This window comes from Pseudomonas sp. 06C 126 (assembly GCF_001855215.1).
Taxonomy (GTDB): Bacteria; Pseudomonadota; Gammaproteobacteria; order Pseudomonadales; family Pseudomonadaceae; genus Aquipseudomonas; species Aquipseudomonas proteolytica.
Genome location: NZ_MIFU01000013.1, coordinates 114,928 through 170,241 on the forward strand (window position 1 = coordinate 114,928; position 55,314 = coordinate 170,241).

The 55,314-nt window shown below is 53.5% G+C and carries 56 protein-coding genes and 2 pseudogenes (1 of these 58 only partly in view); 21 read left to right on the top strand and 37 right to left on the bottom strand.

All coding sequences use genetic code 11. The features are described from left to right. Positions 1–11, top strand: partial view of a DUF808 domain-containing protein gene (locus tag BHC62_RS04395; RefSeq protein ID WP_070994320.1) — the end only. The gene continues 907 nt to the left of window position 1, outside the view; 11 of the gene's 918 nt are visible here — the last part of the coding sequence; its start codon lies beyond the left edge, outside the window; the stop codon is at positions 9–11. 174 nt (positions 12–185) lie between these two features. Here BHC62_RS04395 and BHC62_RS04400 read toward each other — a convergent pair whose 3' ends face one another. From BHC62_RS04400 to BHC62_RS04410, 3 genes are all read right to left on the bottom strand, one after another. Further along, entirely contained in the window at positions 186–1,004 is an 819-nt protein-coding gene (locus tag BHC62_RS04400) for a hypothetical protein (RefSeq protein ID WP_025857584.1), read from the bottom strand. Positions 1,005–1,279: 275 nt separating this feature from the next. Next, positions 1,280–2,395 carry a reverse transcriptase family protein gene (locus BHC62_RS04405; RefSeq protein ID WP_053177954.1) on the bottom strand — a complete coding sequence of 372 codons (1,116 nt, stop codon included), beginning with the start codon at positions 2,393–2,395 and terminating at the stop codon, positions 1,280–1,282. Positions 2,396–2,467: 72 nt separating this feature from the next. After that, positions 2,468–2,722 carry a hypothetical protein gene (locus BHC62_RS04410; RefSeq protein ID WP_070994321.1) on the bottom strand — a complete coding sequence of 85 codons (255 nt, stop codon included), beginning with the start codon at positions 2,720–2,722 and terminating at the stop codon, positions 2,468–2,470. Between the two features lie 692 nt (positions 2,723–3,414). On the opposite strand from BHC62_RS04410, the gene BHC62_RS04415 reads away from it, so the two are divergent. From BHC62_RS04415 to BHC62_RS04425, 3 genes are all read left to right on the top strand, one after another. Then, a complete protein-coding gene (locus BHC62_RS04415) occupies positions 3,415–4,245 on the top strand; it encodes a hypothetical protein (RefSeq protein WP_070994322.1) in 831 nt (276 codons plus the stop codon). Further along, positions 4,246–4,476, top strand: coding sequence for a type II toxin-antitoxin system Phd/YefM family antitoxin (locus BHC62_RS04420; protein WP_070994323.1), 231 nt, complete (start codon positions 4,246–4,248; stop codon positions 4,474–4,476). It begins immediately after the preceding gene. A gap of 458 nt (positions 4,477–4,934) precedes the next feature. Next, a complete protein-coding gene (locus BHC62_RS04425) occupies positions 4,935–5,597 on the top strand; it encodes a hypothetical protein (RefSeq protein WP_070994324.1) in 663 nt (220 codons plus the stop codon). Positions 5,598–5,676: 79 nt separating this feature from the next. Here the strand turns inward: BHC62_RS04425 and BHC62_RS04430 are convergent, their stop codons facing one another. After that, complete coding sequence (locus BHC62_RS04430; RefSeq protein ID WP_070994325.1) at positions 5,677–5,886, bottom strand: hypothetical protein; 210 nt, start codon at positions 5,884–5,886, stop codon at positions 5,677–5,679. Positions 5,887–6,316: 430 nt separating this feature from the next. Between BHC62_RS04430 and BHC62_RS04435 the strand changes: the two genes are divergently transcribed. Then, the gene (locus tag BHC62_RS04435; protein WP_070994326.1) at positions 6,317–7,024 is read left to right on the top strand and encodes a hypothetical protein; all 708 of its coding nucleotides are present in this window, start codon (positions 6,317–6,319) and stop codon (positions 7,022–7,024) included. 481 nt (positions 7,025–7,505) lie between these two features. Here the strand turns inward: BHC62_RS04435 and BHC62_RS04440 are convergent, their stop codons facing one another. Further along, entirely contained in the window at positions 7,506–8,000 is a 495-nt protein-coding gene (locus tag BHC62_RS04440; RefSeq protein WP_070994327.1) for a hypothetical protein, read from the bottom strand. Positions 8,001–8,102: 102 nt separating this feature from the next. On the opposite strand from BHC62_RS04440, the gene BHC62_RS04445 reads away from it, so the two are divergent. Together BHC62_RS04445 and BHC62_RS04450 are read left to right on the top strand one after the other, a co-directional pair. After that, positions 8,103–9,206 carry a CHAT domain-containing protein gene (locus tag BHC62_RS04445; RefSeq protein ID WP_070994328.1) on the top strand — a complete coding sequence of 368 codons (1,104 nt, stop codon included), beginning with the start codon at positions 8,103–8,105 and terminating at the stop codon, positions 9,204–9,206. Between the two features lie 159 nt (positions 9,207–9,365). Then, positions 9,366–11,951 (top strand): hypothetical protein, encoded by a 2,586-nt coding sequence (locus BHC62_RS04450; protein ID WP_070994329.1) that lies wholly within the window; start codon positions 9,366–9,368, stop codon positions 11,949–11,951. A gap of 367 nt (positions 11,952–12,318) precedes the next feature. Here BHC62_RS04450 and BHC62_RS04455 read toward each other — a convergent pair whose 3' ends face one another. The 5 genes from BHC62_RS04455 to BHC62_RS04475 all read right to left on the bottom strand — a co-directional run bounded on the left by BHC62_RS04455 (position 12,319) and on the right by BHC62_RS04475 (position 16,009). Then, positions 12,319–12,570, bottom strand: a complete 252-nt coding sequence (locus BHC62_RS04455; RefSeq protein WP_070994330.1) for a hypothetical protein — start codon at positions 12,568–12,570, stop codon at positions 12,319–12,321. 247 nt (positions 12,571–12,817) lie between these two features. After that, a complete protein-coding gene (locus tag BHC62_RS04460; RefSeq protein ID WP_070994331.1) occupies positions 12,818–14,359 on the bottom strand; it encodes an LA2681 family HEPN domain-containing protein in 1,542 nt (513 codons plus the stop codon). 63 nt (positions 14,360–14,422) lie between these two features. Next, complete coding sequence (locus tag BHC62_RS04465) at positions 14,423–14,719, bottom strand: hypothetical protein (RefSeq protein ID WP_070994360.1); 297 nt, start codon at positions 14,717–14,719, stop codon at positions 14,423–14,425. A gap of 297 nt (positions 14,720–15,016) precedes the next feature. Then, positions 15,017–15,271, bottom strand: coding sequence for a hypothetical protein (locus tag BHC62_RS04470; protein WP_070994332.1), 255 nt, complete (start codon positions 15,269–15,271; stop codon positions 15,017–15,019). 426 nt (positions 15,272–15,697) lie between these two features. Then, positions 15,698–16,009, bottom strand: a complete 312-nt coding sequence (locus BHC62_RS04475) for a hypothetical protein (RefSeq protein WP_070994333.1) — start codon at positions 16,007–16,009, stop codon at positions 15,698–15,700. A gap of 401 nt (positions 16,010–16,410) precedes the next feature. Here BHC62_RS04475 and BHC62_RS28820 point away from each other — a divergent pair, with 401 nt between their 5' ends. Next, complete coding sequence (locus BHC62_RS28820; protein ID WP_256324232.1) at positions 16,411–16,539, top strand: hypothetical protein; 129 nt, start codon at positions 16,411–16,413, stop codon at positions 16,537–16,539. A gap of 199 nt (positions 16,540–16,738) precedes the next feature. Here the strand turns inward: BHC62_RS28820 and BHC62_RS04480 are convergent, their stop codons facing one another. Both BHC62_RS04480 and BHC62_RS04485 read right to left on the bottom strand, forming a co-directional pair. Continuing rightward, positions 16,739–17,839 (bottom strand): hypothetical protein, encoded by a 1,101-nt coding sequence (locus tag BHC62_RS04480; RefSeq protein WP_256324233.1) that lies wholly within the window; start codon positions 17,837–17,839, stop codon positions 16,739–16,741. 218 nt (positions 17,840–18,057) lie between these two features. Then, complete coding sequence (locus BHC62_RS04485; protein WP_038443869.1) at positions 18,058–18,426, bottom strand: hypothetical protein; 369 nt, start codon at positions 18,424–18,426, stop codon at positions 18,058–18,060. Between the two features lie 231 nt (positions 18,427–18,657). Here BHC62_RS04485 and BHC62_RS04490 point away from each other — a divergent pair, with 231 nt between their 5' ends. Then, a complete protein-coding gene (locus BHC62_RS04490; RefSeq protein ID WP_169873800.1) occupies positions 18,658–20,100 on the top strand; it encodes an ATPase domain-containing protein in 1,443 nt (480 codons plus the stop codon). A 23-nt stretch (positions 20,101–20,123) separates the two neighbouring features. After that, positions 20,124–20,486: a response regulator gene (locus BHC62_RS04495; protein WP_053123225.1), complete on the top strand. Its 363-nt coding sequence runs from the start codon at positions 20,124–20,126 to the stop codon at positions 20,484–20,486. A gap of 204 nt (positions 20,487–20,690) precedes the next feature. Here BHC62_RS04495 and BHC62_RS04500 read toward each other — a convergent pair whose 3' ends face one another. Continuing rightward, positions 20,691–21,023 carry a hypothetical protein gene (locus BHC62_RS04500; protein WP_070994336.1) on the bottom strand — a complete coding sequence of 111 codons (333 nt, stop codon included), beginning with the start codon at positions 21,021–21,023 and terminating at the stop codon, positions 20,691–20,693. Positions 21,024–21,486: 463 nt separating this feature from the next. On the opposite strand from BHC62_RS04500, the gene BHC62_RS04510 reads away from it, so the two are divergent. Then, positions 21,487–21,954 (top strand): 3'-5' exoribonuclease, encoded by a 468-nt coding sequence (locus BHC62_RS04510; RefSeq protein ID WP_070994338.1) that lies wholly within the window; start codon positions 21,487–21,489, stop codon positions 21,952–21,954. 233 nt (positions 21,955–22,187) lie between these two features. Here BHC62_RS04510 and BHC62_RS04515 read toward each other — a convergent pair whose 3' ends face one another. From BHC62_RS04515 to BHC62_RS04535, 5 genes and pseudogenes are all read right to left on the bottom strand, one after another. Beyond that, a complete protein-coding gene (locus BHC62_RS04515) occupies positions 22,188–23,420 on the bottom strand; it encodes an RES family NAD+ phosphorylase (protein WP_070994339.1) in 1,233 nt (410 codons plus the stop codon). Between the two features lie 76 nt (positions 23,421–23,496). Then, a pseudogene (locus tag BHC62_RS04520) lies at positions 23,497–24,072 on the bottom strand (DeoR/GlpR family DNA-binding transcription regulator). Between the two features lie 161 nt (positions 24,073–24,233). Then, on the bottom strand, positions 24,234–24,623 hold the full coding sequence (locus BHC62_RS04525; RefSeq protein ID WP_070994340.1) for a hypothetical protein: 390 nt from the start codon (positions 24,621–24,623) through the stop codon (positions 24,234–24,236). A 2-nt stretch (positions 24,624–24,625) separates the two neighbouring features. After that, positions 24,626–25,096: a hypothetical protein gene (locus tag BHC62_RS04530; protein ID WP_070994341.1), complete on the bottom strand. Its 471-nt coding sequence runs from the start codon at positions 25,094–25,096 to the stop codon at positions 24,626–24,628. A gap of 42 nt (positions 25,097–25,138) precedes the next feature. Beyond that, positions 25,139–25,534, bottom strand: a complete 396-nt coding sequence (locus BHC62_RS04535) for a hypothetical protein (RefSeq protein WP_070994342.1) — start codon at positions 25,532–25,534, stop codon at positions 25,139–25,141. Between the two features lie 157 nt (positions 25,535–25,691). On the opposite strand from BHC62_RS04535, the gene BHC62_RS29245 reads away from it, so the two are divergent. Beyond that, entirely contained in the window at positions 25,692–26,147 is a 456-nt protein-coding gene (locus BHC62_RS29245) for a helix-turn-helix domain-containing protein (protein ID WP_057723456.1), read from the top strand. Positions 26,148–26,153: 6 nt separating this feature from the next. On the opposite strand, the gene BHC62_RS04545 is transcribed toward BHC62_RS29245, so the two are convergent. Both BHC62_RS04545 and BHC62_RS04550 read right to left on the bottom strand, forming a co-directional pair. Beyond that, a complete protein-coding gene (locus tag BHC62_RS04545; protein ID WP_070994343.1) occupies positions 26,154–26,879 on the bottom strand; it encodes a hypothetical protein in 726 nt (241 codons plus the stop codon). Between the two features lie 12 nt (positions 26,880–26,891). Next, complete coding sequence (locus BHC62_RS04550) at positions 26,892–27,590, bottom strand: GIY-YIG nuclease family protein (RefSeq protein ID WP_057723454.1); 699 nt, start codon at positions 27,588–27,590, stop codon at positions 26,892–26,894. Between the two features lie 252 nt (positions 27,591–27,842). Between BHC62_RS04550 and BHC62_RS04555 the strand changes: the two genes are divergently transcribed. After that, on the top strand, positions 27,843–28,469 hold the full coding sequence (locus BHC62_RS04555) for a hypothetical protein (protein ID WP_225936818.1): 627 nt from the start codon (positions 27,843–27,845) through the stop codon (positions 28,467–28,469). A gap of 94 nt (positions 28,470–28,563) precedes the next feature. On the opposite strand, the gene BHC62_RS04560 is transcribed toward BHC62_RS04555, so the two are convergent. From BHC62_RS04560 to BHC62_RS04570, 3 genes are all read right to left on the bottom strand, one after another. Then, positions 28,564–29,598: an AAA family ATPase gene (locus tag BHC62_RS04560; protein ID WP_070994344.1), complete on the bottom strand. Its 1,035-nt coding sequence runs from the start codon at positions 29,596–29,598 to the stop codon at positions 28,564–28,566. Beyond that, complete coding sequence (locus BHC62_RS04565) at positions 29,583–31,145, bottom strand: ATP-dependent endonuclease (protein ID WP_070994345.1); 1,563 nt, start codon at positions 31,143–31,145, stop codon at positions 29,583–29,585. Before BHC62_RS04565 ends, BHC62_RS04560 begins: the two co-directional genes overlap by 16 nt. Before the next feature lie 320 nt (positions 31,146–31,465). Beyond that, positions 31,466–31,894, bottom strand: a complete 429-nt coding sequence (locus BHC62_RS04570; protein ID WP_070994346.1) for a hypothetical protein — start codon at positions 31,892–31,894, stop codon at positions 31,466–31,468. 341 nt (positions 31,895–32,235) lie between these two features. Here BHC62_RS04570 and BHC62_RS04575 point away from each other — a divergent pair, with 341 nt between their 5' ends. Further along, complete coding sequence (locus tag BHC62_RS04575; RefSeq protein WP_070994347.1) at positions 32,236–33,036, top strand: hypothetical protein; 801 nt, start codon at positions 32,236–32,238, stop codon at positions 33,034–33,036. Between the two features lie 91 nt (positions 33,037–33,127). Here the strand turns inward: BHC62_RS04575 and BHC62_RS04580 are convergent, their stop codons facing one another. Beyond that, positions 33,128–33,625: a hypothetical protein gene (locus BHC62_RS04580; RefSeq protein ID WP_070994348.1), complete on the bottom strand. Its 498-nt coding sequence runs from the start codon at positions 33,623–33,625 to the stop codon at positions 33,128–33,130. Then, the gene (locus BHC62_RS04585) at positions 33,622–33,831 is read right to left on the bottom strand and encodes a hypothetical protein (protein WP_070994349.1); all 210 of its coding nucleotides are present in this window, start codon (positions 33,829–33,831) and stop codon (positions 33,622–33,624) included. Before BHC62_RS04585 ends, BHC62_RS04580 begins: the two co-directional genes overlap by 4 nt. Positions 33,832–34,017: 186 nt before the next feature. Here BHC62_RS04585 and BHC62_RS04590 point away from each other — a divergent pair, with 186 nt between their 5' ends. Beyond that, positions 34,018–34,266, top strand: a complete 249-nt coding sequence (locus tag BHC62_RS04590) for a CsbD family protein (protein ID WP_057009840.1) — start codon at positions 34,018–34,020, stop codon at positions 34,264–34,266. A gap of 210 nt (positions 34,267–34,476) precedes the next feature. On the opposite strand, the gene BHC62_RS04595 is transcribed toward BHC62_RS04590, so the two are convergent. Both BHC62_RS04595 and BHC62_RS28835 read right to left on the bottom strand, forming a co-directional pair. Continuing rightward, positions 34,477–35,157, bottom strand: a complete 681-nt coding sequence (locus BHC62_RS04595; RefSeq protein WP_070994350.1) for a competence protein CoiA — start codon at positions 35,155–35,157, stop codon at positions 34,477–34,479. 170 nt (positions 35,158–35,327) lie between these two features. Next, a complete protein-coding gene (locus tag BHC62_RS28835) occupies positions 35,328–35,837 on the bottom strand; it encodes a hypothetical protein (RefSeq protein WP_256324234.1) in 510 nt (169 codons plus the stop codon). A gap of 272 nt (positions 35,838–36,109) precedes the next feature. Here BHC62_RS28835 and BHC62_RS28535 point away from each other — a divergent pair, with 272 nt between their 5' ends. Both BHC62_RS28535 and BHC62_RS04610 read left to right on the top strand, forming a co-directional pair. Continuing rightward, on the top strand, positions 36,110–36,511 hold the full coding sequence (locus BHC62_RS28535) for a hypothetical protein (RefSeq protein WP_070994363.1): 402 nt from the start codon (positions 36,110–36,112) through the stop codon (positions 36,509–36,511). A gap of 84 nt (positions 36,512–36,595) precedes the next feature. Continuing rightward, a complete protein-coding gene (locus tag BHC62_RS04610) occupies positions 36,596–37,060 on the top strand; it encodes an exonuclease domain-containing protein (protein ID WP_070994351.1) in 465 nt (154 codons plus the stop codon). Positions 37,061–37,939: 879 nt separating this feature from the next. Here the strand turns inward: BHC62_RS04610 and BHC62_RS04620 are convergent. Genes BHC62_RS04620 through BHC62_RS04635 form a run of 4 tightly spaced genes read right to left on the bottom strand, consistent with a single transcriptional unit; the run spans position 37,940 to position 44,210 of the window. Then, positions 37,940–39,406: a tyrosine-type recombinase/integrase gene (locus tag BHC62_RS04620; protein ID WP_070994353.1), complete on the bottom strand. Its 1,467-nt coding sequence runs from the start codon at positions 39,404–39,406 to the stop codon at positions 37,940–37,942. Further along, positions 39,399–39,947, bottom strand: a complete 549-nt coding sequence (locus tag BHC62_RS04625) for a hypothetical protein (RefSeq protein ID WP_143007484.1) — start codon at positions 39,945–39,947, stop codon at positions 39,399–39,401. Before BHC62_RS04625 ends, BHC62_RS04620 begins: the two co-directional genes overlap by 8 nt. Beyond that, complete coding sequence (locus BHC62_RS04630) at positions 39,928–42,102, bottom strand: hypothetical protein (protein WP_070994354.1); 2,175 nt, start codon at positions 42,100–42,102, stop codon at positions 39,928–39,930. The genes BHC62_RS04625 and BHC62_RS04630 overlap by 20 nt, the downstream gene beginning before the upstream one ends. After that, positions 42,102–44,210 (bottom strand): hypothetical protein, encoded by a 2,109-nt coding sequence (locus BHC62_RS04635; protein ID WP_070994355.1) that lies wholly within the window; start codon positions 44,208–44,210, stop codon positions 42,102–42,104. Before BHC62_RS04635 ends, BHC62_RS04630 begins: the two co-directional genes overlap by 1 nt. Before the next feature lie 1,007 nt (positions 44,211–45,217). On the opposite strand from BHC62_RS04635, the pseudogene BHC62_RS04640 reads away from it, so the two are divergent. Continuing rightward, positions 45,218–45,991, top strand: a pseudogene (locus BHC62_RS04640) (calcium:proton antiporter); the annotation flags it as partial. Here the strand turns inward: BHC62_RS04640 and BHC62_RS04645 are convergent. The 6 genes from BHC62_RS04645 to BHC62_RS04670 form a co-directional block, all read right to left on the bottom strand. Continuing rightward, positions 45,992–47,347, bottom strand: a complete 1,356-nt coding sequence (locus tag BHC62_RS04645) for an 8-oxoguanine deaminase (protein WP_070994356.1) — start codon at positions 47,345–47,347, stop codon at positions 45,992–45,994. A gap of 189 nt (positions 47,348–47,536) precedes the next feature. Continuing rightward, complete coding sequence (locus BHC62_RS04650; RefSeq protein WP_029297549.1) at positions 47,537–48,223, bottom strand: SDR family oxidoreductase; 687 nt, start codon at positions 48,221–48,223, stop codon at positions 47,537–47,539. Positions 48,224–48,269: 46 nt separating this feature from the next. Continuing rightward, positions 48,270–48,851 carry a YigZ family protein gene (locus BHC62_RS04655; protein ID WP_029297547.1) on the bottom strand — a complete coding sequence of 194 codons (582 nt, stop codon included), beginning with the start codon at positions 48,849–48,851 and terminating at the stop codon, positions 48,270–48,272. Positions 48,852–48,864: 13 nt separating this feature from the next. Further along, on the bottom strand, positions 48,865–49,524 hold the full coding sequence (locus BHC62_RS04660) for a TetR/AcrR family transcriptional regulator (RefSeq protein WP_070994357.1): 660 nt from the start codon (positions 49,522–49,524) through the stop codon (positions 48,865–48,867). 87 nt (positions 49,525–49,611) lie between these two features. Then, positions 49,612–51,006: a uracil-xanthine permease family protein gene (locus BHC62_RS04665; RefSeq protein ID WP_070994358.1), complete on the bottom strand. Its 1,395-nt coding sequence runs from the start codon at positions 51,004–51,006 to the stop codon at positions 49,612–49,614. 86 nt (positions 51,007–51,092) lie between these two features. Further along, positions 51,093–52,013, bottom strand: coding sequence for a LysR family transcriptional regulator (locus BHC62_RS04670; RefSeq protein ID WP_029297541.1), 921 nt, complete (start codon positions 52,011–52,013; stop codon positions 51,093–51,095). Between the two features lie 125 nt (positions 52,014–52,138). On the opposite strand from BHC62_RS04670, the gene BHC62_RS04675 reads away from it, so the two are divergent. The 3 genes from BHC62_RS04675 to BHC62_RS28705 all read left to right on the top strand — a co-directional run. After that, positions 52,139–53,488 (top strand): aspartate aminotransferase family protein, encoded by a 1,350-nt coding sequence (locus BHC62_RS04675; RefSeq protein WP_029297539.1) that lies wholly within the window; start codon positions 52,139–52,141, stop codon positions 53,486–53,488. A 74-nt stretch (positions 53,489–53,562) separates the two neighbouring features. Then, positions 53,563–55,056, top strand: coding sequence for a CoA-acylating methylmalonate-semialdehyde dehydrogenase (locus tag BHC62_RS04680; RefSeq protein ID WP_070994359.1), 1,494 nt, complete (start codon positions 53,563–53,565; stop codon positions 55,054–55,056). A gap of 2 nt (positions 55,057–55,058) precedes the next feature. Continuing rightward, positions 55,059–55,314, top strand: a 256-nt coding sequence (locus BHC62_RS28705; protein ID WP_218124015.1) for a hypothetical protein, incomplete at its 3' end; no start/stop codon positions are given.

The following is a 55,314-nucleotide window of genomic DNA, read 5'->3' on the forward strand; positions in this document are numbered from 1 at the left end:
GTAAGGCTTAAAGCTAGCTCTCATCGACGATGTTGAATCTGGAATCGCATACAACCTTACTTCGTAAGGAATCGCTGGGTTCAGCGCCGTTGATCCCATAACAGCGTTTGGCATAAGGTGATTCAAACTGGCGTTTTAAGCCTGAAAAGTAGGGCAGTGGGCCGAGGGAGGAGCATTGGCTAATGCTAATGTCCTGCTTCTCTAGCCCTCATATCATCCGTTATGACCTTGATCATCTTGAAATACTCTGCTCTACCTTGGATTGCTTCTGGAGTAGATTCAATTTCTAGATTTGCCATATGGACAGCAGGATCTATGACGTAATGGCTCGCCTGCATATAGTTCTTGATGGCTGGGATAATCCAGCATGCGGGATAGAAACGGAGAATTCCATTACCAGCCTTCTGAATCATACCGACCCAGGCAACCTGGTTGGATTTAGGCATTAGGTTAGAAACCATCCCGCCACTCATTCCATTCATTTCTGAGTGCGTGATCTGACTAAAAAAACGCAGGAGGGGGGCTGATCCTTCGAACTCACAAACACCGTGAAAGATATGCTTATTGATCACTGTCGAGCAGTTGTAGTCATCGCCATACGGATACTCAATCGGGTTTTCATCTATTGGGTAGCCAGAGGCTACCAATAACATGCCGTCATACAAATCGCTTACAGCTACGGCTATACGGCCATTCGTGCCATCTAGGTCGATGAATTTATCGGGAAAACGGAATAGCGAGGATGAAAGCTCGATCAGCACGATGTCTTGCATGTCGATACAGGGACTATCTGCCGTTATCAGCTCACCGATACGCCAGCCGCGCATTGGGAATCCCATACCCTCTATTCCTTCCCAACCTCTCTTAGCAAAGAGGTGAGTGAAGAACGGCGACTCGTTTTGTGCCGCCTCGTAGTTCTCATCTAGAACGTGTTGAGCCGTCAGGAGAAAAAATTTCTGCTGGTACTTGATCAGTATACCTGTCCCGCCTTTGCTATAGACCATATCGGCGTGATACCGGCCAAGCTCTTCAATAGGCTGAGAGCAATGGGTGAATATAAGCCTTCTCACAGACTGAATTACGTTGCTCTGAGACGTATTCTCGTAGAACCGATTTAGCTTTCGTGCTGGAATTTTAATGTTTTAACTTCCTGTATCGCAGGGTGGAAATTTGTTGCGGTTACGGAGCTTGAAGCTCCGTCTGCATGTCAGCGACATCGCCCCATTTTCTAGCCAAGCCGCTCTTGAATATCACAGCCAAATAAACCTCCAGCCAACGGTTAGCCAGCTTTCCAAGGCAGATCCACCGGCAGGTTAATTTGCAAGCTGCTAGCCGCTACGCTCAGATTTGCGGTGGTCTCCGCAACCATCTGAACCTGAAACTCGGCACCTGCATATCGCTCCAAAAGTGGCGCACGCGTCAGTAATACTCGAACGCGAGCCTTCAAGCGCTGCCCCTCTGGATGCCCACAAGCGATCAACCTGCCTATGCGTCCCATTACTCGACGCATCTCCTTTTCATCATCAGTGGACAGATGACCTGAATTACCCTCGACGCGATCCTCCAGCTGTTTCACGGCGGCGCGGATAGCCAATCGGTGTTTTTTGGGAAGCCCCGTTATTGGCCCGCTCACCACTAATCCGGTCACGGTGACGGCGTCAGCTTTATCGCCAGTAATCAATGCTTGCCCGCGCTTACGAACATGCAGCTTGCTTCGCTTCTGCAGGCAGCCTTTCTGACCGAGCATCCATGTGACAGAGGCAATAACTTGGGTGGTAGTAGCTTGATCAATACGAGTTTTGCAAGAAACAGTGATGTCATCTGCGAAGCGCGAATACGCCAGTCCCTGAGCTTTAAAGCGAGTGACGAGCGCCGGCTCGATATCCCAAAACACTAGGTTGGCCAAGTAGCTACTTGTACTCGCCCCTTGTGGAACCTGGCCCTCACGAGTAACTAGATCCGCAAGCAGAGTGGCTACATCTGCGGAGAAACGGAAGAGACCCACGAACAAGCGATGAATGTGCTCGTTTGTAATTGACGGGAAGAAATCAGCGATGTCCTGAAGGATGACTGTCTTGGCGCCGGTATGAACCCGAGCGTTCGAGTAAATGCTGCGGGGTAGCTTGGGATCTCTGATACCGCCGTGCAGGTATCCAGGGAACGCAACCTTGCTGAGGATCCGATCCACGATCTTGCGCTGGATCGTCTTCAGAGGCTCATGAGCATCATAGGTATGTCTGGGTGTTATGCCGTCTTTTTTTGTTTGCGGGACATATCGATAAAGGCGAGAGCTACGATGAGCAAGTGCGATTAGCCTCTCGACAGGCTCTCCGAGAGCACGTGCTAAGGCGCTGATGCTGTGGATAGGGCTATGAGGATAGAACGGAGCATCCATGTCCAAGCTTCCGTTGATGGGCCGGCCCCGAAGAACCGGCCCCTCTGAATTCGAATGATGTGGTTTGTTGTGTCATGGGAGGTTCTCAATAAATGGAATCACCACTGTCTCGACAAAATCCCAGCCCTCAACAGCCTTTTCCCATAACCAGATGCATAGACGAATACGTGCGATCCACTTGAGCAGGGTTACTGCCTTCGCCTTTACCCACGCAATCCGACCCGCTTTAGGTTCTTGAGATGGAGCTATCTCGATGACACGAGCATCTTCACTGTTGTGCATAGACTGACGCGCCTTGCGGCGCGCTAGGTTCTTTAAATTAACCATGACTGATGTTCCCAACGACAGGCGAAATTGCCCCGCCGCCAAGCATTCCGGGCCGAAAGGAACGCTGAAGATGCCACTACAAACCACAGTTCTGCTTATCAAGTCCCTTGATAAGCCGTCCGCCGCATTACCGCCGCATCACATTTCGCCTCAACGCATCTAACGATCAGAGACAAACCCTTGGATCACCTTTGGGATTGCCCTAGGCGCTAAGCACTGAGGAGCGATGGGCAGCACCAACCTGCGCGGCGAAGAAAGCCAAGGCGAACACCAAGGCGACCAGTTTCCCGGTCAAAAACCGCAAGCCCAAATTTCAGTCATATTTAAAGAGCACTTGGGTGGTAGCACCCAACAGATTTAGTGTTTATCAGAATAAACAAACCGGCGACAACTGTTATTTGTTGCAAGAGTTGTTCTTCGTATAAGTCGTATTTTTGACTGTATAAAGCGTCAAAATTTAAGTGTCGCTCGTATTAATGCCACTTAGGAAATTGAGCATCTTTCGAGTTGTCGAGTTGGGCTCGTTGACCTATGATCCCACTAGGCGGTGATGGTCGCCTGGCGCCTGTTTCGCGAAGCAATAGCCCATCGTAGATGCACCCCACGTTTTACATCGGCATGTCCCAACCCAGACGCTGCCCGGTGAACAGGCAATCGGTAACCAAAGCGTTGATGGTTTTGGAGACATTGCTATGTCTGATTTTTCCCCTCTCAGCATTTTCAAATCGCAAGCCAAGCAGCATGCTCGTGAACACGACACGAAGCTATCTGCTGCCCAAGAAGCGCTTGCGCGTCAGGCTGGGTTCGAGGAGTACCACGAGCTCGTTGTCGTCGCCCACCGAAACCCTACGGATCCGCGTTTGATGCTCGCCTCCTTTGGCGTGCGTGACTTCAAGGAAGCGATCTTCGAGGACGATGTGTTTTCCGAGCTGGATCAAGAGCTGGAGCACATGCTGTCCGGCGCGATGGCCGAGACCAACGCCAGTGAGTTCGCCATCGGTGATAGCGAGGTGGACTCAGTCGCCTATGACGATGCGACTGGCGCACTCAGGTTGGGCATGTCCATCGACTGGGAAGGGCAGCAGGATCCTGGCCGTGTCTACTACGGTAGGGTTTTCTTCCTTAAAGCGGATGTTAATTTGGTGCGGCGGGATGGCAGGTGGTCGCTCGGTGAGGACGGTGTTTGCATCATCACTAGCGAAATGGATGCAGACCGTGATCGCAGGACTGAATGGGAGGACAGGGCGCACCAACAGGCCGCTGAAAGCGAGGAGTACCGTCCCAGCATTAGCATGGCGCAAGCGCTGGCCAGTGGGCTTGAGATATCCCTAGAGGATGCGAAGTTTCTGGCAGACGCGGAAGTTAGAGGGCACACCTCGGATGACGGGATGATCCACAACTACTGGGTGGACGTTGAGCCGTATGCCGAGGGAGCTCTCCGAGCAGATCTGTTGGCCCGGTTCGGCACCCTGGAGTTCGAGGTGGACGTCAATTCCTTCGACGACTTCCATCCTGAAATGTGAGTGAACTGGGATGGCTGGCTGCGGATGCTGGCCGCCTTCAACTCCGTCCATACCTTCTTCGCCATGGGAGACTTCAGCATGCAAGTCATCAGCGCAACGCAGGCAAGGCTGCGTTTCCGGAGGATCATGAAGCTTCTGCAGGAGGGGCACTCGTTCGTGATCACCAAGAACGGCAAACCGGCCTGCAAGCTAGTGCCGGCTGAAGTCCCGCGACATGCACACGGTGAGTAGCTTAAGTAAAATCCGCAAAGAAATCCGCAAAACCTTCGAGACTTTCACGCTGTAAGCCAAGCGTGGCGGAGCTTTCAGGGAATTCTTGAACCCGCAAATTTGGTGGCTCGCCCCTACGGGGACGGCTGTCGTGAACCGCACCCTGGCTTCGCCAGGTTACGACCCTATCGGGCTTCCATCCTCTCGCCTTTGGCCCATCATGGGCCGGCGCGCTCCGCTTGCGATTGTGACCAAAAAAGGATGGTGACCTTTGTTTAGGCGGTTCCGTTCTGAATATAGCGGTTCTGCCCGTTGGATGAGGCCAAGCCATCTAGGCGTTTTACCCGGGGTGTGCGATAAACCCGGCCTGGCGCCTGACCGCTTTCTGTTCGCTGTGTTCACATTGATCAGAGAAAGCCCTAAGAGGTTCAGGCCATCATCTCTGCAAGCTGAGTACACCGGTTTACATGACAACAACAATGGATGACCAAATCACACCGTTGCAAGAGCTCAGAATTCTGCTCTGCCTTATCCGCTATGCGGACGAAAAAGGGGGCGTTGACTTTGACGATCCCGACGTCACGGCTGCTCTGGGTAGCCTTGTAGGTAACTGGAATGCTCTGGAGTATCTGCTTTACAAGCTCGATCAGGCTGGTGTGGTCGACTACTCGGATATTGGTGAGGATGGCTTCAAGCCAATCATCATATGCGTCGTCGACGACGGTACTCATCGCTACGTCGCAGCATTGGCTGAGAAGATTGAAACGGAATACGTCGCCCTGAATCAGCGCATCACCGACATTCTGACTTTCAATCCTAGCGCCCTGACCAATCGAATCAGCGACACTAAGCGTCAGATCGATGAGGTCAACAAACACGTAGCATCAAACGAACTACTCAAGCCGTTATCCGGCCCACTGCGCGAGATTCAGAGCCATTTCGATAGCATCCGCGTGGTGTCAGAGGGTTATGAGCACATCTATAAAAATATCATTCGACCTGTCCAAGAAGAGGGCAAGTCAGGCGTTAAGGCTACGGTGAAGTGGGCCATCCTCAGCATCCTGATTTCCACAGCTATCTCGCTGGTTATAAGCAACTGGTCATTCTTGAAGGATGGAGTTAAGACTTTGTTTGCTACCTGATCCCCCTTCCCCGTGCAATCAGGACTTGGTGGCAATACGGTCTCATAGCTCGGCAAGGCCCAACCACTCAGGCGGACTATCAGTGCTGGGTTTGACCCAGCCTACCCAGTGCGTGCAACTGGTAGTCGATGACGGTTTGATACAGGTGATCCGCTTCGAGACGGAGTCGTTCGATCTCTTCGGCTGCTCGCCCTTCATCTACCGCCTTCTGATGAGCTCGGATGGCCTGGAGAGCCTGCTGCAAGAGCGGCTCGCCGGCCTCGGCCATGCCCAGAAGCGTTCTCTTCATCGCGATCTTCCACCGGATCGGTTTGCCCGATGGGCCTTTAGGTGCTCAAGCTCTTGGTGCCAGACCACCACGAACTTCTCGAAATCGCGCAGATAGGGCCCCTCTGCCAGGTGGATAGCCCCAACACTCGCCGCCTGGAAGTGAGACGTCCAAGTAGAGAGTAGTAGTCGGGTTGCAATCCCAGGCAGAGCTGCCCGTGGCGTTCCTCTATGTCCCCTGAGGACTCGTGACAGCCGATCAGTCGTCAAAGGGCCTGGACAACTGCCTCCAGCGATGTAATATTGTGCCTGATTGACAGGCGCCCGCCTCAGACGCAACGACTCAAAGAAGGCATAAAACGCTACACCCCCTCTGCTACCGACCTCTGTGTTGATGCGGGAAATCGTTGCCATTGAAAAGTGTCCCGACCAATCACTCTGAGGTTACGCCCATGTCCAGCTTCCTTGCTTCTGCTGTTTACCACACCCACATCCAAGCCAAAGAAATCGGCCTAGATGCGCTCTCGCGAGCCCAGCTTTCTGAACTTACTGCCCCGCTCCTGGGGTACGAAACACGACGCCACCTCTCCCAACGTCTTGCCAATGTCCAGCAGGCGATAGCCCGTCCCGACGCTGCCATTCTCGTAAATGAAAGGGCCGCTGTGCGTAAAGCGGCGGTCTTTCTCGAAGAGAACGAAAAGCCTGTCGCCGCCGCTCGGCGCTACGTGGGCCTTTTGATCGAGAACATCCGGCAGGAGATTTCTGCACCGGTCTACGCGGTCGATGGCGCCTTCCTTGACGACCATCTGGATCCTCACGTCCCAGCGTTCTTCCTAGCCGAGCTACACCGAAACGACGAAGTCCGTGCCGCCCATGAGAAGGTCAACGCGCCATGTGAGTTTGTCGAGATCGATGATGTCGACGACGTCACCGACATCTGGACTTCCCGCGATAAGTGGCGCGTTAGCTGCGGGGTAGTGATGTCACCCAAAGGGCCAGATGGTAAGGCCTATCACGGCGGCGAGTACCTATTAGCCGGCACCCAGATTGAGTATGAAAAGCTTGATCGGGCCGTCATCTCCATCGACCCCTGTTTCCATTCGGCTTGGGCGAGCGCTAATCGTTATCACGCCGGTATGGGTGGGGAGCGGATTCGCTAACCTCGCATAGCCGAAAGTGCTCAAGCTGGTCAGGCTCCTACATGTCCAGCTTGGGCAAGCCCACGGTGACTGCATCTAGAGCCCGCTTCTACGCGGGCTCTACCTCGTATATAGCTGGTAAAGCTTACTACCCACTGTGGCCGACCAGCACTCACCCTGCCTGACACAACACGGCCTGGTCTCGATTACTCGAGATTGCCCACCAAGCAACCGATATCACGACTATGCCCAAGCTGGCCGCCTGCTAATGACCTTTCTCAGCCGGCCCGCCATGTTCGGGCGACTACTAAGCGATTACGCGTGTCCCGGCCAAGGGAGGCGTTAGAAACGCGACCCTTGATGCCCGCTACGCACTGATGTTATCGGCGTTTATCTCGCTCCTGCTGGCTCAAAGGCGACTCCTTATCGCGCCGTTGATACTCAGTGGTGGGTGGAGGGGTTGGCGTTTTCTGCTCGCTACTTTGTGGTTTTTTCTCATCCGTCATGCGATCAACTCCCTGACAATGGTAAGTACGGCGAGTACGGCAAATGCTCCCGCCCCGATAGTGATTTCCTGGTAGGCCAAACCTAGAGGTTTTGACTTCTCGTCGATAGCCGCTTTGAGGATCTCAAGCGTGTCGACATAACAGTTATAGATATGTGTTTTCTGAGCGTCATCATCTACCGCCTTCAAATATTCTGCGGTTTCACGACTTGAGGGGAGACTCGGGTAGGCTTTAATGCTAAGTGCACTGAGAGCGTGCCCCCAAGCGCAGGCTATAGCGAACGCTGCCACCACAAAAGCAACCAACGCCCCCAAGGCCAGCGGCGTTTGGATCTGGAAGATAACCCCATTTTTCATTGCAGCTAAGGCGCTAAGTCCTGCAACCAGGACTGACACAGCTGTGAAAAATTTAGCACTCTTATTCTCGACCTGATCGAAACGAGCTTGCTCCTCTTTGAACCTATCTTTCAGGTACGAAATCGTTTCATTCATCGAAGCGTAAGTCCCATGCTGAGCGGCCCATAGGCACAATCACCCTCGAACCTAATCGCGGTATAGTAGCGATATGGAAGCATCGGCAGAAAGGAATTTGTTATGAGCGCTGATCAGTACCGTACGCAGGTAGCCAACATTCAGAAAAGCATTGCCAAGCTTCAAGGCGAAAAAGCCAAGAAGATCGATGCGGCAGCAAAAGCAGGTAAGAAAAATCATGACGCCTTGGCGGCAGCAGCGCGCACATCTTCGACTTCGACCGCCACATCTAAACTCCGGGAAGCGACTAAATACGCCAGTGAACACGCCAAAGCCGAGACAGAAGTTGGCAAAATTGAAATGAAGATTGCCGATGAGCATAAGAAGCTCGTCACCGCGCAGAAGCGTCTTGAGGATGAACTGAAGCGAGAGCGCAAACGCCAAGATACTGCGCACGCTAGGCGAATCACTGAAGAAAAGAAACTTATGGCTGAGCAGAGGCGCACAGCCGTCCAGCAAGAGCGTGTACTTCGCGACCTAAGCCAAGGCCTTTCGAGGCACGAAAATCTGCACGCTCAAACCGCTCTGGAAATCGAGCGCCTGAAGGCTCTCCCAGAGAAAATCACTGTAGTTTTCTTCGCCGCTGACCCTGGCAGCGACTCCACAACTAAGCTTGGGCTCGATGAAGAAGCCCGTCTCATCGGTGAGCGGATCCGTGCATCGGAACATAGAGATGTTCTGGTTTTTCACACAAGATGGGCGGTACGACCGCGAGATGTGCTTCAAGCCATTAATGAATTGCAGCCAACCGTGGTTCATTTCAGTGGCCATGGAACAAGTGCAGATACGCTTGTACTACAGGACGATCAAGGAAATGAAAAACACGTCACCAAGGAGGCCATCGTCAGTGCTATGGCACTTGGTGCGGAGAGTGTGAAGCTGGTGTTCTTCAATACCTGCTTCTCCTTCAACCAAGCTCAAGGTTGTCTACACCACGTGCCCGCGACCATCGGAATGAACAGAGATGTCGGGGATTTACCTGCACGAATTTTCTCTGCGCAGTTTTACTCTGCAATCGGCTTTGGACTTTCCATCACCAAGGCGTTCGAGCAAGCCAAAGCTTTGATTGCAATGGAGACGCCTGGTGAGGAATCGATACCAGAACTATACGTCCAAGAAGGTTTGACTGAAGAAATGCTGACGCTCGTCAGGCCACCTTCACTTTGAACACTGCCCCAGCTGTTCTTCAATCCTGCATCCGACTCAGCCCCGTAAATCACCTTAGATGCCTCGCAGCCACATCTTGCAAGCATTATGGTGGCTAAATAACGGCAAAAAGCCAGTTAGTGCCTACGCTCAGGAATTCCTCCGTGAGATGAGCGCACCATGACTAAGATTGAGGCTGGGCTGGCAGTAGCTGATGATTTCGAGACATGGCTGAATGCGCGCCCCAAATGGTTGCAGACCGCAGCTCGAATGATCATCGACTCGAAGCGGCAACTGAACCAGGACGAGATCAAAACGCTAGCTAGGCTTTGCAAGCTCGAAGCCAAGGATGAAGCTGATCCAGGTTTTTTGACCGTAACCCCCGGCACGTTATCGCAGGTTGCCAATAGACCGTTGCTCCGGATTGAAGAGATCCAGGATGTGCATGGGCTGAATGCCATCAAGGCTGGCGCCAACCTCCCGTTTGGCAAGAGCAATCTCTCGGTGATCTACGGGCAGAACGGAACTGGCAAGAGCGGATTTGCGCGGCTGTTGAAGGGGATCTGCGGATCACGCTCCAAGGACGAGATACGCAGCAACGTCTTCGATCCAACGCCCACGCCCTGCCGTGCTCATTTCAAGGTGTCAATAGACGGTAAGCCGGCGGATGTTCACTGGGACGTCCCAAGCGGGCCTCACAAAGCTCTACGACATGCACAGGTGTTCGATAGTAAGGCCGCCCAGCAGTACATGGGCAGGACTGAGGCATGCTATGAGCCCAGTCGGATGAAGTTCGTATCGGCACTGATCGTCACAGCGGACGCTGTTAGTGCAGAGCTTTCAAGAGAGAAGTCACTACTCAGCAAAGCGTTACCTGCCATCCCAGAAACTCTAAATCACACAACCGAAGCAAAATGGCTTCAGGGCCTGAAGAGTACGACCACGACCGCCAGTATTGATAAGGAATGTCTGTACACAGATCTGCTTGATCGGGAGCGCATTGAGAAGGAGGCCCTACTCGCAGAGAAAGACATTGCAGGCCGGCTGCTGAGCATTAACAAAGAAAAAACTGCGCTGAAGAGTATTGAAACAGCAATGTCGACTCTTCAACAGGGATTGAACGATGCGATGGCAGGTACGCTAGAGACCCTGAAAAACGCCGCTGTTAAGGCCAGGAATTCGAGCGAAGAGGCAGCGGCAGCGATTTTCGGTAAAGCCGAGCTCGACGGTGTTGGCTCTGCGACCTGGCAGGGTATGTGGGAATACGCACGTGCATACTCCAACGGCACGGCCTACACAGAATCTCAGTTTCCCAATATTGCAGCTGTCTCACGCTGTGTGCTTTGCCATCAAAGCCTTGATGAGGATGCTAAAGTCCGCCTGACGGGGTTTGAGAAGTTCGTCACTGATGGCCTTGAGACAGCCGCCAAGAAGGCTGAAAAAAGTTTTGCTGATCAGAAAAACCTGTTGCCAACTCTTCCAGGGGAAACAAGCTGGATGGTTCACATGTCCACCTTAGGCTTTGAGGAAACAGATGCGACCTCTTGGCTTGGCGTGCTCAAGGAGAGGCGTGATCAAATCGTGCTGGGAAGCCCTGTCAGCAGCTTGCAAGCTTTCGACTGGAAGAGCATCAACGAAGCGGCAACAACCAAGTCAGCAGACTTGATTGCCGAAGAAGTGAGCCTGTCGGCCCTATTACAGGATGAGCATCGTCAGGCAGTGCAGAACCAAGTCCAGCAACTTCAAGCCAAGCAATGGCTTTCACAGAACAAGGCGTCAATCAGTGCTGAAAGGGCAAGGTTGATCGCCGTTGCGGCAATAGATAAAGCTTCCCGTTCAGCCGCTACCAACTCCCTGACCTCAAAGAAAAATGAGTTGGCCAAAACCGAGCTGGACGCTGGTTATCAAACTCGATTCCTAGAGGAACTGAAGCTATTGGGCGGCCACCGCATGCCAATTGCTCCGCAGAGTAAATCGGGTGGTAAAGGGAAGATTACATTTGGCTTGAACCTGGTAGGTGCGCATGGTTCACATGGCCTGGATTACATCTTGAGTGAAGGCGAAACCAGAATTGCTGCACTGGCTGCGTTTCTAGCGGACACAACGGGCTCGAACCAACTGGCGCCCTTCATTTTTGATGACCCAATTTCGTCACTTGACCAAGATTTTGAGGAGAGAGTCGTCGAGCGTTTGGTGTCCTTATCAGCGACGCGGCAGGTCATCATTTTTACTCACAGGCTCTCTCTAGTGTCATTAGTCGACGCGGTGACGAAGATGCCAGGGATGCCATCTGTTAAACCGGCACTGACCTCCCTCAGAAGACTGGACAAGGTGGCTGGTATCGTCGCGACCGCTAGCGCTCGAGATCTGAAGCCGGAAAGTGCTGTTCGTGGATTGATCGACAACACGATTACGCGGCTGAAAAAACACCAGGAAAGGGCTGAAGTCGACGATTACGAGACGCTCGGTAAAAGTGCATGCAGTGACTTCAGGGTGATTGTCGAAAAGACGATTGAGCACATTCTATTGGCGGATGTTGTAGGCCGGTTCAGACGTGCGATCAACACCCAGGGCAAGCTCCATAAGGTCGCCAAGGTGACGAATGAAGACTGCGTGTTCATTGATGACCTGATGACTCGCTACTCAGTATTTGAACATGCGCAGTCCGATGAGAAGTCCAGCGGCACTCTTGAACTGTATGTATTTGAAGCTGATGTAACGGCCTTGCAACGCTGGATCACCGAGTTTGGGGCTCGATCCGCTTGATGTTCTGAATAGGGGTCAGAATCGATTTGAAACTTCGGATTCTGACCTCTGCAGATGCGTTCGCTGTTTTTTCTGCCGTCATGATCGACGGATCTTAATTGCCAGCGTACATCCCTCCTCATCACTTGATCTAGTGACATGGAGAGAGCATTTTATTTTTTGACAGGGCAGTTTCTAGCGTCGTGGTTTCTGCCGTTACAGATGCTGCAACGACGAGCCTCAGGACAAGTTTGCGCGTTGTGCCCAGATTTGTTGCAAACAGAGCAGCGACTGACATTGGGGCAATTTCTTAAAGTGTGGTTTCCCGCACCACAAGCACTACAGGACATAACTTTTCCTCGTTAGTAATTTGAAGACCGAGCAAGCACTAGCGCTGAGCCAAGAGTCTTTGAATCGACTCTGGGTCATAACCTCGATTTTTGAGTTCACCATGCGCCGCGCCAGCTTTCAAAGGTGAGGAGCTACGCTCTTTTTTCACGATTGCCAGGAGCTCATCATCAGAAAGGCTAGGCATCATCTCTTTGTACTCCCGAGTGCGATCCCCAGCGGCCTTTGCCTCTTGCACCGCGTAGGATCCGGCCTTTTTTGCGAGTTCCCCAGCTTTATCCCAGAAGCCCATATCCATCTCCATATCGAACTATCAAAACTGGATCCACTTCCCAGTGGCTCAATGCTACTAGACTGATGGCGCTTTGACCACGCAAGGCATCCTACCGATTACCTGGAAGACGTTAACGCGTGAACAAATGACCCGTCTCAGGGAGGTAGAGCCTGGTGGACGCCAGATAAGGAGTTCGCGCCCGATCAATAGAAATCGTGAGTAGGGGCCGTGACGGGTGGTCGCCTGACTACTCAACAATAGGGAATCAGAGCTCTTCATCCTCCCCACGAACCCAGTGATGATCATGAACGAGCAGGGTTCCGATAATGCCATCCGTTTGCTTTCTCAGGATTTCCTCATGCTGAGAAATTGCCAGTGCGAGCATCTGGATTGCAGACCTTGCGACCCGAAGAGCACCCAGGGTCTCTTCGACAAAGTCTGAGTGGTTGAGATGCTCGATTTCAGGAGCTTGCCTCGCCTGGGAAGGATCCCCAAGGTCATGAAGCACTACGAATCGGTGCGTGCCAGAATTGCGCAGATTTTTCTGTGAGCGGAGTATTCCATCTATGCCGTCATAGTCCTCTGCCAACTCGGTCAAGCCGTAGATTGCGTATACGCCTGAACGAATCAGTGCCTCTACTTTTTTTGTGAGCGGAGTACCTGTCTTCCTGTCTGCAGATTCTCTCCACAACTTCCCGAAAATGACCTTGTTAGGAGCGACTCCTAGCTCGAAATAGTGATTTGCCGTTACAGCTACCTTGTCGAGCAGATCAAGAGCTGTTCGATGCGCCAGTATGAGTTCCGAGGTATCAGGGCCGTACATTGCGTAGTCTAGCGTGTCCGCATACTGGCCTGTTTTCGGCCAAACGCTTCCATCACTTGCACGCCATGCCAAATCCCGTGCGAGAACGAAATCGCTCTTCAGCATATTGAACATGGCGAACAATGGCGGCGGCATGCCGCCCGGTTCTGGTTCACGCTCGAGAATACCTGGAAGGGTAAGCCAGTCGAGCTTGCCCAAGGATGGATCGACGAGTTCTACCGCAGGGGCAAGCGTTAGACGTTCCTCTTCAACCCACCTGGTGAATGGATTGATGTGCTGAGAGCGCGGGGGAGGATCGCTTAGCTCACTGGCCAGCGCTTCAACCTTAGCTGCGACGCTTTCACCGGCATACTGAACAATTCGCTCCCTATGTCGAAGCGCTTGCCTGGCTAACATTACTGCTTCCATGTGCGTTAGCTCTGAGCAGCCTCCACGCCGATAAAGCCACATTAGATCCAATGCTGCGCAGAATGCGGCGACGCCGTTCTTTGGATCAACCTTTAGCGCGGAAAGGCGGGCATCATGAGCCTCAGAAAGTCGGTAGGTTTTTGCGAACAAATTAGCGAGGTTCGTCCAAGCTTGCGTGCGTAACTCCACATCGGCATTTACGTCTTGCACCACCCTCCAATAGCATCGTCGAGCTTCGGCTCTGTAGACCCGAGCCTGCTCCTGATGATCTAACCATTTCAAATCAGCGCTCCCACAGCTCGCTGATTCAACTAGCCCGTTTGCTAAGTTGTAAGTGATGTCTGCCGTCGGATACAAGTCGTGAAGTTCGCGGTATAGCTCAAGGCCCTCATCGATTGCATCTTTACGACCAAGCGAGGCGCCGGCATTGACCAGAGTAGCCGCACGCAGGGACATCATATTTAAACGATCCCGCCCATCTAGAACGAGGTCACGAGCTTCTAGTATCGCAAGGTTGGGGGCAGCATCCACCAGGGAATTGAGGTGTGATGAAAGCTCCGAGAATTTGCTCAACATACAGAACGTCTTCCTTTGAAACGGTCGTTACAGCTGAGACCCCTTGATGGAAACCTAGAGCACCTAAGTCGTCCCTGCGCCCCAAGCCCAATCACCACCCACTACAACGAATACCTCAGATGTTAAAAAACGCGCTCGGAAGGCAGCTTGTACCGCGTTACGGACATCGTCCCGTACAGCCGTCACGCTGGTGCCGTTAAAGAATCCCATCGTGGAGGTGGTGGGAATGACCACATGCCTCCCTTCGTCTGCCTTGACCACCTTCGCTAGGCCGATCCTTTGAAGATCCGCATACGCATTTTCATAGTCCTTGGAAGACGCGTTTTTCAGATCAAAAGTGCAATAAACCAAATAGCTCATCATCCAAACTCCTAGAAACCTCACGACCAATGAATTGGGGGCCAGCCCAATTATGCGACTGGCTCCCTACCAGAGACCTAGCCTCTATCTATTGGGTGTGACACACCGAGGAACACGTCCGGCAACCGTTCGATTGCCGGTAGGTGTTGCGAGCTTGGCGAACAGCGGTCGCACAGGTGGTGTAATAGCCAAGATCAAGGCGATTGTGGAGTGCCGGCAAATAGATGCACGTACTGGTATGCACCTCGTGGTCACCGTTGGCCTGTGCGTTGCGGTTGACGAAATACTGAGGCATTTTTACTCGCCCCGTTCTTTGTTCGATTGGGCGAGTACCGAGGCCGCGAGGGTCTTGGTGGTGGCGTTGTATTTATTGCTGTCGAGGACGTGGCTTGCTTTGGTCTCCATATCGGCACCAGTTTGTTTACCACTGGAGGCCTGGGCCATAGCCGACCCCGCCAATTCTTTCTGAATCGCGGAGGAGCTGTCGCTACGCAAGACTTTGGAGGCCAAGCTGGCCACGGGAGTCGAAGTTTGTTTGGTATTTTTAGGCACGGTTAAGTGCTCCTGTATCTACATAAAAATTGAATAGGCAGGAGCAATCCTTGAGCGGAAACCGGTTCGGATAGTTGACATCCCGAGTCGGATTTTTCTCTAATGCGCGTCCCACCAATGCACGCGTTGGCTCAGGGGTAGGCGGGTATGTGTGCTCGGCGACCAAACTTCGCACGCATACTCGCTGTCTTTACTGAAACCTCAGCTCGCTCGCAAAACACTACATATGGGTATCATTCAGCGGCGTACATACAAGATAGAGTGGTGGAATTCACTTTGCAAGATTACAAGTCTGTGGATAACTTGTGTGTAAAAGTCGATTTGGATCCATTCTCATGCTGGATAGATGCCCAGGCCTTCTAGGTCGGGGGCTAAGGGCCATTACAGCAGAAACAACTTGAAACACTCTCCTTCTTCACCGGCGTTTTACCCTTTAAAACGGCGGTATTCCGCACTTGAAGTTGACGATTCTATGGCGTCATTTCTTTGTTTCATTAAGTCTGTCACCTTTGGTTTCCAGACCACTTTTTGCAGTCGACCCAACGCCTTGATCCGGCACCAGTTGGTTGTAGTAGTCGTACTCTGTGCAGAGCATTCGCTGAGCGTATAGTTGATGACCACATCTTTGCGAATCAGGACGGCGAGCATTATCTCAATGCCAGTAGTCATCACCTTCATGGTGGCCACACAGCGAATCTGCTCGATTGGTGCAGCATAAGAACCACCAGCTATCTTCATCGCTGATCTACATTCGTCGTGCAGCCGACGCGTCGCCCAGGCGTGCCTGGCAGTTACAGTGGCTGCCCTGAGAACTACTTCCCCCAAGGGCCGGAAACTTCATCCTAAATACCCATCACTTGTCAGCCACCACAGTCTGCAAAAGCGAGAGCACGCCTTCGGAAAATTCTCCAATTTGCCGCAAGTTCATCAGCAACAACTCTGCTGTGGTGTACTTAAAACCTAGGTCGGAACAGACTGTTGGGCGTTACTATTGTGGATGTCTGGACTGGTTAGATGGCCTCGCTGAGAGACACAAATTCCCTCGCCAGTTCCCTATTGGTGATTGGTGCTGAGGTTGATACTGGCCTCACCCGCACTGCTCCCGCTTGCGGGCTAATCTACCAACGAGGACACAGATCATGAGCAGTAAATCAGACAACGACAATCGCTCGAATCAATTGAATGAGAACAATGACGCGTATTGGCAGTCTCGTGATTACGACGAGCGCCCTGAAGATTGGGAAGATCGCTCGGGCGAGGAGAACTGATATGGCAAGTCGTCGTAAAGCTCCAGAGGACGCACGATCCGACCAAAAGAACTCCAATCCTGGCTCGCCTGGAACAAACCCAATCTGGGATAAGGCTCAAGGTAATCGAGGCAAGCAGTTAAATCCAAACCAGCGTAGTGGTAAGACTTAACAGTATGCACTCCATGTTGTTTGAGGCTGCCGCTTGGCGGCCTCGACTTCATGGTGGGGTCATAGGTTTTCCGAGCGCGTCGCGTGCGAAGCGATACTCCCATCTGTAGGCATCCATGATTCCAATGATGTGCTCAGCATCCATTCCAACGTCCACCAATCCCTGACGAATGAGGGAGAGAGTTTCGCCAATGCGTAGAATCGCTGCCTGAGTCCATGTGTAGCCCTCATTGCCCTCGAAAGGCTCGTCGCTCAACCTAGCTTTTTCAATCGTTACCGCATGAGCAAGGCTTTTCAAGGTTTCAAACTGGGGGCGTCCCTTTTTGCGTTGCTCCCAGTTTCTCAACAGTCTGATCCGGGAGCTTGCTTCTGTGTTTCGATCAGGGTCGTGCAGAGCCCAAAGATTTCCAAGGAAGGTAATCGCCCTCTGTTTTTGTTCCCACCCTGCTTGTTTCGCTAGGTGTTCAAGTGCGCAGGTTGTTGAATTGTTCCACTCGCCAGATATGGGTTCAATGGCGGGCAGTATGCTGTTCAATGGCGTGACTTCTTCCATTCCGTCTCGAACCGTCATCTCCCAAATGTCCACGACTGTATCCGCCACCATCCAGGCAAGCATACGCATCAAAACCGCGACCCTATCTGCAATGATCACGTGCTGTGTGATCTCGTCATTGGCTATTTCTTCATCCCTGAGTTCATCCAAGCGAGCGTGCAGAGATGCTCGTACGGTGGGACAGCCAACACGCTCAACTATGGGGGATTTGGCGTAAGCTTGAAACTGTGCCGTTACGCTTCTATCAATATGCATGTCCACCGCGTTAAGTAATTCAGCGTCACGGACAATACTGATCCAAAAGTCGCAGGGTACTTGATTGATAAATAACCGGGACGTGAGCAGTGCGCGCCACTCATGTGCAGGCTGCCAGCTGTAGTCTTTCCTGCCCTCATCAATGAGGTTTCGCAGCACTTCCTGGTGCGGTGCATCCCTAAAAAGACGCAGTAGAGTTCCACGAGATGGCAGGTGGTGCGGTTCGCTGATGAGTTTTGCTATTGTCTTGTCGCTCGGTACAAAAGGTTTTTGCTGGCGGGCATTACTCAAGACTTCTCTCAGGGAGGTATCAAGTAAATGCAAAACGGCTTCTACGGGCATCAACAAAGCGTTGCTATTGATTACTCGAATTGTTCTTTGCTCGCTATCCAATGCTTGGATAAAGTCACAAAGTGTTTCGACAGATACGAGGAGGGGGGGCTTTCCATGGCATACACTCGAGCAAGATCATAGCGTCGTACGATATGAGCATTGCATTTAGCAATGCTCCATCAACAACTGATTGAGCGCGGTAGGTCGCCCAATCTAAGGTTGCATTCTCAGTTCGTGGCGGTAGTTGTGCCGGGCGCAGGGCCTTCGCTGAACGTGTAGTTGATGACCACATCATTGCGGATCAAGACGTCGAGAGTTTTCTGAGTGCCTGTAGTCGTCACCTTCATGGTGACCACGTAGCTTTGAGCATGGGCTGAGCCATTGGTGTAGGTGTAGATCCACTTTTCGTCAGTCTCGCTGACTGCGCTCTTGGCGTAGGGCTCGCCAAACAGGGACTTCAACTCAGTAGTCGTCGTTTTGCCTTTGGTGATGCTCGCTACACTGGCCGACGGAAAGTCTCGTCCTGCGGTGTAGTGGGACGTAGCGCAACCGCCTAGTGCGACACAGATCCCCATTACTGCGATGAGCTTTTTCATATCCTTCCTTGATCGTAGAAAGCTCCAAATCTAGCTGGCATCGAGGCTAAAAGCCATCATCAAGGTGATCAGCTACTTTCACGCAGTCGCAGATAACGCCTTGTACATGTAGCAACGGGACAAGCAACTTCCATAGCTAGCTATGATCTAGCCCCAATGGCTCTAGAACGAAAATGGCGTTAGCATTCCGCCCACTCGGCTTAAACAGCCTGTTTTTCAGATCAGGGTCGCATTGTGGAAAAGCTAAAACGCCTCGAAAGTGGAATCGAAGGGCTCGACGCTCTGCTCAAGGGCGGGCTGGTAGCAGGCTCTTCATACATAATCCAAGGGCGCCCAGGGTCTGGAAAAACGATCCTAGCGAACCAGCTTGGGTTCCATCATGCGAGCAATGGAGGCCGGGTTCTTGTCGCCACGCTACTGGCCGAATCGCACGACCGTCTCTTTCAGTTCCTTTCTACTCTAAGCTTTTTCGACTCTTCCAAGGTAGGCGCCGAAATTCAGTTTGTCAGCGCGTTTGACACTCTGGAAAACGACGGTTTGGATGAAGTAGTGAAACTGCTTCGGCGTGAGATAAGCCGTCAGAAAGCCACAGTGATGGTGGTAGACGGTTTGCTCAATGCGCGTTCAAAAGCCGATTCGCACATCGACACCAAGAAATTCATTTCTGAACTGCAAGGGCATGCCGCTTTTGCTGGTTGCACGGTGCTGTTTCTTACCAGCTCCCGCCTCGACGACGGCAGTCCTGAGCACACCATGGTTGATGGCGTGATTGAGATGGGTGAAGAGCTATATGGCACTCGCTCAGTGCGTCGAATTCAGCTGCGCAAAACTCGCGGCAGCGGAGCCATGACCGGTCTTCACGAGTGTGAAATTACCGACAAGGGCTTGGTAGTTTACCCGCGACTCGAAAGTCTCTACAGCCACCCGTCTTCTCCCGATAGCGCCGATATGACGCGCATCGCGAGTGGCATTGAATCACTGGACGACATATTAGGCGGAGGTCTGCACAGCTCCAGTGTATCTCTTGTCATAGGCCCATCTGGGATCGGAAAGACTACTCTGGGCCTTAAGTTCCTGGCCGAGTCGACTGTGGAAGCGCCGGGCCTTCATTTTGGTTTCTACGAAAGCCCACAACGGCTGCGGCTCAAAGGCCAATCACTGGGTATCGATATCAAAGGCATGGAAGATAGCGGCGCGTTGAGCATTGCCTGGCAGCCCACCACAGAGGGGCTTCTGGATGGGCTGGGCGCTCGGCTGTTGAGTATCGTTGAAGAAAAAGGCATCAAACGTCTGTTCATCGATAGCCTGAGCGGCATGACGCGAGTCACGACAAATCCAGCGCGGATTACTGACTTCTTCAGTGCTCTGATGAACGAGCTGCGATCTAGGGGCGTTACGGTATTTGCATCCTGGGAAATGCGCGATCTGTTCGGTTCAGAGGTAAGCGCGCCGAACTCTGACCTGTCCAGCATCGTCGACAACCTGATGCTGATGCGATTCTATGAGAATCACTCTGAACTAAGCAGGACGCTTTCCATTCTTAAAGTGAGAGACAGCTCCTACGATCCTTCGCGATTTGAGGTCGTGATCCGTGATCAAGACGTTTTCCTGAAAAAGGCTTCAAGGCATGAACCTTCAGTCCCCACTGAGACATCGCCCGGTTCAAAATCTTAAGCCTTTGTGCGGGTTGAATTAAAATGACCACCATCTTGGTCGTCGACGACGAGTATTTGATCGCTGACATTCTCAGTTTCGCACTGGAGGATGAGGGGTTCATGGTGGTGACGGCCAGCAACGGTCAGAAAGGGCTTGAGGTGCTCGATAGAGAGCGGCCAGCCTTGATCATTACTGACTTTATGATGCCGGTGATGGACGGCCTAGAATTCGCTACAGCCGTCCGAGCGCTTCCCTCCGCCCAGCATTTGCCGATCATCTTGATGAGCGGTGCTCAAGCCCATATCGGCATGGAAAGATCGGATCTGTTTGATGCAGTTTTGGCAAAGCCATTCAACATCGACTTGATCATTGCCGAAGTTAAAAAACTACTAGCCTCTGATTAGTAAGTGCCCCACGTGCATATCCAGAGCAACCTCAGTCCGGGCTCCCCTCTAGCCCGGCGGCAGCTTAGCGACTGGGATGAGCGCAATATCTCATCTGCAACATAAGCGGCGTGACTATGATGGTGCGACCGTCAAACGATTTAGATACGCGCAGCGTTGAAGCCACTTATAAGAGCCTTGGAGGGAGAGCGAACCTGGGCGTGGCTACATCGACTTTACCGAGACGACGTCCACATACTTGTACTTCTTCCTAGCGGCTTTCACGGCCTCTTGCTCAGCAAGCAACGAGCTCAACGTATCAGCCTCGTGAATCAACTCGTGCATTTTTCCCTCAAATTCGTTTCCAACCCTGAGAGTGACCTTCAGCCTAGGCGTAAAACCTTTTGCCGCTTTCTTCTTCACTTGGGGAGCTGCTGGCTTTGTAGGCAATACTTCTGGCACATGCTCCTGTACTTGAGGAGCAGAAACATGCTCTTCGGGCTGAGGCGTACCGAATAGAGCGCGACGCATTTCTTCTTCAGTTAATTCAGAGTTCATAGAACATCTCAAAGGGACGCATTTCGCTGGGAAAGTTCTAATAGGATTGTTGCTGACCTGTGTTCGGGGAGCCTACGGGGACGTCAAATCCCCAATTCGATTTCAATACAAGAGCCTCGCAAGGCTCGCGAAAGCTGTGCCTTTGGCAGCAGTGTAATGAGCCCATCAACTAAGTTGCTAGCGTGACGTGCGTACAGCGTGACTGTGCCTGCATCAGGCGTTCGACCTGGCACGATGGCACCTACCCGCTGCTGGGCAATTTTCAGTATGCTCAAGACGTCCTGACTCACCTGATTGATGGACAGGTGCTCTACCAACGGTCTGGGCGGAGGCGCGGCGCGGCTCAACATTTCGATGACCGCTTGGAGGAGTCCGTCTGAGCCAAGATGCTCGAGGGCCATTTCCCATAGCTGACCTTCCTGCGCCATATCCAGGCGAGCCCTAGCCATTGCGGAGTTCTAACATGAGGCTCTTTCTTGATTGCGAGTTTACCCGGCTATCAGCAGCAGCGAAGCTGATATCACTCGCATTAGTGGCTGAGGATGGGCGCGAATTCTACGTCGAATTGCTCGATACTTGGCAAGAAGAAGACTGCAGTGATTTCGTAAAGAAAATCGTGCTTCCGCAGCTGTGGGGTGGGAGCTACGCATTGCCCATTGTTGAAGCCAGGATGTCGCTGCTCAGGTTTCTGACGTCGTTCAAAAAGGAGGTCGAGATCGTCACCGATGCTCCCCAGTACGACTGGGAGCTTTTTTGCGAGCTGGTCTATGACGGCGGGCGATGGCCCAGAATCGTTTGTAATTTCCCTACTGACGCAACGACACTTACTCCGACTAGCGAGGGCGAGGAGCTGCCCCATCATGCTTTGCTCGACGCCAGGATTATCGCTGGCATGTTTGCCTCAGTGCGACGAGGTAATGGGGTTTCCTGATCATAGATCATCAACAATACCAAGCCTGCAGCTGTGATCGGCATCCCCACACTCATGACCGTTCGTCATGGTATGCACCCACCATAGCGGTCTATTCAGAACGCACCTTAGAGTAAATGGCCTCGGCACGGAAAATTTGACGGCTATGCCGCCTTTGGGTGCCTATCTTAACGGCTCGCGGCTCAGACCAACACACCCCCGCTAGCGCTTCAGGAAGCGCTAGCGGTACCGTGTTAGGGCAGCGCTTCGGTCTGATAGGTCACACCCTTCACCAAGTGAACTGAAACGTTCTCCGGCGATGTACCCAGACTGAACTCTGGCATCTGATCAGGATGGCGTATTTGAGCGGATGTGGTCTTGTCGAACAGTACGTAGTTGATTCCGCCATCACTGCGCTGGACAGAACGAAAAGCGATTCCATCAAATCCATGGGCTGAGTAGCGAATGCATTCAGCGAGCGCTTGGGTCATTACATAATCCGTATCGCTTGCTCTAACAGGCCGTGCGATCAAATCATGCAGATAGCCCAGGAGCAGCCTTCTGTCGGCTCTATTACTGAAGCTTGGACTGAACAGGCTGAGAGGGGAATGCTCAAGAGTCCTGAGTGCCGTGAAGTCGAAGAACTTAAGGTTTTCTGTGGATACAAATTCTGCAACGACGACCTGATCTCCAATTGACGGTCGCACCTCGGCAATACAGGTCTGAGAGTCTCCCGCGACGTACATCAATGGAATTCCCGCTGCACTCATCCGATTGTTAGCAGCACGCTCTCTCGGCGGCGCACCTAATTCCTTTTCCGGATCACCCTGAAAGCGTATGACCTCACTCAAGTTCTGCGCGACACGGGCACGATAGAACAAGGAGCCTGCTGGAACCATTTTGACCGCTGACGGCAGCTCGCTAAGCTCATCCTTTCTCGATCCCATTGCTTCGCGGATCAGCGAGTTGAAAAACACTTTGGCTTTATCGTTGAAGAATCGCTGACCGTGGGTCAGCTCATAAGAAACTGCGTGCCAATCGCCTTCGGCCCACCATCGTTCGTGCTCTTCAGAGTCAAATTTGCTCGGTGCCAGGCTGTACTCTTGCCCTGGGGAGTAGAATTCATCCTCGTCGACTTCGTGATCAACCAGCAGCTCAGCTATCGCGGAGCACACAGCATCAGACTCGCATCTGATCGCCTTACCTACGATTGTTGGCAGGCTCATTTCGTAGCCTGGATGGAGCCCATAGTCGACGATAAAGTATTCCTGGAGGCGGCCTCGAATTATTGAGGCAATTTCGACCGGCGTCTGCGCCTCTTCGACAACCTTCCCGCAACCGCTGCATGTGCGAGGTTTCATAAGTCCTGTGGCGAGGTTCCTGATCCAATCATCTTGTACGCACGAAGTGCATACGAACATGGAGTTCTCATTTTCCATGCCGAGCCAGATCTCACTCAGAATCGTATCGGTACTGCTGGGAGCCATTGTTCCTGCCTCTCAAAGGGAGCGAATGATTAGCTCAGGTGGCAGAGTTGAGCCGTTGCCGTAATCATTTCCAGTTTCAGCGAGATGTCCATTCAATTCGAGTAGCTGCCGGGACTTCATGCACCTCAACCTGTGCCTCAGCCAGCGGCTTCACAACCTCCCCTACGAGCTTTCTATCGATGATCAATCGATCAATCCGCTCGAGAGCGAAAACCTGAAACAAAGCGCGCTTGCCCATCTTCGAAGAGTCCGCGATGACTGTAAGGTATCGCGTGCGAGCGATCATTGCCCTGGTGATCGCTTGCTCTTCTATTCAGAAGTCGAAAGCGCCGTCCGCACTCAACGCACCGATGGTCACAACAGCGTGCTCGGCGTTGAAACGAGCAATCTGCTCCATTGCCAAAGCCCCCGTGTTCTGAGCCGACTCAGGACGGTATTCTCCTCCGATCATGGATACCCGGTTGCCACTTGCCCCCATGCTCTCGGTAATCATGAGGGAGTTCGTAATCACCGTTATCCAGCTGAACTTGGCCAGCTCCCGAGCAAAAAATAGAGTCGTAGTACCGGTATCAATGAGGATGCTGTCCACTAAGGGGTAGAGACCTGCCGCGTAACGGGCCATCATCCGTTTTTCGGCAGAGAACTCGTTCATCCGGGTCTGGAGCGCGTTTTCATGTTCGCCACGAGGCGGCAGGATGGCCGCAGGCGTGAGAATGCAAGCCCGTTAGGGCCAAGACCCGCAACAGTGGGGCTTGGTTCACGACAGCCGGCCCTCGAAGAGGGCACGCCCGACCAACAACAATTATCATGACTCTACTGGAGGCGATCAGGCGTTGGCATATACCTATCACCCGCAATACGCATGAACTCACGCAGGCTACGGCGCCCGACGTCCCGCCTGAACGTCGCAATGACGTACTTCGAGTTGACCGTATTGATCACCCAAAACCTACCTTCCTTCGTAACGGACTGAATGTCCGATGTCCGAATCAGCCTACCATCTGCAAATCGTTGGTACGGCCCAGGGCAAATGTGACTGAACACCACGCCAACGGCACTGCACGCATGAATATGGACATTCACCAAGTAGGCCGTGATCAGCCCGTCGTAGTCTTGATTCACTGCTTTGGCTATGCGAAGGAGGTCTAAGTCCGAGTAGCGCTTTTCGTGTAAATCGACTGCAACAGTATTGATGTCTTCCATGGCTACACAGCCTCCGACGCTGAGGCTACGTCAGTGGTCTCAGAACGGCGCCGATATAGCACCCTGACCCCAACCAAGGCATCGACATCCAGGTCGCGTTGATGGGTATTGACGTACACATCACCACTCTCGACCTGCAAAACACAGATTGGCACTTCTGCCCGGTTGAACCCCATGGAAAGTGATTTCAGCTTTTCCATCTTCCAGCCTGACCCGTTGTTCATCCATGCCGGGGTAACGACCTGGACATCTTGAATGACCATGCTCTCGTCTTGGGAGACCAGCAGCTCTACCAAGCGAGGCTCATCGTTCAGCATCTCTTCATAAGCTACGAATCGCCCCTCATGCCGGCGCTTGAGGCTCACGTGATACCAATGGGTAACCAAGGATCGCGACATGGCGTGAAAGTGAGCGAGACCGTCCCCGAACATTCCCACCGGGCCGGCCTGGTCTTGCATGCTAATCCTGAACATCGTGTATCTCGTGTTGAGCAGGCCCGCGAAGTGGGCCTGCGATTAACATAAGCCAAATATTGTCTTCAGCGAGGCAGTCATCTCGCGCCCTTTTCCCACGAGCACGTACACCGTGTTTCGCGTCTCGAACAGGCAAACACCGTCGAACGATTTACACAGGGTCGAGCGCACCCAGCCCCCTGGTGGAAACCGGCCATGACCGTCATGGATGACGCAATGGGCATACATGAACATCGGCTCCAGACCAGTAGCTCTTACTTTCGCGAGCGACTCTGGGGACTCGTCGACGTGGAAGATGACCCAGTCCTCGACGGTGCAAAAAGGCTTACGACCGAAGCGCCCCGCGACCAATACTTCCACTTCTGCATGAGACAGCGATGTGCCAGCAGAGGAGGTTTCCCCTTCCCGCAGCAGCTCGTGCTCAGAAGAATTAGTCATAAATTGATGATCCTCTTGGCGACAAAGAAAATAGGGCTCTGCGCACGTACAGATCGCAAAGGTGGCGCGCCTGTAGTTCCATCGCAATGACTATATACATTTGTGTGGAACTCATCAAACGGGGCATACCGTCTCCTTTTGGGGAGAGGTGCGCTGGATGTCTTTGCGGAAGGCATATGCGGCAACGCTACAGTGGCTGAGGGTTCGACATGGGTTGTCGCAAGCAGACCTCCAGCATCAGACTGACCAAGCACACATAAGCCGCTTGGAAGCATCGACGACATCGGCAACCGTCGATCTCAGTGCCGACTTAGCTAAAGCGCTAGGCCTAATGCCACTCTCCTTTCTCACACTGGTGGCCGCAGCCGATGAAGGTAAGACCGCGCGCTCAGTTCTGAATGACACAATGAAAGAACTCATGCAGCTTGGTGTTCTTGATGAGCAGCTACCTGCCGAACCCCAAACGCTCACTACACCCCAGAGAATCGCTGCCGCAGAAAGACTCAAAGCGGTGCGCGATCTTAAGGCGGCAGGTCTTTCTCAAGCGGAGGTTTGCCGGCAATTAGAACTGCCCAAGAGCACAGTTAACCGGCTGTGGTACGTCGGCGGTTGACCGTGCTCAGGTCTCAAACTCAAGAATATCAGCGGCTTGCCTTGCAACGAGAACGACGTTCCGATCAATAGGTTCTGATCCCTGATCGGGTCGCTCAAGATATGGAGACTCAGGAATCCCCTGTCGGTAATGCTTTAGGACGTACATCGCCCGCTTTCGCTTGCCACGAAGGGAAATGAATCCTTGATCCTTGGAAACCGTCTCCGCGACCCTTTTCATCTCACCGTTCAGTCTTGCCTGGTCTAGAGATGACGCCATTTCCTCAGCCTCATCCGCAGCCTGCTCAAATCTGTCGAGTGCCTCTGTGAAGTCCTGGTAGTCACCTACCTCACAGGCCATCGCGACTAATAACGCCCCGCTGGTAAAGAAACACTGAAGGTGAGAGTAATCAGGACAGGATTTTCGAACCCTAGCCATGACTTCCGCTTCCGTGGACAAAAACTCCTGTCGGAGCTTATCCGCCTCAGCCTGGACGTCTGTGATTTCGGAAACCAGATCGGCGAGTTGTTCCTCCAAAAGGCTATGCTCGCGATAAATGAATACCACAGCAGGCTTGAGGCTCTCGCACGCTTTGATGAAGGCTTCGCGATTTAGCATGGCGACTGCAGAAGAGCCTGTAGAGACAGAAGTACATTCAGTGACCTGGGTCGGTATCGTGACCAAAGCCGTCATCAACATTTCAAGGCAAGTCTCTATCGACTCCTCGACTCGCAAATAGCTATTCACTTCCATTTGAGTTCCTATTCACAGCCCTGCCACCGGCACAGACTTACCAAAAGTTTTGATCTGCTCAAGATCGGAGGCGTCGAGATCGAACCACTCACCCTCAAGGCGCTTTGCTTGATAAGTGATGTGGAAGCTTCGCTCTGCATGACTGTAATCATCAAACCAGGCGTAATGTTCAAGGCTTATGGGAAAGGGGAGCTTGACCTCAAAGAGCCGAGTGCGAGCTTTCAGGTGAATTGTTTTGCCGATCTTGAAACCCAGCTTAGATCGAATGACATAGACGTATCCACCTGTCGGCGAATTCGAGGGACGACTCACACCTTTCACGGGCGGTGGTGGTGCAGGGATGTCGAATCCAGCGATGTCTGGAAAATATTCGGCATGTAGATCTGGAAGACCGTACCGGTTGACCACGTCAGGAGCAAAAGCAAACCAGTGTTTGGCTTGCACCCAGTAACGTCTTCCATTCGAGCTGGGCCGAAGCGTGACATCAGCCTCGCGCCATAGAATCTTTGCACGGCCTGACTCTCGATCAACCGTCATGACGATGCCAAATGCCCTCACATTACCAACCTGGGCTCTCGCGTCCCAACCGGCCAGCACAATGCAGTCCTTGGGACGCACCTGCAGAATCAGGCCGGCCAAATCGGAATCAACTTGCACGTCGTGCTTCACGGGCATAACAAGTTTCTGGGGATCAAACCGATAAAATTTCATACAAGCTTCCTTGCAATGACTACTGGGCTGCCGCGATAACGTACTCTCTGAGGCTCATTAGGCGTCGAAACTGTGCTCAGCATAGATCAGAGCCATTTTTCGATGTCTCCGCAAAAAGGACACCGTGACCTCAACCTGAGATCACGCTTTCTCGCACAGTAGCCCGAGCCAGAAAACCACTTACTGGTTGCCGTTAGTCCACCTAGATTCGTAAAGTTCTACACCATGGACTGGCCAACGTGAGGAGACGATATGGATGAGGAATCGCTACCGATGCTCGACCCGGAGCTTGAGGCCATCCAGTGGCCGGCTGACTTCTCCGGCCAGCAGCTGTTTATCCAGGGTGAGGATTGGCAGTACAACGCGATGCTGAACTGGTCTCACTTTCGTGCCGACCTCTATGCTTTTGCATACAAAGATGCCGCCGACGGTCTTGTAGAGGCGATGGCGAATCGTCAGGTGCCATTGGACAGCGGCATTTATCCTTTGCTTTTTCTGTACCGCCATTCCTTGGAGTTGCAGTTCAAGCTGATGCTAAAGAGTGCTCGCGCTCTGACAGGCAAAGAGCCCAAGAACTACGATAAGCATCCGTTGATGCCTCTGTGGTCGGAGTTGCGGCATCTGCTCAAGGACTTGGGGCTAGAGCGTTCTGACGTCAACGCTACTGCTGTTCACGAATTCATTCGCCAGTTGGACAACGTCGACCCAGACTCGATGGCGTTTCGGTATGCGACGACCAACAGTGGTAAAGACCATCTCCCAGACGTTACGCATATCAACATCCGGCACTTGCGCGAGGTGCTCAACAGCGTCTTCGTTTGGCTAAACGGCACATACAGCTGGATTGGGGAGATGGAGCAGGGCCAGTCTTTCGACTGATCACGCTAGGTGTCATGCCCAGCGGTTCCCCTTCATACTGAGCATACTTTCTGGACAAGGTCTTACGCCAGACATCACCACCCATGGCTACGACCTAGTCCGTTTTAAATGGTTTGAAAAGTTTTTCGGGCGCTAGGTACAGCCTTCCGCGAGTCCGTGAGAACGCAACATAAAGCTTGTTTTTTGTCTGTGGGGGGAGCGCGGCGAGCGAGGACGTCTGATAGATCTTCCAGTGAGTAGTACCCAGCACAACGCACACATCGTTGTAGTGATCCAAACCCTTACTGGCGCCCCAGTTGTTAGACAGGCACCCGTACTTGTAATGCTCCTGATAGAACAGCTTCACCACGTTGCCATCGGCGTGTACGGCGTTAGCATCCACTTGATTGGCCAGAGGAATGATTTCGGTTTCGTAGGTATGCTGTGACTGCATATCAATCTGCAGATGTGTTCGAATAAAATCACATACGGTGACGCCACACCTCCAGCTTCGGCTCAGTGTTTCCTTGTCGACAGTCACACCCGCCTTTTGAAAAAGCTTTTCGTATTTCCCAATGTCGGCGTGTAGCGAGCTGTTCACGTTTCCATCACGACTGGTGTCGAACGTATGCTGGTAGAAGTCACCTACAAATAGCATTTCAACCTTGGCTTTCGCTAATGCCATTAGCAGGTTGAAATCATGACCTGCTAGGTCTTGAACTTCGTCGACATAAAACTCATCGTAAAAGCGCTCCATTCGCGCCATCACGTCAGGAATTGCATTAACGGTCTCTAGGAGCTTTGCGAGGCGATTGTGGTAAACGCTGCCGCTTGTAGTGGCGTAATACGCCATATTGTCCCGTTTGAGCTTTAACGTACGGGCGTGCGGAGCTCGAAAGCTGATTCCCCGCGTCTGCATATGCACTTGCAGCAGAGGGCGATAGCAGAAGCTATAAAGGAACGTGAAATAACTCAGCAGGTTGATGTTTTTTGGGACATGGCCAAACCGTTTGATGATGCTATCGCGCAAATGGCGATAGTTGTTCTCCGTGTAGGTGATTATCAGTGCGCGCTTTTCTAGGCTCAGACGCTTCACTAGCAGGGTGGTCTTCCCTGACCCTGCGACGGCGAACATCACTCGTTTATCCATTGGATTGCCTCCGCGATGTAGGCAGGAACGGTGAGCTCGCCTGGCTTTCCCTTGAGCAGTTCAAACGCGGCTTCTGCCTTGTTTGCCAGCATGTATTCCAAGGGGGAGAGGGTTTTTCGTCCTGGGCCGAAGACGGTCTTGCAGGTTTCCTCGTTGTCGTTGTGCAACCCTATTTCGAAGGTTGAACGGTCATTGTCTTTGTCGGCAAAGACTTTGGCATTATCCGAAGCGAAGTCGACGTAGTTTTCTACGCAGTTTTTCTGATAATCCTTGTCATTGTCTCGTATGGCTGCGACTCGAATTCCGAGCAGGTTAGCGAGCTCCATGTACCTTTTGAAGCTGGTGCCCCCAATAGAGATTATGTGAACGTCATCGACATGCGGTAAACGCCCATTTGTACATTGCTTATAGAACTCTTCCACCAGGATAAATTCAGCATCACCTTCAACCAATATCACCTTCTTCGAGAGCGCGAACTCCAGGACGTTGTTGTCCGGGGCCTTCATGAAGAATTCTGCGGTGTCAGGTGATAGGGCTTTAAGTGAGCCAGCAGCTGCATTCGGGCCGATCAAAAGGGCATGCCGAAGATCAAGCCTTGAGCAGATATGGCTGCTGTGGGTTGCAATGAAAAGCTGGGTGCTCTCGTTCTCCGCTAGCTTGGCGACAAGTGCTTTCATGGAGGAATGGCTGAGGTGGTTCTCAGGCTCCTCCAAGAGCATTACATCCAAGCCGCCTTGCTTGTGCTTGCTAAGCGCAAATTCAGTCTTGATGAAGCACTGCCTTCCTTTGCCGTGGTTCTCAAGCGGAATATTGTCTTCCGTGATGATTAGGTCAGTTTCCAGGTTCGACCGGACGCTACTCCGTACGTCAAACTGATACGCGGGTAGGTCAGCGTTGAGCGCTGCGAGATGTTGTCCTGTAAAAGCCTGCTTGCCTTGGCGGTACAGGTTTTCAAGTTTATAGCGGTCTTCAACGGGGGCGTTGAAAGCGTAAACGGCTCGGGTGTATTCACGAGACGCGTGATCGCCATCAATACGTGAACCGTCTAGCATCATGTGCTTAATGGGGCGGTTGAATGCTGCGTAGGGCCTGCCGGCGAACGTTTCAAACCGCACCGCATAATATTCGAATGGGAAGTTCGGTTGATCATCAGCCAAGATGGCTTGCACCGCTTCGCCATACTCGGCCATCACCGCAAGGATCATGCGCACGCCGTCAGTCTGGCGCTGGTGGGAGTTGTTGGTTCCATACAGGCCTTCGTCGTCACCTTCCTCTAGGAAAACGTCGACTATCAGCTCAGGTAGTTTCTCCAGGCTTTTCTCCCCAGCAAGGAAAGTGTCAACCGAATCCTTGTTGAGCAGAGCTTCTGCACCCAGAGCTTCAATGCGGTTGCGACTCCCGCCGAGCGCGAGGTCTAGGGCAAGCAAAATACTGCTTTTTCCTGCCTCGTTGTTGCCGATCAACACATTCTTCCCAGCTTCGAAATCGAGCGTGAGAGATTTGAATTTCTTGAAATTCTGAATTACCACTTTCCTTATGGTGTGCATGTCTAGCCCTGAGCTGAGAAAGTCAAAATGAGAGAAAACTGCCTAACTTATAGGGTCAGGTTCGTCACGGCTCCACAAAACAGAACCGGACTATTTGCAACAAACCTATAGCCACCAGATGGCCTCGTATAGCAGTTTCTCTTGCCCGTAGATACAGCTGGGACGGATGGCGACGTTTGAGACTGTCGCCTGCTTCCAACGACCCAGAGCCTTACTGCGAAGCTGTGGAGGAGAGTGATTTTGGAGGTCTAGTCAGGAAGGGCGTCCTGCGTATCAGTTGTGATGACTAATCACCTCTGCCTCTTTTAACCGACGTGGGGCTAAAGAGAGTCCTTGTAGTCCTCAAGCTCTTGGAGGAAGTGATCCGCAAGATCGTCGTCTGAGGCTGAACCACTGTGTTTAAGAATGGTGCTCGCGTTTTTGATCGGGTATGGGCCAGGCTTGCTTATTGTTGTTGGGATCGAAGTGGTTGTCACAGCGAATTCGCGTACGAGGTCGCTCTCAATGGCAGCGGGCGTGGCACTCGATGTGGCGACGGAAAAGATATGGATGTTATGACGACTCAGGAAAGCCGCAGCCCTGTTCAACGATATGAACAGGCGCACGTGCTGACGCTGGGCGTGCAGTATGTGAGTGACACCACTGTGATAGACCTTCATGACAAATCCATCAGATTGCTCGACTAGCTGAACCCTGGCACCAGGGATGGCCAGATGAAAAGGCAGCTGCAACGCCGTAACTGGGATCATTCGTTCACCCTCCGGAAAAATGAGTTAATCATTTTTAATATTTTGAACATCAGAATGTCAATTCTGATTGAAATAGTTAGATATCAGATGAACTGATGGATTTGAGCGTATAAGCCCAATAAACCAATAAAAATAGGCATTCGCTCAGTTGAGTAGTCAATCCGCCTATATCTAGATACGCTGTTTGAAAGATCGTACTTTCGAACCACTAATTCTCGAAGGAGTGGTTTCCAGATGAACGACATGATCTTGATGATTCAGCAGGCACTGACGGCAGACCCGCTGAACCTTGCCTTGTGCATTGCCCTTGTACTTAGCTTCGCTTTATTGAGGAGGTCGAAATGAAGATGAGCTGGGCCAAGATGCCAAATCGCTGGGCAATGGCCGGGGGGTTACGAGAGTTCAAGCACAGGGACGCTCGAAATATGGTTAGCGCGCTGCATACGAATGCTTCGATTGCTTCGCTCAAAACCTACATAGCTATTTGCACCCGCGCAGACTTTCGTTCAGGTCTCGTGAAGACCACTTATGAAGAACTTGGAATTTTGCTGGGGCATTCCCGGCTGGTGATCGCCAGGTCTTTGCGAATTCTTCTGGCCAATGGGCTCATCCGGAGCGACAGCTCAAAGGCTCGTGACGGCTCGCTGCTTTACGTCTGCCGTTGGCTTGAGGATGAAGGCTACGCAAAGATTCCGAAGAGCTGGCTCTACCGCGTAAGAGGAAAAGAGGGTGATGCTCCTGCGGTTAGCAGAAAACACCTTTTCAAGCTCCGAGCTTTCAAGCTCAACAGCTTGCTGTCCCTAATGGCACTGAAAATCTACATCCTGCTTCTCGCTCTTCGGAACAAAGATCGTCGTTCTGAAGCAGATTTAACAGGGCGCGATGGGCTTACAATCGTCAGCTACGACAGGATTATGGATCTGACAGGTGTGCCTCGGTCGGCCATCAGCCCGGCCATTACTCTTTTGTTGGAGATGAATCTCATATCCTTCCGCTCAGGCAGCTTCACCGTCTCGGACGATCAGGACTTTGACCGGACTAATCGCTATTTGATCAAGGGGCTGGGGTTGCGCTGGGTGCCACTGACAGAACCTCTATCGAATAGCCAACTAACTGTAAGTCCTGCAAGTCAGGGCGGGTGATTGTCCTTGCCACACCCCCTCCTTCACTCACCATCGGCAACCGGAAATCAGCTTGAAGCAATGCGTAAGAGGGCTGCTGGCGATGCCTGGTTTACCTGCAAATAGAACGGCTCGTTTGCGAGTTCAACCAGATTTCAGCTTTCTCCGATTTTGCACGATTGCAGATCTTCGGCATCCCATTAGTAATAAGGTCTACCAACCGTTTTTTATCATTTGACGCCGGAAACCACTCGTCAATTTCAACGCTGCAATGTTTCGTTTCGCTGAGTGCCCATTTCGCAATCATGTCGGCTACGGCTCGGTAGTGATCAGCCATAAAGAGTTTTCGCCCCCCTTCCGACCAACCACGCTGAAACAGTTGGTCAGTTACGTCAGTTACGCCCGCATCGCCAAAAAAGTCGGTGGTATCTGGATAATGAATGCCCGCCAACGATACCTTGACGACCCCAGCCTCCCGGTCGAAATACGACAGAAAATGCCACCCGCCCGTCGTGCTTTCAGGATGTGGAAAATTGATCGCAGCTTTGCCGGTAATGTAGTGCTCACGTGACACACGCTTGAGATCAAAATCAAATAGTGGCTGCCTCATGGGAGCTTGCTGAGACGCGCGAAGCCTTGTTTTATGTGGCCCGCGTTCTCGCCAATTGTGTAGAGCGCGCCACGAACGTTGGCGCCGACTTCGGCATGTCCCTGGGCTTCCACCTGGAGGGTCAGTTCCATGAGCGCAGCTTCGAGAGCGAGTTGGTTTTGGTACATCCTTTCCAAAACATCTGACAGCGAGTATTCACCGGGCATCTACATGGACTCCTTTATTACGACGCAGCATAGCTCAGAGATGAGTCAGCAAGTGTCTTACGGGTAGCTCCCGGTGCTCAGCAACTTTGAACTAATCATGACGACCACGCCCCTAATCCTGTGCAGATAGCCGCTAGCTCAGGTCAACCCTGAGCATCCTATTTACACACAAAGGTTTGGTGAATCATGAAGAGCGAACAGGTAGAAGGCGTTGTAGAAAAGGTTGCCGGCAAAGCGCAGAGCGCAGTCGGGAAACTGTTTGGTGATTCGAAGCTTGAAGCCGAAGGTGCGGGACGCCAGGCTGCCGGTCAGTTGACCCAAACCTATGGCGATGCACTGGATAGTGTGTCTACGTTCGTCAAAGAGAAGCCGGTTGCTGCACTTGCAATTGGTGCAGTAGCCCTGCTGGTACTAGACCGTCTCCTGCGCCGCTGAAGGTGGGAGGAAAAGCCTTGAGTTGCTTCTCCCGAAATCGTCTCTCGTACTCTCCAGGGCTATCTCTGAAGGGTGCGAGGGCTATAGGGATACCCTGGAGAGCACTTTATGAGCGTCCCGTCCCTCAGTAGTCTCGAAGTGTTTGATTTGCAAGCAGGCACAGCAATGAGCCCGAAGGACAGAGATGCCGGCTAGACGCTTGGTCGGTTTTTATTGATCCGCCGTACCGGATTTATCAGAGGCCGGGCCTCCATTGAAGCTAAAATCGGTGGTGCCGTTGGTGATCCATTCGACCAGCTTTTCCTTGTGTGTGTAAGCCACCACTCCACGTTTTTGAGTCGGATCGAATCTTAAGACGCGCCATATACCAAAATCGGGGCCGAAGTCGATGAACACGGGTTTGGAAACCCACCAGCGAGCAAAAAGCTTGCTGCGGGAATGCCAGCTAAATGAAGCCAGTCCATTCTCCGACACTTTTGACAAACCCATTCTGAAGTTGTACCTGTCGAACTCAGTTCGCGTGCCATCGATCACCCAGATCATATTTTGATAGTAGTTTTGCCTCGCGATGACCTCTTCAGGATGTATTGTCGATCTCTGAAACTCAATAACCATCCCTGAAGGCGTTCGGACATCTGCTATATGTCGCTCCCCTGAGGACGCTTGCAACACAACTTCCTGCCACTCGGTTGGGAACATATTCTTCCAATCGCGATGCCATGCCGTTTCCGTTTCCCACCACGGATCGCAATTGTCCAAACGTTTATGAGCCCAATGCCAGACGACATGGTTCCCGCATTTAGCGACGGTCTGGGAACCACAAAAACTGCAAACACCACGTGCTTTTGGAGTGGCCTCTACACGAGCGCCTTCAAGCAATGAGTATTTCATTTTCTTCCTTGATGCTAAAAATGGGGGGGGGCGGCAGCTCTTAACTTCCTAGTCGGCAGTACCTTGTAACTCACAGGACGAAAGACAAATATCTGAGCACCGAAGTCGTCCTAGCAGCCTGGCAGGCCTGCGTAAATGTCTCAAGAGGCGGGTGGCGGAGGGTGCCCCACTTAAATCGCCTTCAGGAGACGCTCAAGCGTTTGATGCTCCCATGTGCTCAGCATAGCAATGGGATCTGTGCCAAAGCGATTTCCCGAGTCTAAAGACCAGCGCCGTCCGTCAGGGCTTATGCACTCTTCGCAGTAGCCCAGCTCATCGCGGTCGTTATGAATAGATATTCGCCAACCTTCGACATTAACTTTGAAGCGCTCCGCATAAATTTCTTCCCATCCCCTCTCGCAGGCTCTGACCATAATTAGGCGCCCAAGAGCTACCTCCCTCAGCACTTGGCTGACCTCTCGCGCTGAGAGTGGAGCCTCTTCGGCAGCGCCATCTAGCTGCGACGAACGAGCTGCCGCTCTGGCCTCTTTCAACAATTGCTCAGCGTACATAGCCGGATCATCATCTGGCAGCGGGTAGCCTGCAGCAGATAGAGCTTCGGCGCGCTCTTCAATGAGCAGACGCTCAGGATCGCGAACCGTTTGGTAGGCTCTGCCTGGTACGCGTCGAGTTGTGTCCATTCCCGGCTCCCCAGAAGGCTGATGAATAAGAGCGACTAAATTACTTTTAGAACGATAACAGAACGCTTCGAATAGCGATGCCGAGCTCCGAATCATGAGGGTAGGATGCGTTGCGATCTATGCTTCACATAGGCTCAGACACCAAGCAAGCGGAGCGCGCAGGCGTGAGGGATGCGAGCCCGCAGGGGCGAGACACGCCTTGGCGGGGCTCGATTCACAGCAGCCTGACGCCGCAGGCGGCACGCCATCAACGCCAACAAGAGGTAACTCAAATGCCCGACGATGAACTCCGCGAACTGGAGGCCAAGAGACGAAAGGCTTTGTGGATGCTTGCGCACATATCTCCAGGCGATTCGAAGGCGTTCGACGCCTTATCCATCCTTGATGACCTTGACCTTCAAGAACGGAAATACTCCCCTCATGCTGACAAGGCACTTGAGCTCAACCAGCTTCGGGATTGTGTCACCGTGCAGCATCACCACTCCGGAATCGACATCATTTTGGAGCAGACTATCCCCCAGCCCTGGAGGGAGCGCTTCAATCAGGCGAGTATCGGGTCGACCAGATTGTTAGATGGGCCTTACGCTGCGAACTGGTATAAATTTTTGGTTGAATGGGAGCGTGAGATGCAGCATCTGCAAGACCATCGACTTGCAAAGGCTGCTAACAGCTAGAACGGCTGGCTCAAGCGATGGCGGCGCAAACACAAGCAGTCGGTGTTGCCGCTGAAAATCGCAACCTCAAACAGGAGTAGCAAGGTGGGACGGCCTTCGTTTTTTGTTGATTTTGAAGCTTCTGGAATAGCTCCTGATAGCTATCCCATTGAGGTCGCCGTCGTGTCGAGTGAGACCTCGTTCAGTTCCTTGATAAGGCCAGCCCGTTACTGGACACACTGGTCGTTCGATGCGCAAGACATGCATGGCCTTACGCAGGATCATTTGCTTCAGGAAGGCGATTCCCCCCACACCGTGGCGGAACGAATGAATCAGCTGTTTTCAGGGCATGTGCTTTGCAGCGACTCACCTCAAGACGTGTTTTGGTTCGACGTCCTTTATGAGGCAGCAGATCAGATCCCGACCTTTGAGTTGAAGCCTTTGGAAGTTTTTGTCGGTCGGGAGGCGGCTAGTGACATTTATCGCCTACTGCCAACAACTAGGCACCACCGAGCTCTGCATGACGCTACCGCTTTGATGGAAGCCTGCCGCGCTTTTTTCAAAGATTGAACTACCGCTCCTCAACTTACGAAAGCACTGATTCCTGTGAGTTTTGGATGTAGCTCAGCTTGTCTGACCGCCCGATCCGAAGCTAGGTAATTACGCGGCTGGATAGGGCAAGCGGAGCGCGCAGACGTGTGGGATGGACGCCCGAAGGGCCGAGATGCCGGCGCTTGCGCCAAGGCTCGGTTTACGACAGCCCCTCCCCGAAGGGGCACGCCCCAACTGAACGCTCAGGGTCATCAAAGCTCCGCATCCCAAGCATCCATAGCCTCGCTCACAGCCGCGTACCACTGGAGATCACCAAGTTGTAGAGCGTTCGCGATTTGCCTGTTGGTATTGCCGTCGCCCCAGGTCGGAAGACTCTCTATGGCTTCTGTGAACAGACTGGCTGTAGCGACAGCGAATCGCCCCGTACCTGTACACTGGAGGCACACGTAGCGCAATGCTGCGCCACTGGAAAGCCTACGCCAGGCCACGACCTCAATGCAGTCCATTGGCTCCACAGGAGCCTCGACGGCGAAACCCGCGCCCTCATCCGCCCTATGGCTCTCAGATGCTCGGAACGGCCCACCAAGCGCTCTTGGGTCGTGTACGAGATGCTTCAACTGCTCACGTGCGCAGACAATTTGCTCCCGGAACTCTTCTGGATCAATGAACATGGCCCCTTCCGGCGTCACCCTAAGGGTCTGGAGGCTGTTCGCGGCTTGGATGAACGCAAGTTCGCGCTCAATCTCACGCTGAGGACGGCGGTCTTGGCGGATGAGATCCCATAGCGCACGGACTATTCGCATCTGACTATTCTCCCTGGTATCGGTAAACCCACACCGGCAGCGCGTGAAACTGTGATGACTCAGGTTCACAAGCCGTTCGGGTGGAACAGCAACACTACTCAGCACTCTCGCGGCTGCTTAGCCGCATTTCCAGCTTTTCAACCAGAGCTTTGACGCTTCGGATCTCAACCGACATATCAATTTTTTGCAGCTTGGATCTATGCTCCAGAGCAGTGAGCGTGTCTTTAACAGAGTCCAGTTCGTCTTGGGCTTCAAGCATCGAACTGTAGGTAGAACTCGAGGTGAGCGCCTTATATTCAGCGTGAAAATAATGATGGAGAGAAGCAGGGTCAGAGTGGCCGGTGAGTTGGGCCACCTCTGCGCAAACATCGTCTCGCAGCGCCGGCGTCCACCCTTTCTTTAGAGCGGGGGTTTGGGCAAATCTTTCCTCCAGCCTGATATTGATTTGACGCGTGACAAAACGATGTCTAAACATGGACAGGCAAACGCGGGTGCCTGACAAACCAGCACCTAAACACAGTCGGTCAAACTCCTTAGTGATTGACTCTTTTTTCAATCGACTACCATTTTCACCTAGGAATATATTGTTGGGCTGGTCGAAAAAAATTTTACGATCTGCTAGGAAGTCAATGTAAGCTTTCCTGGCTTCAACGTAAATTTCAAACCGCCTTGCATCTGCAGCATTGATTTTAAAACGGCGTAACGGTGCCGGAGTTCCGCGCTTTTTAGTGGGGATCACAATCTCTAGTGTATTCGAAATGTTTTGATTGAGCTGAAGGTCGAGGTCAAATAGCTCCTCAGGACGTAGTCCTGTGAGCTTCATCATTCTTAACGTGAACATCCGCCGCTCGTATAGATACACACTGGTAGCATCGTAGAGTTCGAGGTCACTGATTGATTTAAGCTTGGAGCTAGCAGGCAGATCCTCCCAGTCTCGCTTCCGGAAAATCTCATCCTGGATTTTTTGGATGATGTGTTCGTCTATTGCCACCTTGTCATCGTTGTACGGCACGGGAGCTACAAGCAGGGGATGAACCATGTAGGATCGCTTGGTTTTGGGATTTATCTCATAAGATATCGTGATATTTGCACCACTATTCTTTAGGCCTACCAACGGCGTTTTAGAAAGATCTGGATAGTTTTCTGTTAGCCAGTGCAAAAAGTTAAGCGTGGTGTGCTGGATTAGCCTGGTGCGATTGTTATTCCTTGCTGGTGCGATACCACGAAGGGTAGACCTGGTTTCTTGAACTAGCTGTTCAGTAAAATCCTTAAAATTAGTTTCGTTGAAATTGCTGAATTGAATGCTCTTGACAGAGCAAGAGCGAATGAAGTGCGTAATGAGCGCTGCGTCTACCCGCGCAGAATCTCTGGCGCCTGTGGACGCGCAGATCTCAGCGATCCATAGATTGGCAAGGTTGCACGGCCTACCGTTAGGCCAGCGAATAAGTACGAAGTTTTCGATAGTGCGTGGCTTTCCAATGAACGTCCCAGCCTTCCGAATCGGCATAGCTTTGTCTGGCAGGCTTACGGATTCATATTCCGTGTAGAGTTGCTTACCCATCCTTTTTGCCGCCGTCGATAACCTTCATTTTCTCTGAAGAAAATATCTGGTCGCTTATCAGGAAAGATTGATATTTGGCCTTGGATGTTTTGACTTTAAGTCTGATGGTTGCGCGGATTTCGTCAGCGCTACGGTTGCTCTGAGGGTCAATACGCTCTAGGAAAGTCAGGATGTCAAAGTACGCCATCGAGGCGATGTGAGCCTCCAGCAGCGCGATGCGTGCCTGATCCTTGTCTGAAGGAAGGTTAGGTGCAGGCGCCGGGTTAACCTTGGGAGTCAACAGGGCAAATGCCCTGGATCTCATCTGTAGCATGTTGTCCCACAGGCTTGACCCAGAGATGCCAAACTGTGCGACCTTAGCCGCTTGCTTCAGGGAGTTGAGCGAAATCGATGTGAAGCAGCCAGCGACATCGAGTTTGCAGAAGCCTCGCATCGAGGATAGGGCTCGAAGCTGGGCTTTCGACGGTGTAATTTCTTTAGATAGCACCTGTGAAAGCCAAGTGTGACGAGAGTGGAGATTTTTATTTGTTGTATCTCTCATCTTTTTGGCCTCCTAGGCAAATGGCGAAATCAATGGTGTAGATTTCTTCGTCGTAAGATTCAAGCCTGACTTTATATGTGGTCATATCGAACTCAGGTTGTTGCACCATTTTGTCTAGGTATTTGAGCAATTCCTTGTTACTAATCGAGGCGATGCTGGTGGCTTTGAAGTGCTTCAAGGCTTCTATGTAAAGCGCTAGAAGCCCTTGGTTTGTATCTTTGGACAGCAAGCCGTTTTCAAGAGCAATGAGCTTGTCGTCGATGCATTCGGATTCATATCGGACGGCTTCCGAATCTGACGGTTCATAATCTGTGTAATCATCAATATGCTTCCTATTGGAGTGACCTGCCATATACCTCAGCAATTCTTTCCCTGAATCTCCTACGTGTCTATGTACGAGCAGGAGGAAGAATTTTCTCATCTCGTGAATGCGCACATACCATCGCCGACCTATTTTATCGACGGGCAGTTGGATAGCGTCACAGAAAGTATTAATGCACAAGTTTACTTTCCATTCGGGAATTTCGCCACTAGGGCATTTGAATCCTCTGCCCGGAATATAAAACAGCCTCCCTGCGTACTCCGATTCATCTCCATAGATATCTGCTAGCTTTTCGCCGAGCACTTGGAGTAGCTGGATGGCATGGGCAGCAACGTAGGGAATAGGGCGCTCAATGAAGTCGTTTGCACCCAACTCCCCAGTTTTGCCAACCATGTGGCCCATAAAAGCGCCATTGTTGCCCTGGTCAGTAGATAGGCAGTTACGTTCAAGGGTACTAAGCTCAGTATTCCGAATAGGTTTTACGATGCCGATAATTATGGCGCAAGCGCCATAAAAAGATTCCATCACCATTTTGTAGTTGGTTTTATCTACAGGGAAATTTTTCTTCTCTTTGGTTTGGAGCCTGCTTATGTTGAGCGCTTGGAATAGCGGCTGGGTAGGTAGGTTTTCCATACCTCTCGTCATCCAAAGGTGTTTTGTTTTCTGGAAGAGCTCGTTCTTTTTTACGGACTGTTTCGACAATGAATTGTCTTCGTCAATAGAGACGAATTGCTCGATGTAAAAAATCAGAGACTCAACTATGGCATTTCCGTAGACGGTTATCCACTTGCAGGCCTGATTCAGGCATTTGAAGCCAATATCAAGAGGTAGCAATTTGGTGTGGCCACCTGGCTTCAAGTGTGGCTTGTAATCAAGAACAAGTTGATCAATGTTCAGTTTAATGTCGGGGATGTCTTCGGGCAGAATATCATGGCCTTGGAAAAATAATTTTAGGCACGACATGGTATCCATAAAAGAGCTGATGCCCATCGCCCCGTCAGCTGCTTCATCTATTGTCTTAGTATTTTGAGTGCTGTGAAGGTTTGCTCGTACACCTCTTTGTAGTAAGTCGTCATGGGCTAAGGCCGGCTCAAACTGCCTAATGAACAGTCGAAAATTTGCATTATGCAGAGACGTTGAAGGTCGACCGAGAATGGAGCCAATATAGTCTCTTGACAGCAATCCTTTATCATAGGTGCTGTTTTGGGCGCTGGAGACATAGAGATCATTTCGAGTAAAGTAGGAAATCGCTTCTCTTGTGAGCTCAACTGGCAGGGCGTCCGGGTCTGATATAAGATCTTCTAATGAGAAGGAGACAGGTAAGATATCCAGCAGGTGTGAAATGAAACGCTCCTTCAACAACAAAGCAGCAGTCCATCCACCCTGACTGAAAGTTTCGGCGATAGCTTTGCAGGCGTCCTCATCGAAAAGCCTGAAGCCATGCGTACTGGTTTCATAAGTATCTTTATAAAGATTGGCGCGTGCCGCCAAATTCATAGCGAAGCTAAAGTATGTGATCCATCGACCTTCCGCGACTGGTTTACCTGTAATGGTGCCCATGCGACAGTGAAATAACCATTTCTGCACCGTTTCCAGCAGCAGCTTATTAGGGTCGTCGGTGAGGTTGGTGCCGTCCGCCATCAAGCGATCAAAGCTCATGCACTGAAGCTTTGACCCACCTGGAAAACTGACCAGCCATTCCTGACTTCCGATCCCACCTCTTACCAGCCAATCTGCTTGATAGCTGTGGCTTCTTTTATAGATTTTGCTTTGCCGTTCCGCGTGCTCGATCATCGCTTTGATACGACGTTCGTCGAATGAAAAGTCTTCCATTAGATGGCCTTCCAATCGGAAAGGGAGACTAGCGGACGAAGGTCTTGCTTCAGGATGGTCGCACGAGCATGCGATTTTCGGAGTTCACTCATGGAGTCGCCCGAAACCCTGCCCGCAATAGCCATCTCGGCGTTAGATGCGCTATCGAAATCGAGGGAAATTGTTTTCGCTACTAAATCCCTGAGCACCGGGAAGATCCATAAGGGCACGCTAGTTCGCTCATCGATCACTAAGCGTTCTTCTGGTGCAAGCTTATCGACGGCATCTGCGTATGCGTAGATCGCGGCAAGGCTAGCCGCACTCCGATCAAATAGCAGCTCGCGCTCTACAAACATTTCAATTAGAGAGCTGGGGTCAGGCGAGTAATGACCCAGCTTCGAGCGTAAGGCTTCGCTTAAGGGATCTCCCTTCTTAAGGCCTAATAGTATCCGTCGGACAAAAGCCTGTAGCTCTTCTCGAGTGCTAAAGTCAGATGCAGCTAACTGCCAAGGCTCGCCCTCTGTTGCTACTAAGATGACCTTTTGATGTAGCACCCTGAAAAACCTCGTCGCCCATCGATGAACCATCCAGGCCGGAATATATTTATCTCTGACCACCTGCAAAGAGTTACCCAGCATGTCCGCTACGGCCTGGAGACTACCAGTACGCAAAAACTCCAAAATCCCTTGAGTGCATCGGATCGTGTAGAGATTGACCATGCTTGGAGTTACGCCTACTTTGTCTAGTTCATCTTTATATAAATCGTGCAGAGAGAGTCCAGCATTTGTAGTCAAGGTTTTTGCAAAGTTAGGACTGGAGCCAATTTGGTTTCTGCTCGAGACAAGAAACAGCTTCCTCCACCCGCTCTTACCCTCCGATAAAAGGCGTCGTCTTGGCATGTTTGTACACCGAATCACATCCATAACGATCCGAGTGCTCAATGGGGGAAGTACAGAGACCTTGCGTGACTGCGCGCGAGGTTTGCTAACGCTGACTGTTATTCGCTTGTTGTCACTATTGCCGCGTAGATAGAATTTTCCGTCTCGTCGGTATAACCTTATGTTGGTCAGTGATGATGGATTGAACGAAGGGTTTTCTGATGCAATGATCGCACTTGCAACTGCGCAGTCTCTCGGTGACAAGTAGCCGAGTAGTCGGTTGAAAGTTTCGTTAACTGTATTGTTATCGATACAGTCGTCGCCGGCAACCTCCCATAGTCGTTCCCTAAGTTTCGGCTTACTATGAGAGTTGTAGATGACTGGCCTGAAGAAAGGTAGTTCTTGCAGATCGTCGAATGTCATCGATTTAAGCTCGTCAGTCTGTTCGGCGTAATATCGAGCGACGGCTAAAAACCAGTTGATACCTGTAGGCGAATCTGGATGCGCAAGATGCATCCCATTTTTGCTGAATTTTCCGCTCTCTAGAACTGCCTCGATTTCGTCGTTCGAAATATTCTTGCATAGTTCATCACCTCGAGCGTGGCATCTTAGCATTCGATTCCAGTAGTCTACCGAGCATTCGACAATGGCATCGGCCCTTGTCGCGAGAGTGTTCTTAACATTAAGTAGGTACACGTCATCTTCAAGACTCAAGCCTTCTTCCACAAGGTATTTTTTGGGGAGTAGAAATTGTGGGCTTTTGGGAATGGGCGTGTGCATAGTCCCGTATCCAGCCGGTTGAGACATATTCTCCGGTTGACTGACGGACTTCGCTGTTGAATCTGGGATGAATGTGTCTTCCGGTATGAATCCATCTCGCCTCAGTTTTTTATAAACAAACGCTACCGCACTCCAATGGTCAAAGCGGGTTTTGGGCTTGTGATCTTTGTTGTAGAGGTGATGGGAGTAATGTGTGAGTATGAAGTTGTTCCAGTCATCTTCCGCAGGTGGGAACTTTAACCGAAGCTTGGTAATGTGCTTGAAGATATATTTGCTTGCCCGGAAGCGCCCTGAATAGCTAGTTTCAGCTCCCGTGATGCATAATACCCTAACCGCTTCGGCTACTTTGTCGAGCACTTCTTTGTCGACCCACGATGGAGTGTGGATAGTAGCAATCCGGTAGCCGCGAATACATTCATCATCATCCCACTTGAATGTGATGCGATCATCCTGCACTTGGTAGGTAAGCATAATTAGATCCTACGCCAAAAACGGCATAGCGTAGTGATCTTGCTGCTCTGGTCAAGCACTTTAGTGCGTGCTTATAAAGTTTTAAACAGTGTATTAAAAGCATACTCTTACATGTATTTCTGGACGGAATTTTGCTTTAACCTCATGTCGCAGTGAAAGGTTGGCCGACAATTGATATGTTGTTTTGTATATCTGTTTTGTCTGTGTTTCGCTGATAAGGAATTACCGCCCTGGACGCTGATCAGCCAATACGCCGGGGGGTAGGGATTAGGCTGGACGAGAGGGTTCGTGGTTATCGGCATGCCTAAGCGTGGTTGAGCGCAAGGACGGCGGTTGCTCCTTCCCAGTGTACTCAGTTCCTAGAGAGTATTTCACTGAGCGATTGCTTGGTCATCCTCAACCAGGTGGTCTCTAATAGCTCTTTGCCGGGACTGCTGGCGGGGCATTAATTAAAGCAATATTGACTTAGCGTTTGAATAAATTATCGATTTATCTCGTCGCCGTGTTCTACGGAATACAAGCACTACCTCCGCATATATTTAGTCCGGTTGGTGTTCGGCCCCCTAGCTTGTGGTATCGAGTCTAATGTTAGGCTCCGAATCGGCTTGAATCACGTCCAGCGCAACCGTGATTTTTTTCAGGTGTGACTGGACATCCCGCGCCTCGCCGCAGACAACACTGCGATATGCGCCTGCTGTCCACCCTTGAGATTGGTGATTTGTGGGGGGGAGGGGGCAAAGGCGATGGACGGTGCGCTAGGGCTTCCCACCCGTCAATCCGAGGTGATGGCAACCTGGCCACGATGAACTCATATCGATCATTGTGAGATCTCTCTTCCGTTCTCAGCCTATGGGAGGTGGTGGAGTGTCGATGAATTCAGCGTTTTTTCCGTCTGGGGTATCCGAAGCACATGGAAATGGGTGTCAAGTTTTAGGTGTCAAAATCGTTTTCTAAGCTGTTGATTCGTATAGGGTTACACCTTCTAGATGAATTCATGTGTCTAGAAAAGCATATTGCTGGATATCAACGGCATCCTCGGCCTGGCCGCGCTGATGGGCGGCATCAAGCATGGCGAGCAGTCCTACAACGATGATTCGGCGCGGACCTACAGCGTGATGATCCTGACCGCCATGGGTGTGTCCATGGTGGTGCCGGAATTCATCCCCGAGGCCGACTGGAAAATCTACTCGGCCTTCACCATTGGCGCGATGGTGGTGCTGTATGCCTTGTTCCTGCGCATGCAGGTGGGGCCACACAGTTACTTCTTCAGCTACAGCTATCCGGAAAAACGCCGTAAGCCGCTGCCGGAGGAACAGGCGTCGCCGGTCAACCTGACATTCTCCATCGCAACCCTGGTGTTTGGCGTGGTGGTGATTGGCGCATTGGCCGAAGTGATGTCCAAGACCCTGGACCTTGGCCTGGAGGGCACAGGCGCGCCGCCGGTGATCACGGCGATCCTGGTGGCAGCGATTTCTGCCGCGCCGGAGATACTGACCGCGTTGCGTGCAGCGTTGGCCAACCGCATGCAGTCGGTGGTCAACATCGCGCTGGGGGCTTCGTTGTCGACGGTGATCTTGACTGTGCCGGTGATGGAAGCGATGGCGCTGTACACCGGCCAGCCGTTTCAGATGGCGATGACACCGGTGCAGACAGTGATGGTGTTTATCACGCTGATTGTCAGCGCGATCAACCTCAACGATGGCGAAACCAACGCCATCGAAGGGATGACCCACTTTGTGCTGTTTGCGACCTTTATCATGTTGTCGCTGCTGGGTGTGTAGCTAGCCGGCAATCAACTGCCGCGCCGCCTGGCTGTGATCGGCGATCAGGCCCTTGAGGTCCATGCCTTCGATCTGCCCGTCGATCACCCGCCACTTGCCGCCCACCATCACCCGGTCCGCGCGATCGGCGCCGCACAACAGCAGCGCTGAAACAGGATCGTGGCTGCCGGAGAAGCGCAGCTCATCAAGCTTGAACAGCGCCAGGTCAGCTTGTTTGCCTACGGCCAACTCGCCGATGTCGCTACGGCCGAGCAGTTGCGCAGAGCCTTTGGTGGCCCAGCCCAGCACGCCTTCAGGGGTGATTTTTTCCGCCCCGTAGCGCAGGCGCTGGATATACAGGGCCTGGCGTGCTTCGAGGATCATATTGGACGCATCGTTGGAGGCTGAACCGTCGACGCCCAGGCCAATCGGCGCGCCGGCGGCGATCAGGTCCAGGGTCGGGCAGATGCCGGAGGCTAGGCGCATGTTGGAGCTTGGGCAGTGGCAAATCCCGGTGCCGGCCGCGCCCAGGCGGGCGATTTCATCGGGGTTGAAGTGAATGCCATGGGCCAGCCAGGTACGTGGTCCGAGCCAGCCGACGCTGTCGAGGTAGTCCACGGTGCGCAAGCCGAAGCGTTGCAGGCAGAAGTCTTCTTCGTCGAGGGTTTCGGCCAAGTGGGTGTGCAGGCGTACGTCGAGCTGGTTGGCCAGTTCAGCGCTGGCGCTCATGATTTCGGGGGTGACCGAGAACGGCGAGCAGGGCGCCAGGGCGATCTGGATTTGCGCGCCGTCGCCGCGCTCGTGGTAGCGCTTGATCAGGCGCTGGCTGTCTTCGAGGATCACTTCACCCTGCTGCACAGTCTGCTGCGGCGGCAGCCCACCGTCGGCTTCGCCCAGGCTCATGGAACCGCGCGTGAGCATGGCGCGCATGCCCAGTTCGCGCACGCTGTCGACTTGCACGTCGATCGCATTTTCCAGGCCGTCGGGGAACAGGTAGTGGTGGTCGGCGGCGGTGGTGCAGCCCGAGAGCAGTAATTCTGCCAGGGCGACCTTGCTGGCCAGCGCGAGTTTTTCCGGGGTCAGGCGTGCCCACACCGGGTACAGGGTTTTCAGCCAGGGGAACAACGGCTGGTTGACCACCGGCGCCCAGGCGCGGGTCAGGGTTTGGTAGAAGTGATGGTGGGTGTTGATCAGGCCGGGAAGGATCACATGCTCGCGGGCGTCGAAGGTTTGTTCGCAGGCCATGCTCGGTTGTTGGCCGAGGGCGAGCACTTCGACGATCACGCCGTCTTGCAGCACCAGGCCGCCACGGGCATCAAGGGCATTGGCGGTGAAGATCGCGAGAGGTTTTTTTAACCAGATACGGGTCGCAGGCATTGGCCGGCTCCTCTGAATGATGGGTTCAGGTTTGCCAGCTCAGTGTTGCCCTGTCTGCTGATCCAGGGTCGCCGGTAGGGCGAGGAGGGAAGTCTACGTGGAGTGAGCGGTGGGGTCTATCCACCGCTCATCGGTGGTAGCGAGTGAGTCTGTTGTGGTAAGCCCGCTCGCCACAACATCGCTACAGTCTTACCAGGGAATGGTCTGGCCCTTGTAGTTGACGAAGTGATGGCCGCCCTTGCCGGTGTAGGCGTTCACTTGGGCAATCAGGCCGCGCACGCTGGTCTCCACATCGAGGTCGGCACCTTCGCCGCCCATATCGGTCTTGACCCACCCCGGGTGCAGTGACAGTACGGTCAACTTCTGCTCGCCCAATTGCGTTACAAAGCTGTTGGTCATGGAGTTCAGCGCGGCCTTGCTCGCCTTGTACAGCGCCAGGTCCGGCGCATCGGGCATGGTCACGCTGCCCAGTACCGAACTCATGAATGCCAGTACGCCACTGCCTTGGCGGATCTGCGGGGCAAAGCGTTGGGCCAGGTTGATCGGCGCCACGGCGTTGGTGAAAAACAGTTGGCCGACTTCGGCCTGGGTCGCGTGGCCTGGGGTCTGGATGGCCGGGCCCTTGACGCCGGCGTTGACGAACAGCAGGTCGAAGGTGCGGTCCTTGAGGCGCTGGCTCAGGGCGATCACGGCCTGCTGGTCGTCCATGTCGAGTTTCTCGATCTGGACCGGGCCCACAGCTTTCAGGGCATCGGCCTTGCTTGGGTCACGCACGGTGGCGGTCACATCCCAGCCGTCCAGGAGCAATTGCTTGACCAGGCCCAGGCCCAGCCCGCGCGAGGCGCCGATGATCAATGCGGTTTTTGGCGTAGACATGAAGGCTTCCTTTGGCGTCGAGGTTCAGTGAACAACATTATCAGGTTCAACGTTGCAGCAGGATTCGCCCACGGCTCAGGTCGGCCAACTGCGATTGCAGGGTGTCGATATGGGCTTCGCCGAGTGCCAGTTGCAACTCCACGCCGTTGGCGGTGAAGGTTTCTTCCAGGACCAGGCCGCCCAGTTCGGCGACACGCAGCTTTACCAGTGGCAACTCAGCAAAACCACAGGCACAGCTCAAGGGCACGCGGCTGATCAACTCGACCCGTTCGGCGTTTTGCAGGCATTTATTGGCGCCGCCCCCATACGCGCGGGCCAGGCCACCGGTGCCCAGTTGGATGCCGCCGTACCAGCGGACCACCAGCACCACGACCTGGTCAAACCCCTGGGCCTCGATGGCGGCCAGGATCGGGCGTCCGGCGGTGCCGCCGGGTTCGCCGTCATCGTTGCTGCGGTATTGCCCGCCCAGTTTCCAGGCCCAGCAGTTATGCGTGGCATTGAGGTCGCTGTGCTGCTCGATAAACGCCTGGGCGTCTTGCGGGCTGGTAATCGGTGCAGCAAAGGTGATGAAGCGGCTTTTGCGGATTTCTTCGCGAAATTCACAAAAGCCCGTAAGGGTGAAAGGCATCGGGTCGCTTCGTTCAGAGGGCCGGCTTGATGCCACAGCCCTTGAGAATAATGTGGATGAGGTTGGTGCCAGCGTCTTCCATGTCCTGCTTGGTCAGCTTGGTGCGGCCGGTCACGCGGCAGATCTGGGTCGCGAAGTCGGCGTAATGCTGGGTGCTGCCCCACAGCAGGAAGATCAAGTGTACCGGATCCACGGGGTCCATCTTGCCGGCATCGATCCAGGCCTGGAATACCGCGGTCCGGCCGCTGAACCAGGTGCGGTAGTCCTGGCTGAAATATTCGGTAAGGCATTCGCCGCCGCTGATGATCTCCATGGCGAAAATCCGCGAGGCCTGTGGTTGGCGTCGCGAGTATTCCATCTTGGTGCGGATATAGCGGGTCAGCGCCTCGGCGGGATCATCCTCGGCGGTGAGGGTGTTGAAGGTGCTGTCCCACAGTTCGAGGATATTGCTCAGCACCGCGATGTACAGCCCCAGCTTGTTGGTGAAGTAATAATGCAGGTTGGCCTTCGGCAGCCCGGCACTCGCGGCGATGGTGTTCATGCTGGTGCCTTTGTAGCCGTGCCGGGCGAATTCGTCTTCGGCGGCCTGGATGATCGCTTGTTCGTTCTTTTGTCGAATGCGGCTGGCGGGTTTTCCGGCGTGGCTGTTGTGGGCAGGAACTTCGAGGCTCATGGAGGTTTCCGTGCAGATCGATGAATGCGATTGCTGCACAGATAACCCACCCTCAAGCCTCAGACAAGTCCCGATACGATAAAAGCGTCAAAGCGGTTCCAGTGTGTCGTTTTCCACGAGTGGATTTGCGGCGCGCGTTTCGGCCTTGGATTCCGGCAGGATCAGGCACAGCACAATTGCCGTCAGCCCGCCGCTGGTGATGGCCGAGTCGAACAGGTTTTGCACCAGGGTTGGCATCAGGTGCAACAAATTCGGTTGCGCGGCGATGCCCAGGCCGACCCCAAACGAGGTGGCGATGATCAGCATGCTGCGTCGGTCCAGCGGGGCCTGGGCCAGGATGCGCACGCCGGCGGCGGCCACACTGCCGAACATCACCAGGGTCGCGCCGCCGAGCACCGGCTTGGGGATTTGCTGCAGTACCGCGCCAATCAGCGGAAACAGCCCGAGACAAAACAGCACCACGCCGATGTATAGCCCCACATAGCGGCTGGCGACGCCGGTCAACTGAATCACCCCGTTGTTCTGGGCGAAGGTGGTGTTGGGAAAGGCGCTGAAGGTGGCGGCGATCATGCAACTGACGCCATCCCCGAGCACGCCGCCCTTGAGCCGGCTTATATAGGAAGGGCCGCTGATGGGTTGGCGGGCGATCATGCAGTTGGCGGTGAGGTCGCCCACGGTTTCGATGCTGCTGATCAGATAAATCAGCGCGACCGGCAGGAAGGCGCTCCAGTCGAAGTTGAAACCAAAACGGAACGGTGTCGGCAGGCTGATCAAGGGCAGGTCGGGCAGGGGCTGGGGTATCAGTTTGCCGCTGAACCATGCAGCGAGGCTGCCCAGTACCAGGCCGATGATGATCGCGCTAAGGCGTACCCACGGCGTATCCGAACGGTTGAGCAGGATAATCGTCAGCACCACGAACAGGCCCAGGGCCAGGTTGGTCGGCGCGCCAAAGTCCGGGGCATTGAAGCCGCCGCCCAGGTCGGTGATGCCCACTTTGATCAGGCTGATGCCAATCAGAGTAATCACAATGCCGGTCACCAGCGGCGTGATGACCCGGCGCAATTGGCCGATAAAACGGCTCAGCACGATCTGCACCAGCGCGCCGAAAAAGCACACGCCGAAAATCATCGCCAGGATGTCTTCCGGGCTGCCGCCGCGCTGCTTGACCAGGAAACCCGCTGACAAGACCGCGCCGAGAAAGGCAAAGCTGGTGCCTTGCAGGCAGATCATCCCCGCGCCAATTCCAAACGGCCTACGCGCCTGGATGAAGGTGCCGACACCGGAAACCATCAACGCCATGCTGATCAGGTAGGGCAGGTGGGCGGCCAGGCCCAGGGTGGAGCCGATGATCAGTGGCGGGGTGATGATGCCGACGAAGCTGGCGAGCACATGTTGCAGTGCCGCGAGCAAGGCGGGCAGTGGTTTGGGGCGGTCGTTGAGACCGTAGATCAGGTCGCTGGCGCTGGAGGATTCTGGTGGCATGGCATGTGGACTCAGGGCTGACGGTTCATGGTCCCTGTGCCTTGCAAAAAACTGTCCACTTGCTCAGGTTTTGTGTGGAGCCCGTATCAGCGGGTCGCGGCCAGGCTTTCGAGGAAGCTTTCCAGCACCAAATGAGGGCGACGGCCTTTGCGCGTGACCGAAGCCAGGCTTAAATCGTAAAAGCGTGTAGGCGGTTTCAGCGCACGCAGTCGGCCTTGTTGTACCCACAGACTGGCGTAGTGATCGGGCAGGTAGCCGATATAGCGCCCGGTAAGGATCAGGAAGGCCATGCCTTCGCGGTCGGACGCGCTGGCGGTGCAGTTGAGCGCCTGATAATGGGCCTGGATATCGGCGGGCAGGCGGAAGGTCGGTGCGATGGCGTCCTGGCTGTTGATGCGTTGATCGTCCAATTGTTTGTCGTCAGCGTAAAACAGCGGGTGGCCCACCGCGCAGTAGAGCAGCGAACGCTCGCTGTACAGGGGTTGGTATTCCAGGCCCGACAGGGCGCTGGCCTGGGGGACCACGCCGACATGCAGGCGCCCGTCGAGCACGCCTTGCTCAACTTCATTGGGGGCGATCATGCGGATCTGGATTTGCACGTCGGGGCCGCGCTCTTTCAACTGCGCCAGTGCATGGGTGATGCGCATATGGGGCAGGGTCACCAGGTTATCGGTCAGGCCGATGATCAGTTCGCCGCGCAGGTGTTGGTGCAGGCCGTTGACCTCGGTGCGGAAACTTTCCAGCGCACTTAACAGTTGCAGGGCCGATTGGTAGACCTCCCGGCCTTCTTCCGTCAGGGAGAAACCGGCGCGCCCGCGTTGGCACAGACGCAGGCCCAGGCGCTGCTCGAGATCGCTCATTTGCTGGCTGATCGCAGAGCGACCAATGCCCAGCACGGTTTCCGCCGCCGAGAAGCCTCCGCACTCCACCACGCTGCGGAAGATGCGCAACAGGCGGATATCGAAGTCGCTCACTTGGGCCAGCGGGTCGGGTCGGCGGCTGCTCATAGTTTAGTAAAAGCCTGACTGAAGGTTAGAAGAGTTGCATTTCCCAGACTTTATCCCCGTGGCAATTTAGCTGCAACAACGCTTTTCAATCCCGACGCTGCCTTTTGCCCTGCGAGGTTTTGCTGATGAACATGCCCGAAAACGCCCCATCCACCCTGGCCAGCCAGCTGAAGCTGGATGCTCACTGGATGCCTTACACCGCCAACCGCAACTTCCAGCGCGACCCGCGTCTGATCGTGGGGGCCGAAGGCAGTTGGTTGATCGATGACAAGGGGCGTCGGGTGTACGACTCGTTGTCGGGCCTGTGGACCTGCGGCGCGGGGCACACCCGCAAGGAAATCCAGGAAGCCGTCGCCAAACAACTTGGTACCCTGGATTACTCGCCGGGCTTCCAATACGGCCATCCTTTGTCCTTCCAGTTGGCGGAAAAGATCACCGATCTGACCCCCGGCAATCTGAACCATGTGTTCTTCACCGACTCCGGTTCCGAGTGCGCCGATACAGCAGTGAAGATGGTGCGTGCGTACTGGCGCCTAAAGGGCCAGGCGACCAAGACCAAGATGATCGGGCGTGCCCGTGGTTATCACGGGGTGAACATCGCCGGTACCAGCCTGGGTGGCGTCAACGGCAACCGGAAGATTTTTGGCCAGGCGATGATGGATGTCGATCACCTGCCCCACACGCTGCTGGCGAGCAATGCCTTCTCCCGCGGCATGCCGGAGCTGGGTGGTATTGCCCTGGCTGACGAGTTGCTCAAGCTGATCGAGTTGCATGATGCGTCGAACATTGCTGCGGTGTTCGTTGAGCCGATGGCAGGCTCGGCCGGGGTGCTCGTACCGCCGCAGGGCTACCTCAAGCGGCTGCGTGAGATCTGTGACCAGCACAATATCCTGCTGGTGTTCGACGAAGTGATCACCGGCTTTGGTCGTACCGGCTCGATGTTCGGTGCAGATAGCTTCGGTGTGACGCCGGACCTGATGTGCATCGCCAAGCAGGTCACCAACGGTGCGATTCCGATGGGGGCAGTGATTGCCAGCAGCGAGATCTATCAGACCTTCATGAACCAGGCGACGCCTGAGTACGCGGTGGAATTCCCACACGGCTACACCTACTCGGCCCACCCGGTAGCCTGCGCGGCCGGGCTGGCGGCATTGGATCTGCTGCAGAAGGAAAACCTGGTGCAGAGCGTGGCCGAAGTCGCACCGCACTTTGAGAATGCGCTGCATGGTCTCAAGGGCAGCAAGAACGTGATCGACATCCGTAACTACGGCCTGGCCGGTGCGATCCAGATCGCCCCGCGTGATGGGGATGCCATCGTGCGTCCATTCGAAGCGGGCATGGCGTTGTGGAAGGCCGGGTTCTATGTGCGCTTTGGCGGCGACACCCTGCAGTTCGGCCCAACCTTCAACAGCAAGCCGCAGGACCTGGATCGCTTGTTCGATGCCGTCGGCGAAGTGCTGAACAAGATCGACTGATTTCTCCTTCTATATAGAACAACAGCCTGGCGCGACGCGTGTCGCGCCTGTGGACAACTTTTCAGGAGCCTTGCATGAGCCTTATCCAGCATTTGATCAACGGCGAACTGGTCAACGACAGCGGTCGCAGCGCCGACGTTTACAACCCTTCTACTGGCCAGGTGATTCACCAGGTGCCATTGGCCAGCCGTGAAACCATTCAACAGGCTATCGACTCGGCCAAGGCCGCATTCCCGGCCTGGCGCAATACGCCGCCGGCCAAGCGCGCCCAGGTGATGTTTCGTTTCAAGCAATTGCTGGAGCAGAACGAAGCCCGTATCTCGCAGTTGATCAGTGAAGAACATGGCAAGACCCTGGAAGATGCTGCCGGTGAGTTGAAGCGCGGGATCGAGAACGTCGAGTACGCGTGTTCGGCGCCGGAGATCCTCAAGGGCGAGTACAGCCGTAACGTCGGCCCGAACATTGATGCCTGGTCCGACTTCCAGCCGCTGGGCGTGGTGGCCGGTATTACGCCGTTCAACTTCCCGGCCATGGTGCCGCTGTGGATGTATCCACTGGCGATCGTCTGCGGTAACTGCTTCATCCTCAAGCCATCGGAGCGCGATCCAAGCTCGACGCTGCTGATTGCCCAACTGTTGCAGGAAGCCGGTTTGCCCAAAGGTGTGTTGAGTGTGGTCCATGGCGACAAGGGCGCGGTGGATGCGCTGATCGAGGCGCCTGAGGTCAAGGCCTTGAGTTTTGTGGGCTCGACGCCGATTGCCGAGTACATCTATTCCGAAGCGACCAAGCGCGGCAAGCGCGTACAGGCGCTGGGCGGGGCGAAGAACCATGCGGTGCTGATGCCGGATGCGGATCTGGATAACGCCGTGAGCGCCTTGATGGGTGCCGCCTATGGCTCCTGCGGCGAGCGTTGCATGGCGATCTCGGTGGCGGTCTGTGTGGGTGACCAGGTGGCGGATGCATTGATTGCCAAGCTGGTACCGCAGGTCAAGGCACTGAAGATTGGTGCAGGTACTTCCTGTGGCTTGGACATGGGTCCACTGGTCTCTGCGCAGGCGCGGGACAAGGTCAGCGGCTATATAGAGGATGGTGTGTCTTCGGGCGCTGAGCTGGTGGTCGATGGGCGTGGCCTGAGCGTTGCCGGGAATGAAGACGGGTTCTTCCTGGGTGGCTGCCTGTTTGATCGCGTGACGCCCGAGATGCGCATCTATAAAGAAGAGATCTTTGGCCCAGTGCTGTGCGTCGTCCGGGTGAACAGCCTGGAAGCGGCGATGCAACTGATCAACGACCATGAATATGGCAACGGTACCTGCATCTTCACCCGTGACGGTGAGGCGGCGCGTCTGTTCTGTGACGAGATTGAAGTGGGCATGGTTGGGGTTAACGTGCCATTGCCGGTGCCGGTGGCTTATCACAGCTTTGGCGGCTGGAAGCGTTCGCTGTTTGGCGACCTGCACGCCTATGGGCCGGACGGTGTGCGTTTCTATACCCGTCGCAAGGCGATCACCCAGCGTTGGCCGCAGCGTGCCAGCCATGAAGCGTCGCAGTTTGCCTTCCCTAGTTTGTAAGGTTGGATGAGCAGAAGGCCGGCCCCTTGGGGCCGGCCTTTGCGTTTCTGGGCTTTTTTGATCGATATGACAGAAATGTGAAAGTAACGGTTGACGGCGAATTATATCTGTCTATAATTCGCCCCACTTCCGGCGCAGTCGAAACGGAAAACTCCTTGTTAAACAATGAGTTATGCGAGATTCGACAGCAAGTTGCTTCAGTTTATCGAAGCCAAAAGGAAGTTGAAAAAGAGGTGTTGACAGCAGCGTGTAACGCTG

What these genes read in the sequence shown, in the direction of transcription:
- BHC62_RS04500 (WP_070994336.1), bottom strand. Translation starts at nt 21,023, where the DNA reads ATGAACTCTGAATTAACTGAAGAAGAAATGCGTCGCGCTCTATTCGGT.
- BHC62_RS28835 (WP_256324234.1), bottom strand. Translation starts at nt 35,837, where the DNA reads ATGGACACAACTCGACGCGTACCAGGCAGAGCCTACCAAACGGTTCGC.
- BHC62_RS28820 (WP_256324232.1), top strand. Translation starts at nt 16,411, where the DNA reads ATGAGCAGTAAATCAGACAACGACAATCGCTCGAATCAATTGAATGAG.
- BHC62_RS04625 (WP_143007484.1), bottom strand. Translation starts at nt 39,947, where the DNA reads ATGAGAGATACAACAAATAAAAATCTCCACTCTCGTCACACTTGGCTT.
- BHC62_RS04445 (WP_070994328.1), top strand. Translation starts at nt 8,103, where the DNA reads ATGAGCGCTGATCAGTACCGTACGCAGGTAGCCAACATTCAGAAAAGC.
- BHC62_RS04670 (WP_029297541.1), bottom strand. Translation starts at nt 52,013, where the DNA reads ATGAGCAGCCGCCGACCCGACCCGCTGGCCCAAGTGAGCGACTTCGAT.
- BHC62_RS04465 (WP_070994360.1), bottom strand. Translation starts at nt 14,719, where the DNA reads ATGAGCTATTTGGTTTATTGCACTTTTGATCTGAAAAACGCGTCTTCC.
- BHC62_RS04525 (WP_070994340.1), bottom strand. Translation starts at nt 24,623, where the DNA reads ATGGAAGACATCAATACTGTTGCAGTCGATTTACACGAAAAGCGCTAC.
- BHC62_RS04415 (WP_070994322.1), top strand. Translation starts at nt 3,415, where the DNA reads ATGTCTGATTTTTCCCCTCTCAGCATTTTCAAATCGCAAGCCAAGCAG.
- BHC62_RS04620 (WP_070994353.1), bottom strand. Translation starts at nt 39,406, where the DNA reads ATGGGTAAGCAACTCTACACGGAATATGAATCCGTAAGCCTGCCAGAC.
- BHC62_RS04575 (WP_070994347.1), top strand. Translation starts at nt 32,236, where the DNA reads ATGAAGATGAGCTGGGCCAAGATGCCAAATCGCTGGGCAATGGCCGGG.
- BHC62_RS04655 (WP_029297547.1), bottom strand. Translation starts at nt 48,851, where the DNA reads ATGCCTTTCACCCTTACGGGCTTTTGTGAATTTCGCGAAGAAATCCGC.
- BHC62_RS04570 (WP_070994346.1), bottom strand. Translation starts at nt 31,894, where the DNA reads ATGATCCCAGTTACGGCGTTGCAGCTGCCTTTTCATCTGGCCATCCCT.
- BHC62_RS04475 (WP_070994333.1), bottom strand. Translation starts at nt 16,009, where the DNA reads ATGAAGATAGCTGGTGGTTCTTATGCTGCACCAATCGAGCAGATTCGC.
- BHC62_RS04650 (WP_029297549.1), bottom strand. Translation starts at nt 48,223, where the DNA reads ATGTCTACGCCAAAAACCGCATTGATCATCGGCGCCTCGCGCGGGCTG.
- BHC62_RS04645 (WP_070994356.1), bottom strand. Translation starts at nt 47,347, where the DNA reads ATGCCTGCGACCCGTATCTGGTTAAAAAAACCTCTCGCGATCTTCACC.
- BHC62_RS28535 (WP_070994363.1), top strand. Translation starts at nt 36,110, where the DNA reads ATGCCCGACGATGAACTCCGCGAACTGGAGGCCAAGAGACGAAAGGCT.
- BHC62_RS04675 (WP_029297539.1), top strand. Translation starts at nt 52,139, where the DNA reads ATGAACATGCCCGAAAACGCCCCATCCACCCTGGCCAGCCAGCTGAAG.
- BHC62_RS04560 (WP_070994344.1), bottom strand. Translation starts at nt 29,598, where the DNA reads ATGGATAAACGAGTGATGTTCGCCGTCGCAGGGTCAGGGAAGACCACC.
- BHC62_RS04450 (WP_070994329.1), top strand. Translation starts at nt 9,366, where the DNA reads ATGACTAAGATTGAGGCTGGGCTGGCAGTAGCTGATGATTTCGAGACA.
- BHC62_RS04410 (WP_070994321.1), bottom strand. Translation starts at nt 2,722, where the DNA reads ATGGTTAATTTAAAGAACCTAGCGCGCCGCAAGGCGCGTCAGTCTATG.
- BHC62_RS04515 (WP_070994339.1), bottom strand. Translation starts at nt 23,420, where the DNA reads ATGGCTCCCAGCAGTACCGATACGATTCTGAGTGAGATCTGGCTCGGC.
- BHC62_RS04660 (WP_070994357.1), bottom strand. Translation starts at nt 49,524, where the DNA reads ATGAGCCTCGAAGTTCCTGCCCACAACAGCCACGCCGGAAAACCCGCC.
- BHC62_RS04495 (WP_053123225.1), top strand. Translation starts at nt 20,124, where the DNA reads ATGACCACCATCTTGGTCGTCGACGACGAGTATTTGATCGCTGACATT.
- BHC62_RS04440 (WP_070994327.1), bottom strand. Translation starts at nt 8,000, where the DNA reads ATGAATGAAACGATTTCGTACCTGAAAGATAGGTTCAAAGAGGAGCAA.
- BHC62_RS04680 (WP_070994359.1), top strand. Translation starts at nt 53,563, where the DNA reads ATGAGCCTTATCCAGCATTTGATCAACGGCGAACTGGTCAACGACAGC.
- BHC62_RS04635 (WP_070994355.1), bottom strand. Translation starts at nt 44,210, where the DNA reads ATGCTTACCTACCAAGTGCAGGATGATCGCATCACATTCAAGTGGGAT.
- BHC62_RS04480 (WP_256324233.1), bottom strand. Translation starts at nt 17,839, where the DNA reads ATGCCCGTAGAAGCCGTTTTGCATTTACTTGATACCTCCCTGAGAGAA.
- BHC62_RS04405 (WP_053177954.1), bottom strand. Translation starts at nt 2,395, where the DNA reads ATGGATGCTCCGTTCTATCCTCATAGCCCTATCCACAGCATCAGCGCC.
- BHC62_RS04665 (WP_070994358.1), bottom strand. Translation starts at nt 51,006, where the DNA reads ATGCCACCAGAATCCTCCAGCGCCAGCGACCTGATCTACGGTCTCAAC.
- BHC62_RS04485 (WP_038443869.1), bottom strand. Translation starts at nt 18,426, where the DNA reads ATGAAAAAGCTCATCGCAGTAATGGGGATCTGTGTCGCACTAGGCGGT.
- BHC62_RS04580 (WP_070994348.1), bottom strand. Translation starts at nt 33,625, where the DNA reads ATGAGGCAGCCACTATTTGATTTTGATCTCAAGCGTGTGTCACGTGAG.
- BHC62_RS04400 (WP_025857584.1), bottom strand. Translation starts at nt 1,004, where the DNA reads ATGGTCTATAGCAAAGGCGGGACAGGTATACTGATCAAGTACCAGCAG.
- BHC62_RS29245 (WP_057723456.1), top strand. Translation starts at nt 25,692, where the DNA reads ATGTCTTTGCGGAAGGCATATGCGGCAACGCTACAGTGGCTGAGGGTT.
- BHC62_RS04545 (WP_070994343.1), bottom strand. Translation starts at nt 26,879, where the DNA reads ATGGAAGTGAATAGCTATTTGCGAGTCGAGGAGTCGATAGAGACTTGC.
- BHC62_RS04460 (WP_070994331.1), bottom strand. Translation starts at nt 14,359, where the DNA reads ATGTTGAGCAAATTCTCGGAGCTTTCATCACACCTCAATTCCCTGGTG.
- BHC62_RS04585 (WP_070994349.1), bottom strand. Translation starts at nt 33,831, where the DNA reads ATGCCCGGTGAATACTCGCTGTCAGATGTTTTGGAAAGGATGTACCAA.
- BHC62_RS04425 (WP_070994324.1), top strand. Translation starts at nt 4,935, where the DNA reads ATGGATGACCAAATCACACCGTTGCAAGAGCTCAGAATTCTGCTCTGC.
- BHC62_RS04530 (WP_070994341.1), bottom strand. Translation starts at nt 25,096, where the DNA reads ATGTTCAGGATTAGCATGCAAGACCAGGCCGGCCCGGTGGGAATGTTC.
- BHC62_RS04555 (WP_225936818.1), top strand. Translation starts at nt 27,843, where the DNA reads ATGGATGAGGAATCGCTACCGATGCTCGACCCGGAGCTTGAGGCCATC.
- BHC62_RS04430 (WP_070994325.1), bottom strand. Translation starts at nt 5,886, where the DNA reads ATGAAGAGAACGCTTCTGGGCATGGCCGAGGCCGGCGAGCCGCTCTTG.
- BHC62_RS04590 (WP_057009840.1), top strand. Translation starts at nt 34,018, where the DNA reads ATGAAGAGCGAACAGGTAGAAGGCGTTGTAGAAAAGGTTGCCGGCAAA.
- BHC62_RS04565 (WP_070994345.1), bottom strand. Translation starts at nt 31,145, where the DNA reads ATGCACACCATAAGGAAAGTGGTAATTCAGAATTTCAAGAAATTCAAA.
- BHC62_RS04630 (WP_070994354.1), bottom strand. Translation starts at nt 42,102, where the DNA reads ATGGAAGACTTTTCATTCGACGAACGTCGTATCAAAGCGATGATCGAG.
- BHC62_RS04435 (WP_070994326.1), top strand. Translation starts at nt 6,317, where the DNA reads ATGTCCAGCTTCCTTGCTTCTGCTGTTTACCACACCCACATCCAAGCC.
- BHC62_RS04535 (WP_070994342.1), bottom strand. Translation starts at nt 25,534, where the DNA reads ATGACTAATTCTTCTGAGCACGAGCTGCTGCGGGAAGGGGAAACCTCC.
- BHC62_RS04455 (WP_070994330.1), bottom strand. Translation starts at nt 12,570, where the DNA reads ATGGGCTTCTGGGATAAAGCTGGGGAACTCGCAAAAAAGGCCGGATCC.
- BHC62_RS04595 (WP_070994350.1), bottom strand. Translation starts at nt 35,157, where the DNA reads ATGAAATACTCATTGCTTGAAGGCGCTCGTGTAGAGGCCACTCCAAAA.
- BHC62_RS04550 (WP_057723454.1), bottom strand. Translation starts at nt 27,590, where the DNA reads ATGAAATTTTATCGGTTTGATCCCCAGAAACTTGTTATGCCCGTGAAG.
- BHC62_RS04510 (WP_070994338.1), top strand. Translation starts at nt 21,487, where the DNA reads ATGAGGCTCTTTCTTGATTGCGAGTTTACCCGGCTATCAGCAGCAGCG.